The sequence below is a fragment of the Staphylococcus sp. HMSC069D12 genome (assembly GCF_001810405.1).
GTDB classification, from domain to species: domain Bacteria; phylum Bacillota; class Bacilli; order Staphylococcales; family Staphylococcaceae; genus Staphylococcus; species Staphylococcus haemolyticus.
The window spans coordinates 1-57,671 of the sequence record NZ_KV801102.1; the positions used below are offsets into that span (position 1 = coordinate 1).

Consider the following 57,671-nt stretch of genomic DNA (forward strand, 5'->3'; position numbering starts at 1 on the left):
ATTTTTAGTCATCAGTCCAATTTATTATAGAGCCCTTTAATTAGATGGTTCAATGTTGTTGTCTTGCCACTGCCTAAGAAACCTCCAACAATAATGATTTCCATAATAAACTCCTAACTTTGAATGAGATACCCGCGTTACGATTTTACAGTGTTATTGAGGTAGGGAAATAAATCAATAATCAAATCGTAATTATTGCTATTTAAAAAGTATACCTAAATCGATACACATTTTCAAAAAATGAATAAATTAAGGGGGGATTAAATGCATTTTTGATGTCTAACATTAATAATTTTAAAAATTAGCATTGACAATTAGACGGATTAATGTAAATAATAAAACGTAATGATTTTGATTTAGGAGATGTATACATGTTTAAGAGAAGTATTATTTTATTATTTGTAGCTGTTTTAACATTATCACTTGCAGCATGTGGCAAAGGTGATAGTGATAAATCATCTGATCATAAAGGTAAGTTAGAAGTTAAGACGACAGTTTACCCACTTAAATCATTTGCGCAACAAATTGGTGGTAAATATGTTGATGTTGAATCAGTTTATCCAAACGGAGTAGACCCACATACATATGACCCAAGTCAGAAACAAATGGTTGATATTGGCAAATCAGATTTATTCGTATACACAGGTGATAATTTAGATCCCGTAGCTAAGAAAATTGCAAAAGCAATTAATGATAAAGATAAAACATTATCTTTAGAATCAACATTAGATAAAAATAGTGACTTATTAAAAGGTGAAGAAGACGAACATGAGCATGAACATGGTGAAGAACATGAACACGGCGAAGAGCATGAGCACCATCATCATGGCAAGTATGATCCTCATATCTGGTTAGATCCTGTGATTAGTCAAAAATTTGCTAAAGAAATTAAAGATGAATTAGTTAAGAAAGATAGTAAACATAAAGATTACTATGAAGATAACTATAATAAATTAGTTAAAGACTTAAAAGGCATCGATAAAGATATGAAAGAAGCAGTTAAAGGTAATGAAGGTAAAACAGTTTATATTTCACATGACTCTATTGGTTATTTAGCTGATAGATATAACTTCAAACAAGAAGGTATTGAAAATATGAATGCTGAAGAACCTAGCCAAAAAGATTTAACAAATATTGTTAAACAAATTAAAGAAGATAAAGTGAAATATATCTTAGCTGAAGAAAATGTATCTAACAAAGTTGCCGACACAGTTAGAAGAGAGACTGACGCAAAAACAATTAAATTCTACAATATGGGCTCACATACGAAACAACAAGATGACGACAAAAATACGTACCAATCATTTATGAAAGAGAACGTTAAAGCGATTGAAAAAGCCCTTAAGAATGAATAATACGATATAAGATAAAAAATATTAATGCTTCATATCAAGGCCTCGTGATGATAGTCATGAGGTCTTTATTTATTAGAAGAAGAGGTAAGTCTTACCTCCCTATAGAAGGAAGACAGAATTAGGCAGGGATTAATGTTACGGTGATAACGAAATGTAGCATTAGAGGAGTTCATTAGAAATGTCTTTAGGTACGTTGGTTCATGTTATGTTTTATAAGCTATTCTTTATAATAGTCGGAATGGCAATTGTATTTGGCGTTTATCTGCAAAAGAGAAAACAAAAAATAGTAAGTCTAAATAATCATAAATATTTATTAAAATAGGCAGCTAGCAGATTAAATTCTACTAGCTGTCTTTTGTATATTTATGAACGTGTGAATAAATTGTTATAAATCAAAGTGATGACAATTCTATATTATATAATTTTGATATTTATTAAAAATCAAAAAACTATAAAATTGAATATTGCGGGGTACATTAATTAAGGTATATAATAAATTAAAGCTAAAATTTTTTAATTTGAAACATGATGAAAGTAGGATGAGTATAGTGAACAAAGGGGTAGCATTAAAGAGATATTCACTTATATTAGTAGTCTTTCTGATAACGATGTGTTTATCTTATCTTTTTCAATTTAATGAAGCGCATGCTTCTACTAAAAGTGATCATTTAGGTGTACAACAATCATCTCAACAACAGGTCATTAGACAACAAAATAACTCAATAAATGTATCTAAAGATAAAGTTGTAGCAACGCAGCCTAAGATACAAACGCCGTCTAAGGTAACAAATCACAATCAAGCTTCGTTACAAAAGACAATGGCACCTTCTAAACGAGCACATGTTACTTCAACACATGTGACACCAAAAAGTACTAAAGTACAGCCTTCATCGCAAAACTTTTCAAAACAAAAGCAAAGACAGAAGCAACCAACTAAGGTTAACAAAAAAGTTGTCTCAACAAATAAAAAACCACAAAAAGCATCAAAAGTAACGCGCGCACAATCTGCGAAGCCACAGTTATTAGCACAAACAACTAAAGTAAAAAGCAAATCAACACCACCAAAAACATCAACACGTAAACCAGTTACGAAAGTGACAGTGGTAACGAAATCTAAAACTGCGAAACCAAGTGCGCAAACAACAGTCAAAGCGTCTACAAAAGCATCATCAACGACGAAAAAGAACTATTACAATAAAGCACCTAAGCGTTGGCCATCTAATGTGCCTGGTGGAGATAATGTACGTGATTTCGGTCAAACGACGAAAGAATCAGGTATTGATGACGCTTTAAAAATTATGAAGAAATCAGGAAACAAAGGTGTAACCATTGAACATGCTAAGGCGAAAGATGCCAATATCGCAACAGTTTATAATTGGAATCCAAAAGCAAAACAATTAACATATGGCACTGGTACAGCAATTGGAAAGCATACGATTCTAACTGCGAATCATGTTGTTAATGATCAAAACGCGCATAAGCCTTTAACACCGTCACAACCACAAAATATGCGTATCAACATATTACAAGAGGGATCTAAAATTGTGCGTACCCTTGAAGTCTTTGGTGTTCAAATGCTGCAATATGGTGATGTTTCTCTAGTGTATACGTATGAAGATATTTCAAAGTATATGAAGATAAGAAAGATTGCATCAGAAAGTTCGATTAAAGCTATGAAGACAAACACACCTATTCACATGTACCACTATGGTAAGCCGACTGGTAAATATAAAAATGATCCTGCCGGCACAATGTATCATTCAAAAGGGAAATATACGATGCCTGCACGTAATGTGAACCCGATTGGTTATTATCAAATGATGGCAGAACCAGGTTCTTCTGGTGGGGCAGTCTTAAATAGTAAAAATGAAGTGATTGGTGTCCATGCTTTCCGATTAAACTCAGGAGATTATAAAAAATATAATTTAAATACGATGGCTGAAATCAGAGGTAAATTACGTAAAGAAATTATTGATAATATTGTTTAGTGATTCATTAATTTAATAAATTTAAAAAAGTGAGCGGGATGACATAACTAGAATAATGTCATTGTCTTGCTCACTTTTTGTGTAATTGAAACTATTTTTGTGTGTAAAACGCATCGAATACGTTGTTTAAATCCTTGTTTGCAGCATCTAAGATTTCGTCTTCAGGTAAGACTGACGTACCTTGGGCACGAGCGATGTAAAACTCATCAAATCCCATGATTTCTTTAAACAATTCTTTTAGATAGTAATATGAGAATTTAAGTGGCGTATAACGGTCGTCATTTGTATAGACACCACCACTTGCTTGTAATACTAGTGCTTTATAATCATCTGTCATTAAGCCAACAGAACCATCCTCAGTATATTTAAATGTTTCTCTAGCAATCATAATGTTGTCGATGTAGTCTTTTAATCTCGATGTGATATTGAAATTGTGAAGTGGTGTTAGAATGACAATGCGATGGTTAGCTTTAAATTGATTTAATAAGAATGCCGACATATAAGCGATTTTTGTTTCATCATCTGATAAGGACTCGCCTAAACTTTGCTTATTCCAGACATTTAATAATTGATCACCTTCGATACGAGGTACATCAATATCATATAAATTCAATTATTCAATTTCCCCGTTTGGAAATGTAGTTTTATATTTATCTAGAAATAAATTTTTTACTTTGGCAGTATACGTTGATTCATTATTAAAATCTGGGTGGGCATTAATAAGTAGCGTCTTCATGATATAGCAAATCCTTTAAGTGTAGTAGCGTTATTATATATTTTTAATATCAAAATAACTATGATTTCAATTTAAAATGGCTCAATATATTTAATAATGGGGTATCCATAGAATAAAGGGGAGATGCCGAATGGCAACAGACAAAAGTTTTCACGAAATATTTTTAAATAAAATTAATTCAAGCAAAATTAAAACGAGAAGTATGATGGGAGAGTATCTCGTATATTATGATGGCAAAGTGATAGGTGGTTTGTATGATAATAGATTGTTAGTTAAAGCCTCAAATTCTTCCCTTGAAAAGCTAGAAGGATATGAATTAGTATCGCCGTATCCGAATGCGAAAGAGATGATATTTATACCTAATATCAATGATATTGAAGACATCGAGACTTTGTTTTCAGACATAAAGAATGATTTACGTTAATCATTTGCGAATAGGGGAAAACTATCATAGTTGTCGTTGCAGTCGGTATTAAACAACGTGAACATTATAGTGAAGGTAGACTACGGTCACTAACAGGTTAGTCTTACCCCCTGGACCACAAATAAAGACACTAACTAAACAGACGTAGCATTAGACAGCTTTAACCAACTAAGGTATGAATGTCCGTGCTACGTCTCATTTTCTTTATATAAATTACTTTTCAGCCAAGTACTTAACTGCAACGTCTTTGTAGATATCGATGTATTTAAGATACATGTCCTTTTCTATATATTCATCCACTTGATGGGCCATAATCGTAATACCAGGACCAACAATAGCAAGATCTACATTATTAGGATTATCACCTAACAGACTTGAAGCATCGGTAGTACCAATGAATGCTGCGACAAAGACGTCTTCTTCATTCACGTAATGCGGTGCAACTTCAGTAATTACTTGAATTAAAGTGCTATCTTTATCACTTGTGACAGGACGATGATCACTTACGACTTCAAACGACAATGCTTCAGGATTAACCTCATCAACTGTCTGTTGGAATAGTGACTTAACAAAGTCATTATTATACTCAGGGACAGGTCTTACATTATATTCAATAGAGGCTTCCTCAGGTACAGAGTTGAATTGTTTGCCACCTTTAATAATAGAACCCATCAATGTAAATCCTGATGCGAAGTTTTCTTCTTCTTCGCTTAAAGTGCCCTTCATAAATTTATTTACCATTGGTGAAACATCTAGCTCATGTTGAAGGTCATGCTGTTTGATATTATCATATTTTGAATTTAATTGATTTATAAACTGGACTAACGTGTCTACTGCATTCTTCCCTAAAAATGGCATTGAACTATGGGCAGCAACCCCAGTGGCAGTCACTTTACACGCCATTGAACCTTTATGTGCATAGAATACCCCGTTGTCTGTAGGTTCTCCGATAATTAAGCCATCAATGTCATCTAAATAACCATCTTTAACAAATCGTTTGGCACCTTCTTGTTCTTTTTCTTCTCCAGTTGTCGCAAGTAAGCGTATTGTTCCTTTAGGTAAATCTCCAGACATTTTTAATTCAATAAGTGCGATAACCATTCCCATCAAGGCACCCTTCATATCCGTCGTTCCACGGCCATATAATTTGCCATCATGTTCTGTGAGTTTAAATGGCGGATAAGTCCATTTATCGTGATGTCCGGCATCAACTACGTCCATATGACCACTCATCGCTAATATTGGCGAACCGCTCCCGATTTCAGCTACTAAGTTCGCTCTTGTCTCGCTCACTTTTAATATTTTAGAAGGTATATCGTATTGTGCTAATAAGTTTTGTATATAATGACAGACTTCGATTTCGTTTTCATTTTCTGACTGAATTTCAATAATATCTGCTAGTAACTTAATTTTTTCTTCCTCTTGAAAAGTACGCATATGTATCCCAACCTTAAATATGATTTTAGTATTATCTATACGTAAAGTGTAATTTATAAACATTATAATGAATATTCATCCTAATTTATTTTATGAAATTGCATGCAAAATGATATAGTATTCAAAAATAGGTTACATTAGTAATTGTTAATGTAATATAATATCGAAGTTGTTAATAAATAATGAATGTTACATATTTATTTTTTAAAGATTTAAATTAATGTGATTGAATTATTGATACAATACTTTAAAATCAAGATTAAAATTTATAAAAAAGAGAAGGCTTTTTGAGGTATAAGAATTATGGGCGAGAGAGAAATGATAACACCCAGAACATTTATATTTAATGTATTAAACGGTGTAGCTTTAGCAATTGTAGTAGGTATGATTCCAAACGCAATATTAGGAGAGTTAAGTAAATATTTGAGTCAGTATAACGATATATTTACGAAAGTAGCCTTTGTAACGCAAGGGATTCAATATTCAATTCCAATTTTGACAGGTGTATTAATTGCAGGGCAATTTAAATTAACGCAATTACAAACCGCCGTTACAGGTGCAGCTGCCTTTGTAGGATCTGGCGCATCTACTTTCACAGATAATAAGTGGGTCATTGTTGGTATAGGAGATTTAATTAATACGATGATTACTGCATCGATTGCAGTCGGTATCATCTTATTGATTAGTCATAAATTAGGTAGTTTAAATATGATTGTGTTACCAATCGTTGGTGGTGCTGTGGCGGGATTACTTGGATTATTAATCTTGCCATACACTAAATTGATTACGTTAGGTTTGGGCGATGTTATCAATGGGTTAACCATTACGCAACCTATTATAATGACTGTATTGATTGCAATGATATTTTCCATATTAATTGTTTCACCTATATCATCAATGGGGATAGGTTTGGCAATCGGCATTTCAGGCTTGGCAGCTGGTTCGGCAGCAGTTGGTGTAGCAGCGAGTGCGATTATGCTTGCAGTAGGTAGCTGGCGTGTAAATAAACCAGGCGTTCCGATTACTGTATTACTCGGAGCAGTAAAATTAATGATGCCGACGTTGATACGTCATCCAATGATGATGCTTCCAATTGTATGTACGGCAGGTGTATCAGGATTTGTTGGCGGCTTGCTCAATATTAAAGGTACGCCAGATTCAGCAGGTTTCGGGCTCATTGGTCTTGTTGGACCGATTAAATCGTTAAATTTATTAGATATGGGTACAACGAGTGGCTTATTGATTATCGCTATTGCGTACATCATTGTTCCATTAATTTCTGCACTATTTTTCCATTATTTATTTGTAAAAGTATTAAAAATCTATGATCCAAATATCTTTAAATATCAGGTATAAAATTATAAATGTCTAGTTGAAGTGTGTGAATGTAGCTTTGGCTAGATATTTTTGTTTTTTTTAAAGTTATAAATTGTCAAAAAGGTAATTAATGTAGTTAATTTAATATTCTGATGCACATTTAACTAACAATTAAGATAGGTATATGATTATAAAAAATTAATACACGATTGAAGAACAAGAGCTATGTTGACGATTCACAGAGAGGGAATAAACGCTGAGATACTCCTAATCTAAGAATATAGTTTACTACCTTTTCATAGATTACATGTAAACATGTAACATTTCATGCGCGTTAATGCATGGCTAAAGTGTCATCTCTTAGTTGAGATGGAATGTTGGGTGGAACCACGGGTGTTACAAACTCGTCCCTCTTGTAGGGACGGGTTTTTTATTTATATGAATGTTTAAGGAGAGATGTATCATGTCTAATCAACAAATCAATATCCAATTTCCAGATGGAAGTAATAAAGCCTATCAAGCAGGTTTACTCGCTAGTGATGTAGCGAAATCTATTAGCCAATCTTTATATAAGGAAGCAGTCGTTTGTCGTGTGAATGACCGTTTAGTTGATTTGACACATCCTCTCCAAGAAGATTGTGAACTCACATTTTATACACTTAGAGATCAAGAAGGTTTAAATGTAATGCGACATTCTGCCGCCCATGTCTTAGCACAAGCACTTACTCGATTATATCCCGACGTAAAATTAACAATCGGTCCTGTAATTGAGCATGGTTTTTACTATGATATCGATTTAGATGAATCCATTAGTGAAGCAGATTTAAATAAAATTGAAAAAGAAATGAAGAAAATACACAACGAGAATTTAAAATTTGTGCGACAAGATTTAAGCTATGCTGAGGCTAAAAACATTTTTAAAGAAAATCCTTACAAGTTGGAACTTATTGAAGAGCATCGCGATGATCAACTATCACTTTATCAACAAGGTGAGTTTATTGATTTATGTGTCGGTCCACATGTACCAAGTACTAAATTTATAAATCATTTTAAATTAACTAAAGTATCAGGTGCCTATTGGCGAGGAAATAGTGACAACAAGATGTTGCAACGTATTTATGGCGTAGCGTTTAGTTCTAAAGATCAATTTGATGACTATTTTGAATTTTTACGAGAAGCGGAAGAGCGAAATCATAGACGCTTAGGTAAACAGCTGAAATTATTCATGTTCTCTGAAGAAGCACCGGGTATGCCATTCTACCTATCCAATGGTCAGTTCATTCGAAATCAAATGGAAAGTTTCTTGAGAGAGGTTCAATTGAAACACGATTATGATGAAGTGAGAACACCGTTGATGATGAACAAACGACTTTGGGAAGAATCAGGACATTGGGACCATTATCATGAGAACATGTATTTCACTAAAGTGGATGAGAATGATTACGCGTTAAAACCAATGAATTGCCCGGGACATATGTTGATTTTCAAAAATGAACTTAGATCTTATAAAGATTTACCGCTTCGAATTGCTGAATTTGGTCAAGTGCACCGTCATGAATTTAGTGGTGCGTTGAATGGTTTACTACGCGTGAGAACGTTCTGCCAAGATGACGCGCATATCTTTATTATGAAGTCTCAAATCAAATCAGAAGTGCAAGAAATTCTGAAATTAATTGATTATATTTATTCAGTATTTGGCTTTGAATATAGTATTGAATTATCAACACGTCCTGATGATTACTTAGGAGAATTAGACTTATGGAATGAAGCGGAACAATCATTGGCACATGTATTGGATGACCTTGGATTAGATTATTCTATTAATGAAGGTGACGGAGCCTTCTATGGTCCTAAGATTGATGTGCATATTAAAGACGCATTAAATCGAAGCCATCAATGTGCTACAGTGCAATTAGATTTCCAAATGCCAGAGAAATTCGAATTAACTTACATTAACGAACAGAATGAAAAAGAACGACCAGTTGTATTGCATAGAGCAGTGTTCGGTTCACTAGACCGCTTCTTCGGTATTTTAATCGAACACTTCAAAGGCGCATTCCCACTATGGATGGCACCTGTACAAGTGAATTTAATTGGCGTATCAGATAATAATAATGGATACGTTCGTACAGTTGAAGAAGCACTAAGAGATGAGAATATCCGTGTTGCTATAGATGATAGAGAAGAAAAGCTTGGCAAAAAAATTAGAGAAAGCCAGTTGAATAAAATTCCATACACATTAGTATTAGGTGACGATGAACAACAACATCACACTGTTTCAGTTAGAAAATATGCACATGATGAAAATAAAACAATGGATATTCAAGCATTTATTGAAAAGTTAAAACATGAAATTGAAAGTAAAGCGTTATTAGTTTAATGATGTAACCTTGAATCAACCTAGCCTATCAGAGTATGAATACTTTGATAGGCTTTTTAAAGTCCTAAATATTAAATATAAATATGAAATTGTAGAATAATTATATAATGTATTTGAATAGTAAAATTTTGTTTTTATAAGTAAGAAAGATACAATAAACATAACGTATTTTATATTTAGGAGTATTGAAATGCAAGCATTTTCGATAGAGGGTAAGAACATTTCAAAAGAAATTAATCATCAAGCAATTATTAAAAATATGAGTATGAACTTTCCAAATAACTCTATTATTTTAATTGAAGGTAAGAATGGTTCAGGGAAAAGTGTTACTTTAAAAATGTTAGCCAATATAATGAAACCTTCTAGTGGATTGTTGAGTGTTAAAGGTAACATAAGTTACACACCAGATCATTTGCCAATGACTATTAATTTAACTGTTAAAGAATATCTGGATTTTATTGATAGTATAAGTATTAAAAAGCAATCTGACATTAAAATAAGTCAATTGACGCATCTGTTTAACTTAGAATCATTTTTGCCAAAAAGAATTCATGAATGTTCTAAAGGTACTCAACAAAAGGTGAATTTAATCCAGTGTTTAATTAAAAAAGCAGATATTTATATTATGGACGAACCATTTTCTGGTCTTGATAAAAATGCCATCGCAGAGTTAAAGTCGTTATTAATTCAATTCAAACAATTTGCAACAATAGTACTAACTTCACATGAACAAATAGTAGATTATACGTTTGTTACCCATCGATATAATATTGAACAAAATCATCTAATAGATAATAGTTCAACTAATGCGGATATGAAGATGTTGATTAAAATTCGACAAGTGTCAGAAAAAGATTTATCTATTATTTTAAAAGAACATGACTTTCAAATGAGCAAAGATGGAAGCATTATTGTAAATTCATCTCAAAGTAATCAAGTGATAGCATTATTAATCCATAACGGATATTTTATTGAAGAAGTAAGAAGGCATACAAAAAATGGCGTTAATTAAGTATCAATTTAAAAACTATATTAGAACTTATAAGCTAATAGCACCTTTTGTGACATTCTTTACCTTACTAATTATTATGTATTTTTATTCTGGTCAACCAATCATGTCTAGTTTTGCTAGCACATCAATGATTCTTTTATTTGTAACTGGTTGGATAACTGTAACAATTATTGACGCAGAATCTCTTCAAGAAAAACAATTATTATTTACTCAACTAAAATCTAAAAGTACATATTTGACTAATAAATTAATATTTTCAATATTACTTATTTTACCGTTGGGTATAGTCGCAATTATTTATCCTATAATTACTTTTAGATTTGAGCATATACCTAATGTAATAGAAATTGTAATTGGTATTTATAGTCATATAATTACAATAATCGTGGGCGTTCTTATTACAACCTTATTAAAAACAATTCCAAAACTATCTTATAAATTTGTTTGGTTAATTATGATGTTGATTTTTCTGTTTTCAATATTAAGAGTTGTTATAATTGAAGCTTTTTCTATTTCAAGCTATGTTCTTTGGATCTTCCCACCGATAAGTGATTTTATGATGATGTTAAATGAAGATATAATGCTTATCTTAAATAAGGATTTTCTTATAATTAATATATGGATGGTTGTCTACTTAGTAATTTTAACTACAGTTCTATATATTAATTTTAATAAATCAGAGTATATTTAATGCAAATAATATTGGCTATAAGTGAAATTAATATCATAAAAGGGGATATTTATGAAATCCATTGAAACGATGCAATCTTATCATTTGTTGGAATTGTTATTTTCAAATTCTGATGTTTCTTATGTATTAGAAGAATGGAATCAACAATATGAAGCGGTAGAAATAAAAACTCGAAATGGCCTATTCAAAAGTAGATTTGCTCAAAGGACACCTAATAAAAAGGGGTACTTTTTCGCTATGTGGAAGAAAGATGAAAATAATACGAATGTGCCGTTTACTGAGGATGATTTAGAGAATCAATTAATAGTGAATATTGTTGATGATAAGCGGAGAGGCCAGTTTATATTTCCAAAGGATATATTGATTAAGAAAGGTATTTTAAAAAGTGATGATTCTAAAGGGAAAATGGCATTGAGAGTGTATCCACCTTGGGAGACGGGGTTAAATAACACTGCAGCTAAGACACAAGTATGGCAGTGTGCATATTTTAATGAGATAGTGCATGAATAAATACTCAATCTACGCTATACAGTAATAAAAATATTATATGTAATTGGAGATAATCGATGGACGGTATCATTTCATTTATTCAAATGTTAGTAGTAGTACCTTATTCTATATTTTTGCTGGCAGTGTTTATGTATTGTATATGGAAATGTGTGTGGTTTGTAAATGATTTAATCAGGTTGTTGTTGGAGAACAATTTGAATATCAATGTTTCTGAGAACATGTCTTTTGTTATACTATTTTTCTCTATATTCTTTGGAGCACTGCTTTTTATCATCCCGTTTTACATTGTCGTCTTGTTAATTGGTAACTTTTTCCAAATGATTTTAGTGATTATAGGCATGTATATTATAATTACAAAGCTAAAAAATAAATAATAATTTATCTAGAGCATGTTATTGAGTTAGCATGTTTTTTAACGACTTATTTGTAAATATCAAAATAATTCATTTGTATTCTTTTGAAGTTGTATAAATGACTATTGTACAATGAGAGTTGGTTGCCATTTTTTTAAAAATTCAAACATAAAGCAATCTTAGTTTAGTATGTAAAAGGGAGATACAAATGAGAGTTTATACATCGATTATTTTCTGGATGAGGACAATCGCGTGTTTAAGTGTTGTAATGATACATACAATAACAACGACTTTTTAAAAATTCGACATGCCTAATGAAGGCTACTTGTTAAGAATTTTTCAATTGTTATTGCTATACGCGACACCGATGTTTGTTTTCATTTCAGAATTCTTGTTAGCTAAACAATATAAAACGAAAGTTAAAGATGGATTCTTTAAGCAAAAGCTACTAACGTTAGGCATTCCATATATCATTATTAATTTAGGACTTGCGTATGTGTATGGACATCCTAAGAATTTTGAAGATTATATGGATTCTGTTGTATTTATGATGTTCCATGGTGGAACATTAACTTATTTTATTGTAATTATTTTTCAGTTCTATTTACTACATATAGTATTTGCTAAACATTTGGTCAAACTTAATCCAATCAAATTAGTTATCTACTCATTAATTATTACAACTTTATTCTGGGCTATGAGAAACTTCGTACCCGCACCAGAATCAATTTATTTGAATTGGTTGTGGCAAAGAGAAGGTTGGATGATATTTATTGGATGGTTGAGTTACTTCCTATTAGGTTTCTATATGGGTTATCATTATGAGAAACTAATGAATCATATTCAAAAATATACAATCCACATTTTGAGCGGAATGGTAATTGTTACCATTTTTGTGGTTTGCAATTATTTATTTGGAATTTTAACTTTAGTCGACTCTAAACGTTTTGATACACCTATTTATGTGACACTGGTTATTTTATTATTCTTTTTAATTGCATCTTATTTCAAATACGTTCCAAGATTTATTATTTTCATTAGTAATTATTCATTTTCAATTTATTTAATTCATTACTTCTTTGTGCATAGATTAGGAGCGCTTCACGATCATCCGTTGTTAAACATCCTATTTACGTTTACATTAACAGTGACATTCTCAATATGTATCGCTTATGTAATGAATTTAAGTAAATTTGGTAAGTATATTGTTGGCGGTATAGGGAAAATGAAGTATGAAACGTATTATCAAAGTTATAAACAAAATTTAGTGGATTAAAAGGTGGGAGAAGTATGGCTAAATTAGTTTCAATTATTGTATCTGTTTACAATAAGGGGCAGTTTTTAGAAAAGTGCATAGAGTCTTTAATTGATTTAAAGATGGACAAGAATAATATTGAAGCGATATTTGTAGATGATTGTTCAACTGATGAGTCGGTTAACATTATCAAGCATTATGAAAAGGACTATGACTTTATAAAATTAATTCAATTACCTGAAAATACAGGTAGCCCTTCTGAACCAAGAAACATTGGAATGAGAGAGGCACAAGGTAAATATATTACGTTACTTGATGCGGATGATTGGTTAGATAAGGAAGGGTTCCCTCAAGTGATTGAGAAAGTGAATGCAGATGATGCCGACCTTGGTTATGGACAAAGTTATAAACATAAGTCTAAAAACGTGAAGCATCATGCTGAGTTTACTTCTTATAAAGAAGCATCACATTTAAAACCACAAGACATTAGTAAGATTTTTAGAGCAGTAGGACCACCAGGAAAGGTATTTAAACGAAGTCTAGTCATGGATAATCATATTGAATTTGAACATATGAAATATGGTGAGGATAAGTTGTTTTTCTTTCAACTATTTGGAAAAGTGGACGATATCACAATGTCCACAATACCTATGTATCACGTAAATCGTTACGATGAAAATAAATCGTTAGTACGGCAAACATCAATGTTAGATAAAGCAAACTTAAATTTAGAAGTCCTGGATAGAACCTGTCATATGGATATGTCTTCAGAATTAAAGCATATGGCTTTAGCTAGAATAATTGAAGTAGACTTTATTTCGAGATTCCTTCGTACGAAGACATTTATTAAATCTGCAGATAAAGAGAAATTTTATGCAGTAATTGAAAAAGTTGAACAAAAAATAAAAGAGCAAGGCATTGATATCAATACATTGATTACGAATCCAGTATTCAAGCAAATCTACACGTTATATCATCATGCAGATGAATCAGTATTTGTTAATTTTACCAAGGATGTCGTTAATGACCAATGGCGCTATATTATTAAAGATGGCATTGTCTTTAGAGATTTCGTTCATCAATATGACATGATTAAACCTACTGTTGTTGATTGCTATCCAGTTTACGAAGGTACGCAAATGATGGGAGAAAACAAATACGAAGTCATTCGTGTCATGAAACCAGACGATATAAGCATTCAATCAGTGAGTCTCATTGAAATCAACAATGCGGCGAATGAATATGAAGTGACGTATAAATATAGCGACGATAAAATTTATGTTCCACATGAGGAATTTGAAAAGTTAAATAAAGATATCAATATTAATTTTAATGTGAATTATGGTGAGTCAGGACACTCATTGGTGTATGCTTCATATCCAAGTCTCAATGATGTATTTAAAATGAAACGCCAAAATTTCAAAGTTGAATTTGTGCATAAAAAGAATGAAAATAAAACACAGCAAGTAACAAACCGTAAAAGTGAATATTTCACGAGAATAATGAATCCAATGATGACACTGAAAAAAATTAAAATATATAAAGATGTATCATTTAAAGAAGAAGTAGGTAGTCTAGAAGCGGGTACTAGAGTTGAAGCGTCAGATATTCAATATACAACAAAAGGTACACCTCGTCTGGTATTAGATGATGGTAGTATAATCACAGCGAATAAAGATTTTATTACCTTAATCAACACATCAGGATTAAACAAGTATATTACTGAGGTGCCTAAGAAAGTTAAAGTTATAAAAGCGTGTAAACTCTATGATTCACGTGATTTTAAAGACAATACAGTACGTAAACTTAAAAAAGGTGATGTATTACCTATCAGAGACATCATTTATACGACTAACTCAACACCACGCTTAGTAACACAAGAAGATTTGTTCCTAACAGCAAACAAAGATTTTATTAAAGTAATCAAATAATAATGAACCTAAGTGCAATAGCACTTAGGTAAGTAATTCTAAAATGGATTATGAAACTTAGTTGAGTGACGCCTGAGAGAACAGGATGAGTGTCGAGACCTCGGCTCGACCCAGCCCCCCCTAGGCAAGCATCTCAACTAAAGTGGAATGAAAATCCATTTTAGAATTGCTATAGAGACGGCACCCCAGGAACGCGAAACAACTTAAGTGAGTGGATTATCTATCTAAGATCGCCTTTAGAGAACTACTTTAGAACTATTGAAACTAAAGAAGCCAGTAAATGAAGTTGTTAAAACTCATTTACTGGCAATTTTAATAGGAGGATGATTTCCATGGACTTACTACATGAATGACTACATTCTATTCCATGCTGCCATGGATTGTTTTAATATTATGCTTCATCATTTTATAATATGAATCTCCTTTCGATCCTTTTTCTCCAATTGAATCTGTAAATACTTCTCCGTAAATACTTTTACCTATTTCCTCAGATAAGCTATTCATAGATTTTTTATCAACACTTGTTTCAACTAATAAATGTTTAATGTGATTATCTTTAACAAATTGAATTGCTTGTTTCATTTGTGATGGTGTACCTTGTTTTTCAGTATTAATCTCCCAAATATAACCTGGTTTAATATCGAAGGCTTTTGAGAAGTATTTGAAAGCACCCTCACTTGTAATCATGGCACGCTCTTGTTTCGGAATATCATTGAATTTATCTTTACTGTCTTTATTTAACTTTTCAAGTTGAGCAAGATAAGCATCACCTTGTTTGTGATAATCAGCTTTATGTGATGAATCTGCTTTTACGAGTTGTTCTTGAATATTCTTAACGTATTGAATACCATTATCCAGACTTAACCACGCATGTGGATCAATCTTATCTTTATTACCAGTTTCTCCGTTTAAATAAATTGGTTTAACTCCTTTAGACACCGCGAAGACTGACTTGTCATTAGTAGATTTACCCGCTTGTTCTAAAGCTTTCTCAAACCAACCGTTACCAGATTCTAAATTGAAACCATTGTAGAAGATAACATCCGCGTCAGTAAGTTGTTTAATATCTTTCGGTTTAACTTCATATTCATGCGGGTCTTGTCCGACAGGCACAATGCTATGAACGTCAACCTTGTCTCCACCAACCTGTTTGACCATGTCATAAATAATAGAATTAGTTGTTACGACCTTTAATTTGTCATGACCTTTAGAGTGTTGCTCACTTGAATTTGAACCACAAGCTGCGAGTACTAAGATTAATGCAATTAGTAATGGAATAAATTTTTTCATGTTGTTTGTACACCTCTATACTTTGTTTTTATTTTTGAAAAGAGAAGAGTCAAGATATAAATACTAAATGTTGCAATAACAATTGTTGCACCACTCGGTAGATTGTAAATAAAGCTAAAGTATAATCCTATGATAGAACTTACTATGCCTATTAAACTTGCTACGATCATCATTGAATATAGATTCTTTGTGATTAAAAAGGCAGTCGACGCCGGTGTAACAAGTAATGCAACGACTAAGATAATGCCGACAGTTTGAATACTCGCGACGGTTACTAAGGCGAGTAACAGCATTACAAAATAATGAATCATTGTTGTATTCAATCCGCTCACACGACTGAATGTCGCATCAAAAGTTGAAATCATTAATGGACGATAAAGTATGACAATGAGTAGTATCACAATGACGCCAATAATGATGGTTATCCAAAATGTTTGTCGGGTAATAGCGAGTAAATTTCCGAATAAAATATGATGCAAATCCGTCGTACTATTAATAAGACTAATAATGATGACACCCGTTGCGAGAAACGCAGTGAAACTAATACCAATAGCTGCATCAGGTTTTGTTTTACTATTATTTGAAATATAGCCAATTAATAAACTTGCGATCATGCCAGTGACTAATGCGCCGATGAACATTGGAATATTGAATAAGAATGACAATGCCACACCAGGTAAAACAGCATGACTCATCGCATCTCCCATCAACGACAATCCACGGAGGATAATCAAACTTCCTACAGTTCCACACACAATACCTACGACAATAGATGTAATTAAAGCGCGATTTAAGAATTGATAATCGAATAAATGTTGAATGAAATCAGTCATTAGATATGTCACTCCCTTCTTTAAGAGTAGAACTCACATTAAATAGAAATGTCCGGTTTAAATATTGTGGCTGCATCGCTTGATGGCTAGGACCGAAAAATCTGACTGTACGATTAAGTAAAAGAATTCGATCAAAATATTGTTCAGCTTTCGACAAATCATGATGCACAATGAGAATAAGTTTGCCCTGATTTTTTAAATGTTGAAGCTTTTCCATAATGAGTTGTTCACTATTAAAGTCGATGCCAACAAATGGTTCGTCCAATAGATAGATGGTACTATCAGACATTAAAGCTCTTGCCACAAGTACACGTTGCAGTTGCCCACCACTAAGCTCAGAAATTTGTTTATATTGTAATGATTCCAAATCTAAATCTCTTAATAATTTATGAAACTTCATTTTTGACGCGTGATCGACGCGTCTGAACCAGCCGATGGTTTGGTAACAACCAGACAAGATGACTTTTTCAACATTGATTGGAAAGTCCAAATCTAATTGTGCTTTTTGAGGAATGTATGTAATATATTGCAATTGTTTATGTATGGATTTGCCATATAAATTCATCTCGCCACTCGCGTTAAACGATCCAATTAAACTTTTTAATAAAGAGGATTTACCAGCACCGTTGGGCCCCATAATGCCAATAATTTCTCCAGAAATTGGAATCTTTAAAGTAATATCTTTAAGCACATGTTTATGATTTAAATGCAAATTCATGTTACTAATGTCTATCAATCAATTACCTCCTAAATAAAAGTTTAGGTTAACCTAATTTATTTTATAATAAACACCGAAAACAGTGTGTGTCAAGTCAAGATAGACAATAAAAATGTGGTAATAGTATAAATTTGTTTCCGAAAGTAAGGTCTAAAGTGGGCGTTAATTATTGATATTGCTGTATTTAATGAAACGTGGCTCGATTGACAATTAAATAATTAAATGTAAAATATAAAACGTAATTATTACGATTTATAAAAAGAAAGGTATGATTTTATGGGCAAGATACCTGTAACGGTATTGAGTGGTTACCTTGGATCAGGTAAAACAACATTACTTAACCACATTTTAAATAATCGGGAAGGTCGTCGAATTGCGGTTATTGTTAATGATATGAGCGAGGTCAATATTGATAAAGACTTAGTTGCAGATGGGGGTGGACTATCAAGAACGGATGAAAAACTAGTAGAACTGTCAAATGGTTGTATTTGTTGTACGTTAAGGGACGATTTATTACAAGAAGTTGAGCGCTTAGTAGAAAAGGGGAATATTGATTATATCGTGATTGAATCTACAGGTATATCTGAACCGGTACCTGTTGCTCAAACATTCTCTTATATTGACGAAGCATTAGGTATCGATTTAACGTCAATCTGTAAACTCGATACGATGGTAACTGTTGTGGATGCTAATCGATTTATTAATGACATTAATTCCGAGGATTTACTTGTGGATCGTGATCAAGGTGCAGATCAAACAGATGAGCGCTCAATTGCGGATTTACTTATTGATCAAGTGGAATTCTGCGATGTTTTAGTGCTAAATAAGACAGATTTAGTAACCGAAGCAGAATTAACTAAATTAGAAAATATTTTAAGAAAGTTACAACCAGATGCACATCTAATTAAAACAACAAATGCCGAAGTTGATATTAACGAAGTATTAGATACAGGTCGCTTTGACTTTGAACAAGCGAGTAACTCTGCAGGGTGGATAAAAGAATTAACTGAAGGTGGTCACGCGGAACATACACCTGAAACAGAAGAGTATGGGATTGGTTCTTTCGTTTATTCAAGACGATTACCGTTTCACGCGAAACGTTTCAATGATTGGTTAGAACAAATGCCTAATAATATTGTTCGTGCAAAAGGTATCGTCTGGTTGGCACAATATAATCAAGTTGCATGTCTACTATCACAAGCAGGTTCATCTTGTAATATTAGTCCGGTAACCTATTGGGTGGCTGCGATGTCCAAAGAACAACGAGAACAAATTTTAAATCAGCGACCTGATGTTGCGCAAAGTTGGGACATAGAATATGGTGACAGAAACACTCAATTTGTGATTATAGGTACTGAATTAGATCAAGAAAAAATTGTGAAAGAATTAGACCAGTGCTTAGTCAATGGTGATGAAATTGATAGCGACTGGAATCAATTAGAAGATCCATATCATTGGCAGATTCGAAAAGCTTAAACTCACGACATAGTAAAGCAATAATATTTTAAAAGTAACACTTAAGATGGCTTTAACACCTTGCACATTGCGTTAAAGTAAGTTAACGCTCTGTGGCGAGGTGTCTTTTTTATGAAAGAACATCTCAAATGGTTGATGATTTAAATTTATTGAATATTTTGAACAAATAGACACTAAATTTATGTATAATAGCTAGTAAACATATAATAGGAGAGATATGACACATGATGAAACAAAAACTTTCAATCAAAGAAAATATATTTATTGGTTCGATGTTGTTTGGCTTATTCTTTGGTGCAGGAAATTTAATCTTTCCTATTCATCTTGGACAAACAGCAGGTGAGAATGTTTGGCTTGCGAATTTAGGTTTCCTAATTACAGCCATTGGGCTACCTTTTCTAGGTATAGTAGCGATTGGTATCTCCAAAACAAATGGCGTCTTCGATATTTCATCTCGAGTGAGTAAAGGCTATGCGTACGCATTTACGATTGCTTTATATTTGGTCATTGGACCATTCTTTGCTTTACCAAGGCTTGCAACAACATCGTATGAAATTGCATTTTCACCATTTATTTCGGTAGGTACTGGAAAAATTGTATTACCGATATTTAGTATTTTATTCTTTCTTATAGCATGGTTTTTCTCAAGAAAGCCATCTAAAATTTTAGATTACATAGGTAAATTCTTAAATCCAGTATTTTTAGTATTACTAGGTATCGTAGTTGTCTTAGCATTTATTAAACCAATGGGTGGTATTAGTCATGCGCCAGTAAGTGCAAATTATAGTGATAGTGTCTTATTGAAAGGGTTTATAGACGGTTATAATACGCTAGATGCACTCGCATCACTCGCTTTCGGTATTATCATTGTGACAACAATTAAGAAATTAGGTATTACTAATCCAAATGGGATCGCTAAAGAAACTTTCAAGTCAGGTTTTATAAGTATCGTAGGAATGGGCATTATTTATACATTGCTCGCTTTAATGGGTACGATGAGTTTAGGTCATTTTAAAGTGAGTGAAAATGGTGGTATCGCACTGGCTCAAATTGCGCAGCACTATCTTGGAGATTACGGTATTATCATTTTATCTCTAATCATTATTGTCGCTTGTTTGAAGACAGCAATTGGTTTAATTACTGCATTTTCAGAGACATTTACAGAACTATTCCCGAAAATGAATTACCTTTGGTTAGCAACAGGTGTAGCGTTACTCGCTTGTATCTTCGCTAATGTCGGGTTAACTAAAATTATTATGTATTCAACGCCAGTATTGATGTTTATCTATCCGTTAGCGATTACACTGATTTTATTAACGCTTGTCAGTCCATTATTTAATCATTCGACAATTGTTTATAAATTTACAACGTTCTTTACAATGTTTGCAGCGTTCTTTGATGGTGTAAACGCAAGCCCGGAATTTTTTGCAAAGACATCATTTGCACAAGCATTGATAAGCTTTGCAGAACGTTATTTACCGTTCTTCACAATTGGAATGGGTTGGATTGTTCCGGCAATCATAGGATTTGTAGTAGGACTTATCGTTAATTTAATTCGTTCACGTAGACAAACTCAAACAAAATAAATATTAAATAATAACATGTAAGCCTGGGACATAAATTAATGTCTCAGGCTAAAAATATATATTGGCAGTCGTTGACTGAATTAAAACGAGCTTGTAACAAGCATCTTTTTAATTCTAGTCAACCTTACCGTAGGAGGACGAAGGAATAAATTTTTGAAAAAATATTATTTCTGTCCCGCTCCCATAGCTTATTTTTTGCATTCAATCATAACTTTTAAAATTCTTATTGTGTAATTGTACATAGTGTAGTACTATTTAAAACGTAATAATTACGATTTAAAACGAGCGAGGAGAAGTAGATGACTAAGAGTTATGATGTTTGGTGGCAAAAAGACCAAGAATCAGATGATGATATGGCGCGTGACCATCAAGAAGCTTGGGAGAGAACTATAGAAATGCTTGATACATCGGATATCAAAGGGAAGACAATCTTAGATGTGGGATGTAATCAAGGCGGATTTTTAAGAAAATTATATGACACAACGCCATTTAAAGAAGGTGTCGGCGTAGATTTAGCACGTTTATCTTTAGAAAAGGCAGAAACTTTAAAAGGTGAACGTCCACTTACATATTATTTAACTGATAAACCACAAGAGACAAATAGAACATTTGATACTGCTGTAAGTACATCTGTCCTGTACTTAATCGAAGACATTCCACAACATGCACAAGATTTAAAAGAAGTGTTGAAACCGGGAGGCGTTTACTATGCTTCATTCGCCGATTTAACCAATAATCCTAGTCGTCAATTTATGGATGACACGATTAATCAATACGGCGCAACACCTTCTCAGAACCATTCTTTAAAACACATCGTTGATAGCTTTGTTGATGCAGGGTTTGAAGTTACAGTAATGAAAGAACCTGTGCCTGACGTGATTGATTTAACACATTATAATGATTTTTATCTATCACCAAATGATTATCTACAAACACTTTATGAGGAATCATTTTTAATTAAAGCAAGCGTGAAAGAAGGTATCGGTAAATGAAAAAGCGTGTATTAATTACAATGGCAGCAAGCGCAACGCTCTTATTAGCAGGTTGTGGGAATGACCAAAAAGAAGATAAAAATATCACAGTATCGCTACCTACTGAAGCGAAAGCAGATAAACTTGACGCACAAGGTTATGACGCCGCAATGCCAGTCTATAGTGCAGTATATGATGCATTAGTTAAATATGATAAAGATAAAGGTGTGAAAGCTGGTTTAGCAGAAAAATGGCATGTTGACGACTCAGGAAAAGTCTATGAATTCCATTTGAAAAAGAATGTTAAATTCTCAGATGGCTCAGCTTTAGATGCTAAAGCAGTGAAATTCTCGATTGAGCGTGCGAAAGCGATGAACAAAGATACGACTGTAGAAACGTTAAAAAAATTGGATAAGGTTGTTGTTAAAAATGATCATGTTGTCCAAATTAGATTGAAGTCACCATCAAATCAAGTTTTGAATGAATTAACACAGGTGAGACCGTTGCGTATTATGAGTCCACATTCCGTTGAAAATGGTAAAGTAAATGGCAAATTTGAAAAAGCGATCGGAACAGGTGCCTTTGTCGTTGATAAAACTGGCAAAGAAAAAACGACAATGAAGCCAAATAAATATTTCAACCATAGCCATCCCGTAAACTACAATCTTGCGTTCCAAACGATTGAAGATGGAGATTCAAGAAACTCAGCAGTACAAAGTGGTTCTGTAGATATTTCTGGTGGTGCTTTAGGAATGCTGTCAGATCAACAAATTAAGCAAGACAAGAAAAATAAAAACTTAACTGTTGAAGATAAACCAAGTACAGTAAGTCATTTCATGGCATTTAACCCGGATAATGATTTATTAAAACAGCGTACAATCCGTGAAGCCATTAGTAAGAGTATCGATACAAAAGATATTGCGGGTAAATCTGTAAATGGTTTATTCCAGAAGAACGTAGAATTTGTAAATAAAGATAATCAACAGGCACATGACTATGATGTAAAAGATGCTGAGAAGTTACTTAAACAATCCGGTTATCACAAGAACAGTGACAGTATTTTTGAAAAAGACGGTAAATCATTAACATTTAATTTGGTTATTCAAACGGCAGAGTTCCCAAGTTGGAAAGATAAAGCGGAAAAAGTGCAACGTCAACTTAAAAAAGCTGGCATTAAGTTAAATGTGAAAACGTTAGATTCACAATCATACTATGATACGTTATGGACGAAAAAAGATTATGATCTCATCTTCTATAGAACGTATTCAGATGCCTTAATGCCATATAATTTCATGAGTTCAGTATTTAAAAATAATGATGGCAAGTCAGGTGTATTAGCTAATGATAAAACATTGACTCAGCAACTAGATGACTTCCCAACAACTGTATCTAAAAAAGAACAACAGCGTTCATTTGATGAAATATTCAAACACTTTAATCAACAATATTATGGTGTGCCTATTGCTTATCCAAATGAAACCTTTGTCGTTAGTGATAAAGTGAAGCAATTCAAATTCTCTGGACTTACTGATGCTCCTATTGATTATAAAGCGTTGAAAGTTAATGAGTAACAATGCTTAGACGAACAATAAAATTAATACTTTACTTAATCGTGAGTTCGTTTATTATATTCGTTTTAGTCGAGAAGACATCAGGTAATCCAGCGATACTATACTTACAACGTCATGGTTATACGTCGATTACCCAGGAAAATATTGAAGCAGCACAACATAAACTTGGTTTGGGCCAGCATTTTTTATTAAGATATATCGATTGGATTGGACATGCACTTACTGGTAACTTGGGATACAGTTTTAGTACAAATGAGCCAGTAACAACTATGATTATGGAGGCCGTCATTCCAACATTAATATTAATCGTTGTTTCAAGTTGTATTATGTTGCCATTGGGTTATATGGTGGGTTATTTTATTGGGACGCGCCCACATACTCGATACGCGAATGGTATTCGTGGATTCGCTCAAGTGATGACCTCTATGCCGGAATATTGGTTAGCCATTTTGTTTATATATTATTTAGGAGTACGTTGGCAGTTGCTACCTTTTGTAGGTAGCGATTCTTGGCAACATTTCGTGCTACCCATCTTCACCATTGTTGTTATAGAAGGATGTCATATCTTATTGATGACATCGCACCTTATTGCGCAAACATTAGATAATGATGCGTATCAACTTGCTCAGTTAAGACATTACTCATTAAAGGCGCGTATCATTGTCCAGATTAAAGAGATATTTGCACCACTCATGACCATTTCAATTAACAGTATGATTCATTTAATAGGAAAAGTAGTCATACTTGAAGTAATCTTCAGCATGTCTGGTATAGGGAAATTATTAATTAATGCTATCAATCAACGAGATTATCCACTTATTCAAGGTATTGTGGTCTTTATCATCGTCTTAATTATGTTCATTAATTATTTAGGCGACATTATCATTTTAAACAATGAACCTAGACTTCGACGACGACATACCAAACGCCAAGCTCATGAGAAAAGAGGTGTGTCGTGATGAAAAAATATCAAACTTACATCGCCATAAGTACAATATTAAGTGTGATGTTTGTGCTAATTGTATATTGCTTTATGCAAGACACACAAAACTTGGACCCACTTCAATCACCTAATAGCCAACATTGGTTAGGCACGGATCAATTAGGCAGAGATTTCTTTGTCAGACTGATTGTAGGTAGCCTAGTCACATTAAGCTTAACTAGCGTGGTAATTCTGTTAAGTGTTTGCATTGGACTGGTCTTTGGGTTAATTGCAGGTATAGAAAGAAAATGGTTAGATCAAATCATCATGTTTATTGCTGATATGCTATTGGCAATTCCTTCGTTTATTATTGCATTAGTCATCTTAAGCTTAGTAAGTAATTCAATGCTAGGTTTGATACTTGCCCTAACGATTGGATGGATAGGCCGTTATTTACGTTATTTCAGAAATTTAACACGAGATATTCAAAAACGTCCCTTTGTCAGTTATGCAAGGCTAAGTGGTAACTCAACATTTAGAACGACAGTGGTACACGTGATTCCGCATTTACTAAGTAATATATTTGCTTTGGTCACAGCTGACTTTGGCAAAATGATGCTAAGTATATCTGGACTTGCCTTTTTAGGTCTAGGTATTAAACCACCGACGCCCGAGTTAGGAACCATTCTCTTTGACGGGAAAAGTTATTTTAATGGTGCACCTTGGCTCTTCTTCTTCCCTGGTGTATTGTTAGGAGGTTTCGCCTTATTATGTCAAATGATCAACAAAAAAATAACGCAATGAATACTGTAGTTAAAGTCAATCAATTATCCATCTTAGATCATAATCGGTCATTGTTAAACGATGTGAATTTGACAATAACTAAAGGTGCATTTCATTGCATTATAGGTGAGAGTGGTAGTGGGAAGTCATTATTGACGAGAACTATTCTTGGAATGAAACCATCACAACTAAGCTATCAAGGAGAAATCAAGATTGATTTAAATAAGGCGGATGCCGTTTTTCAAGATGATCAAAGTAATATGTTTCAAAACGTGACTTTGGCTAAACATTTCCAATATATTTATGAAGCTAACCATTCACAACTATCTAAACAAGATATCGAGGAAGACGTCTTAGATAAAATGCAATTACTCGGTTTAAATCAAGGTAAACAATTACTTAAACGATATCCCTTCGAACTTAGTGGAGGTATGGCACAACGTGTAGCCTTTATAATGTCATTAATTAGACGTCCGGACTACTTATTTTTAGATGAACCGACGAGTGCGCTAGATCAAGAGAACGTTAAAAAGTTTATGCACTATTTGATTAAGGCACAGGAACATTATCAAATGACAATTGTCTTTATTACACATGATATTAACTTAGTTAAGGATTATGCCACTCATATTAGTATTATGCAGCAAGGTCAATTGATTGAAAGTGGTGAGGCATCATCCATTTTAGCTAACCCCACACATAGCTATACGAAAAATTTAATTACTATCGCACATCGGAGACAGGCCTATGCTTAAAATTGAAAGATTAACTAAATACATTGATGGGAAACTTATCTTCAAAGATATATCATGTGCAATTAGTGACCAACATTTACTTATAAGTGGTGAAAGTGGCTGCGGTAAGTCTACGTTAGCCAAGATTATCGCCGGATTAGATATGAATTATCAAGGTGACTTATACTTTAATGGCCAATTGCGTAAGTCATATACGGCAAAAGAATGGATGAAACACATCCAATATGTGCCTCAGTATCAACGTGACACATTAAACCAGCGCAAAACTGTATTATCTACGCTATTAGAACCACTTAAGAATTACAAATTTGATAAGCAGAGTTACACATCAAGAATAGAAGCGGTACTTAGACAATGCAAGTTACCACAAAGCATACTTAATCAAAGCATTTCAACGCTAAGTGGTGGACAATTTCAACGTGTATGGATAGCGAAGGCACTAATTCTAGAGCCAGAGATATTGATATTAGATGAAGCAACGACAAACTTAGATGTGATTAACGAGGAAGAAATAATTCAAATGTTAATTACGTTAAAGCAAACGCAATTAATCATTATTTCACATGATGCGTACGTCTTGAGTCGCTTTAAAGGCGTTCAGTTACAACTCAAACAATTGAATAATTAGAGTCAAACCTCCTGATAAGGTATATACTTAATGGTACATACTAGACGGGAGGTTTTTTATGATACCAAAGCAAGCTTATAAACAATTGGTATTAAGCATGCTGGCATTAATGATTGCAATGTCAATTAGCCGTTTTGCATATACGCCAATTTTGCCATTTATGCAACAAGATACTTCGATGAATAACCAAAATGCAGGCCTGTTAGCGACATTCAATTATTTAGGTTATCTAATCGGTGCTATCATACCTATGTTTATTACGATAAAATCTAAAGTCTTTGATTTAAAGTTATATGTCATGATTAATGTGATTTCTGTTATTTTTATGGGACTTTCAGAGCATTTTCTAATCTGGTCAGTACTGCGAATAATTGCCGGGATAACGAGTGGTACGATCTTTGTTTTAGCATCTAATGTGGCGTTAGAAGCATTAAGAATGGCTAATAAACAAAGTATTTCGGGAATTTTATATAGTGCAGTAGGAATAGGAATATTTTCTAGTAGTATTTTTATATTTCTTTATACGCAAGCTCAGACTTGGAAAGCAACATGGATTATATTAGGTGTTGTGTCTTTAATGGCAGGTATCACTATACTAACCAGTATGAAAAACAACCCTTCAATCTCTATACATACGACGTCATCAAATCAGAATCCAGGGAAGGCATTAAATCGTACATTTATTATTCCATTCTCTATTGCCTATTTTTTTGAGGGAGCGGGCTATATAGTTACAGGTACATTTTTAGTCGCACTTATTAAGACTATACCTGCATACGCAGATTACGCTGCATTAAGTTGGATGTTTGTAGGTCTAGGTGCAATGCCGGCCACACTAATTTGGTCATTATTTGCTGAAAAGTTTGGGTACAAAAAGGCGATATATAGTGCATTAATATTACAAATTATTAGTGTAGGCTTGCCTATCTTTTCACATCATATGCTAGGCTTAATCATTACGTCGATGCTATTTGGTGCAACCTTCTTAGGTTTAACAACATTATTTATGTCGAAAAGCCAAGAACTTATGTATTATACAAATCAAAAGTTAAATCTTGTATCTTTATTAACAGTCATTTATAGTGTCGGACAAATGATAGCGCCAATGATTGCGGGATTACTCATCGGAGATTCAAATAATTATCAGTTGGCGTTAACCTTCGCAATGATATTACTTATACTAGGTTTCATATTTAGTGTAATAAGCTATAGATTTAATGCATATAAATAAAAATATCTTGAAATACATGGTTTAATTAAGAATTTTTAAAATCGTAAGCAATATAGAAGTTTGGAAGTAATAAAAACAGGGCATATTTTACTAATTAAACCTTTCATGAAAAATGAAATGACATGAGGTTTTTAATTTATAGGGGGATTGTCACATGAATATTTATAAATTACGTTATCAACATTATAAAGATATTGTTGATGATAATATCTTAACAGTATTTGTATTGGCTAAAAATGAAGAAGAAGTTGAACAATTTGCGAAAAAAGTAAGTTATGCAGTTGAAAGTATTACACAAATCTCTCAAGAAGAATATGAAAAAGAAAAAGCTAAAGATGAACATTTCGGTCTTGAGCATGCTGAAAATTATTTAGATTAATATGAATTATCGGTCGGGGAGTAGGTCAGAAATAATATTTTCCAATATTTATTTCATTGTACCCCCAGCTTGCCTAGCTTGTAGAATTTCTTTATGAAATTCACTTTGTTGGGGGCTTCGCCCACCAGTCAACTACTGCTAATATATATTTGTAGAGGCTGGAACATTAAGTTCTTGAATAATTATAAAAAGACAATTTCTATTTAAATAATATAGAAATTGTCTTTTTTAAAGTATTTCCATGTAAAAATACAAAGTATTTTGGCGAGACTCTTGAGGGAACAGGACAAGCTGAAGACTACAGGCTGAAGCTGTCCCCTAAGAAAGCGAGCCAACAATACGAAGAATTGTTAATAAAGAAGCCGATAAATAAATTTTTAAAGACTTATTTACTGGCTATTTATCTGGGAAATATATCCTAGCCTCTCTTCTTTTTTTGTAATATGAATAAAAAAGACAATTAAGAACATGAAATTGTACTTGGCGGTGGTGGTTCGCTAGCCATAGGTTGGGAGTTAGGCTATCTGTTAACATTATCTAATCAAGGTATAGATGTTCGTCATGCAGATTTAATGATAGGTACATCGGGTGGCGCGCAAGTTGCTACAGGATTAACATCTGACAAGAGTTTTGATGTCATTTATGATGAGCAAATTGCGCCTAAATCTAATGAAATGCCGCCAGTTAAAGATATGTCAGGTATCTTCGAAAGATATGCTCAAATATAAGAGCATTCGAATTCACCTAAAGAATGGATTGAGAATTATAGTCTCTACGTACTAGAAGATCATAAATATAATGAGAGCGTACATATTACTCGCTTAGAACATAGAATTAAAGGTACTGAATGGCCATCTAATTTAATGATTACTGCTATTAATGCGCGTAAGGCAAAGCGTGTCGCACTAACGTCTGATAGTCAAGTGAACTTGCATAAAGCTATGGCTTCAAGTGGTTCGAGTTACCAGGTGTTTGGCCGGCTACGACGATTGATGGTGACAAACATTTTGATGGTGGATGTCATTCCATGGAGAATGCAGATTTAGCTATAGGTGCTAAGAAAGTACTTATTTTTGCGACGAATTTTCCTATTTCAACTCCATATAAATTAGAAGATGCCATTAAAGAACTCGAAGAAAGTGGCGCTAAAATTAAATTAATTACACCTAGTAAAGCAGTATTTGATAAATTAAATGAACTAAGCGGTAATACAGTAGATCCATCAATACGACCTGACATTTTCAAAGCTAGAGAAACTCAGGCACTTGAAGATGTAGAGATAATTAGAAACTTTTGGAATGAATAAAAGTGATATTATAAACGATGTTCGAATTTGGAATGAACGACGATTAGTATGCTTAAATTAAACAATTTCTTGTGTGGACGTTGTGATTTCCAATGATTTTTATTAGGTTCTTAATTAGTAACAATATTTAGAAGATATTTGGGCAATAGTATTAAATGTAAAAGAGAGGAGCATGAACAATGCATAATCGTTTCAATCATATTCAACCACCCAATCAATTTAAATATAGAGAGGGCCGAACTGTGTTAAAACAACAATATGATTTTAAATGTGACAATCGAATTTATTTTGGTGAAGATATATTTCGAGATTTGCATAATCATTCATATCGCTTGTATGTAGATGTACTTTCACCAATTGGTGATTATGGTCTTGGATTAGATTTTAACGAAGTAGATGCAATTTATAATAAAGTGATTGAACCTAAATTGAATCATCAACTCATTAATGAAACGTTGCCTGATATGAATACGACTGCTGAAAATATTGCAATGTGGATTTGGGACGAATTTGAACAACATCTTCCGGGTGAACATTGTATGTATGCGTTACAGCTATTTGAGACTGACCGCCATGGGGTAAGTCTAAATCGTTCCATTATAAAGCCTTAAGTCACTACTTATAAAAAAGAAGGGTTCTCAATTTTGCCTTTTGAATTAAGCACTATTTATATAAGTAATTAAAATTTAAATATTTTGATTATATATGTATTATTGATACAATTAGTATAGTAGCAAGTCTACAATTTTTTATTTTGGAGGAACATATTTGGGGACCGCACTTAGTCTTATTACTTTTATATTATTATTAGTCCTAACGGCTTTTTTCGTGGCGACAGAGTTCGCTATTGTTAAAGTCAGAGAAACAAGAATTGCACAATTGTCTAATGCAGGTGAGAAGAAAGCGATTGCCGCAAAAAAGGTTGTCGATCATCTTGATGAATACTTAGCTGCCTGTCAATTAGGTATTACCATTACCGCACTAGGTATCGGTATGGTAGGAGAATCTACATTTGAATTTATATTACATCCTTTATTCAGCAGTATTGGTATTCCTGAAGCTTGGATACATCCATTCACAATTGGTGGCGCATTTGTTATCGCGACATTTTTACACGTTGTTGTAGGTGAAATGGCACCTAAGACGATTGCTATCCAAAAGGCAGAATATATTACATTGCTTTTTGCGAAACCGATTATCTTTTTCTATAAAATAATGTATCCATTTATTTGGATATTAAATGGTGCAGCACGTTTGATATTAAAAATGTTCAATATGAAACCTGCTAAAGAAAGTGAAGTCTTCCATTCTGAGGAAGAACTGAAACAATTAATCCACGATAGCCATGAAGGTGGCGAAATTAATGATAGTGAGTTACATCATATTAACCAAGCATTTAAGTTTGATAATTTAGTCGCAAAAGATATTATGATTGATGAAAAACATGCTAAAACGCTAAACTTAAATACGAGTTTTGATGATGCGATTCAACAAATTAAAATAGATGCGTTTACAAGATATCCAGCTGTTAAAGATGATCAAATTGTTGGTTTCATACATTCCAAATCATTGTTCAACGTGGAACAACCATCTAAACTAGAGACGTTCGTTAATCCAATTATTAACGTTAAAATGAATACACCATTGAAACACATATTAGAAATGATGAAAAAGAGAAAAGTGCATATCGCAGCAGTTTATAATGACGCTAATTTCAAGGGAATCATTACTTTAGAAAATATTCTTGAAGAAATCGTTGGCGATATCGAAGATGAATATAATTAATGTGAATTTAGTCTTATATAATTAATATTATTATTATGACCCTATTATTGAGATTTTAAAAATCTTGATGATTGGGTCTTTTTTAAAACCAAAATTAATTAAATTCAAAAACAGTGACTTATAAATTAACTTGTAACTATAACGGTTACATGAGGTGAGAAGATTGAAAATTAGTAGTCGTTTCACTGTGGCTGTGCATATTCTAGCACTAGTCAAAGTTGAACAGTCGCAACCATTAACGTCCTCTTGGATTGCTAGTAGTGTGAACACTAATGCTGTAGTAATTAGAAGATTAGTAGGTAAATTAAAGCAAGCGAATTTAATCGAAACACAGCAAGGGAGTGGTGGCATTCAACTGCGAAAACCTTTAACAGACATTACATTACTTGATGTGTATCAAGCGGTGGAAGTCGTTGACGAAGGCGAATTATTCCAAATGCATGAAGACACGAATATAAATTGTGTTGTAGGTGCTAATATCCAGAGTGTGCTTGAAATCATTCTCTTACGTGCACAAGATGCGATGGAAGGTGCCTTGGCTAATGTCACAATGGATGATATTGTTACAGGCATCTTGCAACGAAACGGATAAGTCGTCATCCGTTATATCTTACATGTAACTGTTATGGTTACAAGCACAAGTGCGATAATGAAGCTGTCTCACAACGACCTAATTGACTGACATCACCATAAATATAAAAATGTGGAGGAATAAATCATGAAAATTGGTATTATCGGAGCAACAGGTAAAGTTGGAAATAAAGTATTAACAGAAGCACAAGCACGTGGTCATGAAGTCACTGCAATTGTTAGAAATGCGAGCAAACTAAATGATCAAGATGTGAAAGTGATTGAAAAAGATATTTTCAGTTTAACAGTAGATGACATCAAAGATCTTGATGTTGTTGTAAATGCATTTGGTGCGCCATTAGGTGAGGAAGAAGCCCATGTAGAAGCGGGACGCGCTTTAATTAAATTGCTTAAAGAAGTAGATACAAGAGTGATTGTAGTAGGTGGTGCAGGTAGCTTATTCGTAGATGAGGCACATACAACACGTGTACTTGAAACACCAGATTTCCCAGATATGTTTAAACCAACTGCTAAAGGTCAAGGACGTAATCTCCAAGATCTTCAAGATAGCGAGGGCATTACTTGGACATTTGTTAGTCCATCAGCAGAGTTCGATGCAGAAGGTAAACGTACAGGTTCTTATACATTAGGTAAAGATGAATTGCTTGTAAATAGTCAAGGTAATAGCTACATTAGCTATGCGGATTACGCTATTGCAATTGTAGACGAAGCTGAAAATGCAGCTCACATTAACGAGCGATTCACAGTCGTTGGCGAATAAGTATAATATATTGAACGATTAATTTTAAAGCTAAATGATTATTGTCTGAGAATAAGCAAACGAAGGACGTGGAACAGAATTCTTTATGAATTCATTGTCCCACGTCTTTTGTCTTTTCTATGTCTAATAAAGTAGTTGTTAATTCATATCTTGTTTCATTCCGGATTTCGCCATTTGGATAAATGTCTTAGCTGCTCTAGATAGTGGTTTTTTATCATTTTCTTTGTATGCTAATACGACTCGATTGTAATAGTGGTGTGGGTTCAATTGGACAAACGTGCCATTAAAACGATGAGACGTCATATCTTTAACACTCTTAGGGACAAATGTGATTGCGGTACCTTCATTGACGAGACGAAGCGCATTCTTGACACTAACCGTTTCCATCATCACTTCAGGTACAACATTATAATCATTTAAGATTTGATTAGATAATTGGCGTAATGTCATTTCAGGCTTGAGCAAGATAAATTTCTCATTATCTAACAAATGAAATGGAAATTCACCATCATCAGCGTGTGCTTTAGCTTGTTCGATAAGCTGATGTCCTGGAGGTAACGCTAAATATACATTTTCTGTGTATAAAATATCATAAGATAAATCTTCGGTATATAACGGTAATATCGTCACACCTATATCCACTTTTTGATCGGAAATAATTTGTTCAATTCGATGTGTCACTTCTTCTACTAATTCAATCTCCACGCCCGGGTAATGTTCTATAAACTTTGGCAAGATACTATAAAGCGTATGTGTAGCTAAAATAGGATTAACACCTATACGGATACGCCCTTTTTCAAATTAGAAATTGTCTGCAATTCATCACGCATTCGAGTATCAATATCCTCAATTTCATGTAAATAATCTAGAAATCGCTCAGCTGAATACGTAAGTTCTAGCGGGTTGCTGTCCCGGTTAATTAATGTCACACCTAAGTCATTCTCAACGTCTTTAATATAACGGCTTAAATAGGGTTGAGAAATATAAAGGTGTTTGGCTGCGTGTGAAATACTGCCGTAACGTTGAATGGCTTCTAAATATTGAATTTTATTTTTATAGGTCATATCGATATCCTCCTTTTTAATGATATTGCTGACCAAGTTCAATTGAATTTAACAGCCGTGACACAATATAACCAATTTGTAGAACTTTCTTATGATGTTCAATATGAATAATATTTAAATAGTTTAATTCATTGTAATTTTTTATATAAGTATTGCTATACTTGTTAATAATACACATAAAGGAGGGGATTAAATGTTTCTTGCATGGAACGAAATTAAACGCAACAAGCTTAAATTCGGATTAATTATAGGCATTCTAGTATTAATTAGTTACTTACTCTTTTTACTATCCGGGTTAGCAAGTGGTTTAATTAATATGAACACTGAAGGCATCAAGAAATGGAAAGCAGATGCGATTGTTTTAAATAAAGATGCCAACCAAACGGTTCAACAATCTGTCTTTAAATCGTCTGACGTTGAAGGCAAATTTAAAGAAGAGGCACCGTTAAAACAAATTGGCGTTATTGCATCTAACGGAGATAGTGAAGAGAATGCATTACTCTTTGGCGTAACATCAAACTCATTCTTGATTCCAATGATTGAGGAAGGCAAAAAATTTAATAAAGATAATGATGTCGTGATCGATCAATCATTGAAAGACAAGGGATTTAAGGTTGGTGACACCATCACGCTATCTCAATCTGATGAGAAACTACATATCGTTGGCGTATCAGAAAGTGCTAAATATAATGCTTCTCCTGTTATTTTCGCAAATGACAAAACGATTGAAAAAATTAACCCAGCATTATCATCAGATAAAACCAATGCTGTAGTTGTAAAAGACAGTAATTGGAAAGATAAAAATGTTGATAAAGATTTAGAAGTTATAGGAATAGATGACTTTGTAGAGAACCTACCAGGCTACAAACCACAAAACTTAACAATGAACTTTATGATTACATTCTTATTTGTTATTTCTGCCACAGTCATTGGCGTATTCTTATATGTCATCACGTTGCAGAAAAAGAATTTATTCGGAGTACTAAAAGCTCAAGGATTTACGAATGGGTTCTTAATGAAGATGGTGTTAGCACAAACCTTTATATTAGCCTTAATCGGTACTTTGATTGGCTTAATACTGACATTACTGACAAGTTTAGTCTTACCTGAAGCGGTACCTGTCCAATTTAATATCGGTACACTCATTATCTTTGGTATCGTTTTAATACTAACATCTCTTGTTGGTAGCTTATTCTCAGTATTATCCATTAGAAAAATAGACCCACTCAAGGCGATCGGGTAAGGAGGTACCACCATGTTAAAATTTGATGAAGTGACTAAAGAATTCCAAGATGGTAATCATACAATTGAAGCAGTTAAACCGACATCCTTATCTTTTGAAAAAGGTGAACTTATAGCTATTGTTGGCCCTTCCGGTTCCGGTAAGAGTACGTTCTTAACAATGGCTGGTGCGTTACAAACACCAACATCCGGTGAAATATATATTAATGATAAGAAAATCTCAAAAATGAGTCAGAAGCAATTAGCTAAAATGAGAATGAAAGAAATTGGCTTTATATTACAAGCGACGAACTTAGTCCCATTCTTAACAGTAAAACAACAATTCCATTTATTGAAGAGTTATAAAAAAGATGTGTTAAGTACTGAAGAATATGATAAATTGTTGAACGATTTAGGCTTAAAAGAAATTGAGAACAAATTACCCTCTGAAGTGTCAGGAGGACAAAAACAACGTGTCGCGATTGCTAAGGCAATTTATACACAACCTTCTATTATTTTAGCTGATGAGCCAACTGCATCGCTCGATACTGAAAATACGATGGCAGTTATGGAAATCTTAAAAGAACAATCTAAACAACGTCATAAAACGTGTATTATCGTTACACATGATGAACGATTAACCAAGTTCTGTGATAAAGTCTTCCATATGGAAGATGGACGTTTAAAAGAAAAATAATTAAAATAAAACTCCCTCCAAGTAAGCTTTGAAAATCATGGCTACTTTGAGGGAGTTAATTATATGACTTGATATTACTAGATAAAGTTAATTAACATCTATTTATCTTTTAATTCTTTTTCTAAATCTTTTTCATCTTCCATGGCGATTGTCGCTTTTTCAGATTCTTTTCGATACTTTTGATACATGATGACAAGTACGATTGCCCAAACTGGTGCGAATAGTACTGCAAAACGTGTCGTACTATTAATAAGTAAAACGATAAAGATAAATGCAAAGAAGGCAAGAATGGCATATGCCATGTATTTGCCACCAGGCATTTTAAATTTACTATCTTTGTGTAATTCAGGGTTTCTCTTCACGAAACCTAGATACGCAATCATAATACATGTCCAAATCATAATATTGAGTACTGTTGAGAACGTTGTGATTTGAACGAATACCTTCGTAGCATCTTTAAATACTGCATTTAAAATAATCGCAATACTTAATAAACCACAAGTAAGTAAGATAGCGTAATATGGAACACCATGTTTATTCGTCTTATGTAAGAATGGTGGACCTTGCTTTCTTCCAGCTAAACCGAATAGTGTACGACTGTTAGCAAAGATACCACTATTACATGAAGATGCAGCCGCTGTTAAAACTACAAAGTTAATGATTCCCGCTGCGAATGGAATACCAACCAAACCAAATAATTTTACATATGGACTTTCCGCAGGATCTAATTGATTCCAAGGTACAACTGACATAATAACAGCTAATGAACCAACGTAGAATATTAATATACGGAAAGGTACATTGTTAATTGCTTGAGGAATCGTTTTATATGGATTTTTAGTTTCCCCTGCAGTGATACCGATTAACTCAATACCAATAAATGAGAAGATTGCCATTTGGAATGCCATTAAGAATCCAGATATGCCATTAGGGAAGAATCCACCATGACTCCAAATATTCGCTACACTTGCTGTACCATAATCAGTCTTCATTGCAAAGATGACCATAACAATACCTACAACAATTAATGCGATAATCGTAATAACTTTAATTAGTGATAACCAGAATTCAAGTTCACCAAATAATTTGGCGCTAAATAAGTTCATACCTACAAGTACAAGAATTGTAAATGCAACTGTTAACCAGTTAGGTATTGCTGGATACCAAAATTCAACGTATTTAGCAACGGCTGTTACTTCAGCCATACCTGAAATAATCCAAGTTAGCCAGTATGTCCAACCGACCATAAAGCCTGCCATTGGACCAATATGATGATGGGCAATATCACCAAATGATTTAAATCCTAGATTAGACAATAAGATTTCTCCCATTGCTCGCATAAACATAAATAATACGAAACCAACGATAATATAAGTAAGTAAAATCGATGGACCTGCTAAGTGAATGGATTCACCTGCACCTAGGAATAATCCGGTACCAATCGCACCACCAATTGCAATAAGTTGTATATGCCTATTGCTTAATTCCCTTTGCAGTTTATCTGCCATAATGTTCGTCCCCTTCATGAGTATATATGTGACTTAAAATTATGACTGACTACGAATACTCTGTATGATTAGTTAATTAATTGTATTAAATTATGTAATTAATTTTTTTGTTAAAATTAATGATACCCTATTTATTAATTTTTAATCAATGAATTATACAAATTTTCGTATTAATAGTAAGTGTAAATAAGAGAGGTGTATGATATCATCATGCGTGAAATAGACATTTCTTTGGCTATAATACCTATAATTAAGACTGCCTACTGTCTAAAATATAAAGTTTTTTAAAACATATAATTGTACATATTTGTAAATTGCATTTAAATTATAACTATAGAAAAAAGATAGAAAGTAGGCTAATCATGCTTAATGATTTTAATGAAATATTAGAAGGTCGTAAATCAGTTAAAGGTTTCGACCCAGATTATAAAATTCCTCATGAAGAAATGAATGAAATGATTGCAAAAGCAACGAAAGCACCTTCATCAGTGAATATGCAACCTTGGCGTTTTGTTGTGGTTGAAAGTGATGAAGCGAAAGCTAAATTGCGTCCATTAATTCAATTTAATACAAACCAAAATGATACATCATCAGCAATGATTGTCATTTTTGGGGATTTACAATGCTATGAAGAAGGCGAATATATTTATGAACAAGCGGTTGTCAATGGTCACATGCCACAAGAAGTTAAAGAACAAATGTTACCGATTGTTTTAGAAAATTATAAAAATCGCACACGCCAATCAATGAATGACATTGTTAAAGTAGACAGTAGTTTAGCTGCTATGCAATTGATGTTAGTTGCTAAACAACACGGTTATGATACAAATCCAATTGGTGGCTTTGAACATGAAGAAATCGGTAAAGCGTTTGGCTATGATTTAGAACGTTATGTTCCAGTGATGATTGTCGCAATAGGCAAGAAAGCTAAAGAGGCACACACATCATTTAGAATGCCAGTTGATCGTGTAATCGATTATAAATAATACTTCAATTTAATAATGAAAAAACGCGTAACTGACTGAAAAGATAAGACGCTTATATCAAGTTTTTTAGTTAAAGTCACTCATGCGGTGGGGCGGAACAGTGTGTTCATTATGAATACTGTTCCGCTTTTTTTAATGAAGAGATGTATAGAGTCAGTGCTAATCATATTTATGATGAAGAAAAAGGGTATAGCTTAAGACATCAAATTGCGAAAAGGGTGATTCATTTATGGATAATAAATAATTAGAGACATTAACACGTATTCAGAAAGGATTATATGAAACAACAAAGGCAGTCTTGCCATTTGATAAACGCTACCGTATTAAGTCATTTGTGCTAGAACGACCAGAAGGCAATATAGTCATTTATCATTCACCAGGTTTAAATGAAGCAGTGACAGATATCCAATTATTAGGCGGTGCTTCATGAGTTTTAATGAATCATGAGCATGAATCCGTAGGCGGAACACCTAGTATAGATATACCATTTTGGATTCATTGTGATGATGTAGCAGCAATCAATCGAACGGTACCGATTGATGGACAGTTTGAACAACGTAAGCCGATTGCAGATGATTTAGAAGTCATTTCTACTCCAGGACATACGCCAGGTACGACGATGTTTCTATTGGATAACGGTGAACATCGTTTCCTTTTTACAGGCGACTTTTTATGTGTAGATGATGGGAAATGGTGTACTGTTATTCTCAATTCAAGTGACCGACAAACATCCATTAAAAGCCTGGAATTGATTCAAGACCTAGATTTCGATGCTATTGTACCTTGGGTTGCGATTGAAGGGGAAGGTGCTGTCTTTTTTGTTGAAAATGAGGAAGATAAACGTAATAGACTACAAAAAATTATAGATCGCGTCCGTCGTGGTGAACATACGTAACTCGCATATTAAAACATTGTTATTAGAGGTGATGGTGTATGAATATAAATCGAGGAATCAATCATATCGGACTCACAGTACCGGATATTGAAGCGGCGACAGCCTTTTTCAAAGAAGGGATCAACGGCAAGATTGCTTATGATAGTCAACGAAAGACGGATGAACCTCGTGGTGGGGAAATAGTTGAACACATTCTTGGTTTAGAAGAAGGGGCATCCATTATTCATAAACTTATGATGGTCTTTGGTAATGGACCGAATATTGAAATGTTTGAATTTAAAGATGCACATCAAGGTCAAGCGCAAACGTTACAAGACATTGGTTATACGCATATCTCTTTTTATATCGAGGCAGAACACTTTGATGAGGCAGTTAAACAGTTGACGCAAGCTAGAGGTCAACCTATTTCAGAGCCGCATGTGAATACGAAATATGAAGACACTGAAGGTAATCAAACTGTTTATGTAAAAAGTCCGTGGGGAAGTTTAATTGAATTACAAACGGTACCTAATGGATTTTACTATCCATATGATAGTGAGGCAGAAGTTTTTGTGCCGAAAAAGGTCGACAATTAAAGTAGTTTAAACATATCATTATTCATTAATATGACACATTTGTCATATTAAAAAAATTAAGTATTTTCTCCTTTTAAATTAATGTATAATGCCTTTAACAAGCCTTCCAAGTAGCTTGTTAAGCTAGATATTATAAGGGGTTTAGGGTTATTAGATGTATGCAATTTTGAATGTCTATGCTTAAAAAGGGTATAAAATTAAAGACATAAAATTTTGTTGATGTCAACAACAATTTAAGGGAGTAATTTTCATGATTGATATTCAAATTCAAAAATCAGAATTAATCGATGTAATTGAAAGTATTGTAAAAGAAAAAGTGTATGTTGAAAGTGACGAAGCATGTGAATTTTTAGCGACTGGGATTGTAAATGGTTTGGAAGAGCTTAATAGTGATGAAACACAAGCGAATAACTTGTTAGGACTTAATAGTGAGTTGCAGCACGAAGTCGATGAATCAAATGACGCAATTAAAGTGACCTTATCTGCTGCAGACAGTGCCTCCAGTAGCTCGCAATTTGTTAATAAAGGCGCGGAATAAACATTAGTGATTATTAAAAATGTTAGTGTAAGAACTTTTGATTTCAACAGCAATATACGAATGAAAATAAGCACCACCTATTATGAAAAGCGAATGTTTTTTAATAGGTGGTGCTTATCATGTTATGACGCATTTATGAGAATAATACTTTTAAGATGTTAAATAGAGAACCTATTAATTGAAGAAAAGTACCAGACATAACGAGACCTCCTCTTGATTAAACTTGAAATGTATTAAGCGGTGCGTGTTAAATTCTCACTTTGAACTAAATCATCTGCTAAGTCATGCCAAAATTGTTGTAATTCAGCTCTAGTGCGTTTTGTGTCAGTACTATCTTGGCCGACAAAATCTACATGATCCCAATCATGTTTTGTTGGTGTTACTTGCCAAATACCTTTTTGATTTGTATCCGTTGCTTGTGTATAAGCTTGATTAAATGGATGTTGTGATGAAATAACAGACACTAAGCCATCATTTTCTCGCCATTCTTTTTCAGCTGCTTTACCAATTACATTAGCAGTAAGGGTAAATGGGAAGAATAAATTCAAATCAGATTTTTGACGTCCGAACAACGATGCATGTGTTGATTCTCCTGTGTAAGTTTTATACACAATGTTAGGGTTTAATGATGTTTGACGATTAAGATTTGTCGCACCTTCACGTGTTAAATCATAAAAGCCATTGTCTTTGGTTTGCCATAATTTTGAATCTTTAACACGTTTGACATAGTCAACGTAAGACTCGTTAGGCTGTTGTTTTAGACCCCATTGAGACAGACCGAAGTCTACACGTGAATCTTTATTGCCAAGTACTTTTCCTACGTCAAAGACAACTTGACGAATAAGCGCTTCGTTACCTAATAAATCTGACGCATGTGTGCCGTTATGTGGCGTTCCAAGTGTCGTAATTGATGAAATCATATTATCGTTTTGACCTTGATATAAAGGTGAAATATCGCCACCATGTACACGTTGATATTCTTGTTCTTCTGGATTACCATTTCTTAATAATGATTCTAATTGACGAATCGTTTGACCGCCCATACTATGTCCTACAAGATGTACTTTTTGGCCTGGTTGCCAATCTTTATATACGCCTTCATATGTTTTACCGTAACGTTCATGACCATATTTGGCAGCGTGTGCAGCACCATAATCCACAGTTCCACCTTTAATATAGTAATAAAGTTCGACAGCACGATCGTAGTTACTACCAAACGCACTAATGCTCGCTTCATAAGATTCATAGCCGTTCTCTTCTAAATCCTGGCGTATATTTAATTTATCGCCCCCCCAATAGTGCGCTAGTACGGATGGGTTTATGTCATCAGTAAAACCATTAAATCCGTGAACTAAAATAATAGGGTCGTGATTTTTATACTGAGCTTGTTTCGCAACTTTATTGGTTTGATCTTTCGTTCCAGTTGCAGCTTGTGATTTAGATTGAGTGTTTGTCGTTGCGACTGCGTTATTTTTAAGTGTATTTAACCCAGATTGTGCATCTTTATTTTGTTTAGAAGACTTATCACCATCTAAAGTAGGGTTAGTTTGCCCATCAATTGAAATATTATTATTATCGCTATTTTGTGTATTAAGACGATTCGTTACTTCAGAGGTTGTCGCTTCCTTCTTAGTTAACGTTTGTTGCTGAGATTGTGTTGCGGTTTTAAGTGCGTCACCTTGATTGTCGTCATTATCCTTTGGTTGTGATTGTGCTTGTTGATTGTCGATTTTTGGTTTATCTGACGTATTTGATTCTATTGACTGTTGTTGTTCAGTTGATTTAATTGTGTTTGGATTAGTTTCATTTGAAGAAGTATTTGCATCTTCAGATTTAACAACATTTGAATGTAGTTGATTTAATGCTTCTTTTTTATTATCAGACGTTTCATCAGTTTGTGATTGCGTATGTGCAATTGTTTTCTTAATTGTGTCGTCTGCTTTAGAAGCTGTATCAGTTGATTGCGTTGACGGTTCTTCCTGTTTAGATGATTCAGATTGTTGCTTTGTTATGCCGTCGTTAGTAGTTGGTTTAGAAGTTTGTGTATCAGTTGAAAGTGATTGTTTAGAAGTTTGTTTAGCTTCAGTTTGTTGGTTATCGCTAATTGAAGCTGGCTTCTCAGATTTTACAGTGGTACTTTGATGCGTCTCATCTGAAGTTGTAATAGTTTCATTCGTTGTAGATGCATCGTCAGTTTGATTATGTTCATTATGTAAGCTAGTTTGTGAATTATTTGTATTATTTTCAGTTTGAGACGCTTGCGACTTATCTTGTTCAGTTGATTGAACTTGTCCCTTTTGAGTCGCGTATGTGTCTTTATCCCCAATAGATTGTGCTGACGCCGTTTCAGGAGTTCCCACTTCCTGTTGTTTCTCGGCTGCCTGTGCTGAGCCACCTCCCATGAATAGCAACGTTGCTACTACAACTGATGACGCGCCTACGCTCAATTTACGAATACTAAATCTGTTCTCTCTTGTTTTCATAAACAGCACCTCTATTGTATTTAATTTTTGAAAATGAAAATCTATGAATCCATATTAGATAAATAAATTAATGATCGCTCGTGGCAAGAATTCAAACAATTTGCTAAAGATCGCTTTAATAGCTTCCATAATGACCTCCCTTTCATTTTAAAAGAGAAAGCGTTTACAAAATGAGGTAAAAAAATATGTATTGCGAGGATACCTTAAGTGAAAAAACGTATCTCTTTCAAAGTAATTTAAACAAATAGTAACCTTGCTCACTAACAATTGTCAATGACTTAGTAGGAATCGTTTTTATATGGCAACGAGTTGGAACGATCTTTAAATCATAAAAAAGACTGAAACGATAATCGTTTCAGTCGTAAAATAGCGGAGAGGGAAGGATTTGAACCAACGCGAGCAAAAAGCTCCTACCAATCATAAATGATTGGCCTCTTTAGCCAGGCTTGAGTACCCCTCCATAAATATATTTTACATTTTACCTCTATCACTTTATTTTGTAAACAAAAAATACTTTGCTTTTGTTATTAAATTAAAAAAATAAGTCTAAAGTTTTATTAATTAATACATCTAAAGACGCATATTGTCCGACTAATATCATATAATAATATTGAATAATTATTATATTGAGCGATGTATGTCATGACATAGCTATATAAAAGAAAGGTATTGAGGAGAATAATATGTGGAAATCAAAATTTGGTAAAACATTTATTGCAAGTGTAGTGATTGGAACAACGATGTTTGGTTATGCCGGTCATCATGATGACGCGCAAGCTGTTGGTAACTATTATTATGATGGCTTACATGCAGGTGAGTACTCAGGATATTTAAAAGCTAAAAAGATCAGTAACAGTTCAATTTCAAACAAATATTATCCAAAGGCATCCCAAAGTAATTTGAAATCTATTGGTCGTGTTTCGAATTTAAATGGTTGGAAAGTGAGGATTCCAGAATATAAAGGTCAAGACTCAATGGGTACTGGTACGGTTATTGGTGCGCATACCTTTGTTACAAATGGACATGTTATTGATGATAAATATGGTAAAGCTGCAGCACCAAAATATATTAAATTTCAATTGAATCGTAATGGTAAATCAATACCTTATACTTTTCATGCAAATGAAGTCATTAAGGTACCGCAATATGATATTGCGATAGTCCACACTAAAGAAAATATGTCGAAGTATGCTAAACCAATGCGTATTGCGACAGATTCTGAAATTAAGAAATTGAAATTTAATACACCTCTATATTCATTAGGTTACTCAAAAATTAATGGCGACAATACGAAACCATATCTTAGTAAATTTCGCGTAACACAATTTTCTCCTAATGGTTCAGAAATTCAAACGAAAGACATTTTTAGATCAGGTGCGTCAGGTTCGCCTATGTTAAATAGCAAATATACTACAATGTACGGTATGAGAACGTATGGACACAATTTAGGTGGTACTGCGACCGATATGTATGCTAAGCAAGAAGCTTCTGGAGGAGAGTCTTTCAAAGGATATGCTGGCAAATTTGTTCGTCAACATATTAAGTAATTTGATTGAATAAATTGAATTACAAGCGTTTCGCAATTTATTATACAAAGGGAATAAAGGGTGGAGAGAAATGAAGAGAAATTATTTAATGATTGGTACGCTTACTGGAACAATGTTATTAGCTGGTTGTAGTTTAAGTGATTTTGGACTTGGAAATGAAGCATCCGAAGATAACAACAAATCATCACAAACGGATAAATCGAATAAAGATAGTAATTCGAAATCTGATAATAGCACTAATGATAACAAGAAAAATAATGATGTGAATTCAGTAAACAGTGTTAAAGATTTAAATCAAGCTGAGAAAGTCGCATTAGCGCTAAGTGATGACAGTGTATCTAATGTAGCTATAACTGCCAATGATTTAAAGCGTCATTCATATATTGAAAATAGTAATACTGGGAAAAAGCAACAAAGTATAGATAAATACGAATTACAAGCAACTGGAGAAGCAGTTGAAGACGCACCAGAAGGGATGACATTTTATAGTGCCTCACCTAGCAAAGGATCCTTTGCGACGTTAATCGGTGTGAGTGATGATAAAGTAGCAGTAATAGGTACACAAAGTACAGGCAAATACCGACAATTTATTCAATCTGACTTAGGACATGAACTTGATGTTAAAGATTTATATCATAAATATGGCAAAGATTCAGATTATAAAAAAGTCGCAAAACAAATTTCTATTAGTGGTGGTTCTAATAGTGCACATTCTGCTAATAGTAATAATAAAAATACGAAAGAATACTTTGCTAAAATATGGCTGACAGCACGAAATGACGCAGATGACATATTTAACGGAGAGGACCATACGTATGAACCTGTAGATATGTCCGGTGAACCGATTAATCCATATAATGAAGATGCTTCAGAAGTGTATCCTGAAGGAACCGTTGTATTAAGTCCATCCGTTACAGCTCTAGGTCACATTACTTTTAAAGATAATAATGATGGGACAGTCACATTTTACGATGTACCAAGTCATTTCCAAGACCATCGTTGGACCGAAGATGGCTACTCTAAACAAGAAACAGCTCGAATTTTGAAAAATGGTCAAACAAAGAAGATTAAGAATGCTTCAGATTCAGATATTGAAAAAGTAGCAAGTTACATTACATCTGATACGCCTAGACAACCTGAACATTATGATAGTTCAAATTCAGATGACAGTAGCTCAGAAGACTCTGATAGTAGTTCAAGTGACGAAACGGTGACACGTGATAATGTCATTGATAAAGTCGAAGAATACGAAGGGCATACTTTAGATACGGACACATACACATATAAAGAACCAGAAAAAAATTCTGACGGAGATTGGGGTTTCTCATTTACTGATAAAAATGGTGAATTAGCTGGATCATATATTGTAACCTCAGACGGTAGCGTTACGAAATATGATGAAAACGGCGAAGAAGAATAAACCTTTAAAATAAACAATATAAGGCACCTCGTTAATTTAGCATAGTGATGTTAACCAAATTAACGAAGTGCCTAATTTTATTGTATTTTGGAGATACATAGATGAATTATGTATATTGTTGCGCGTGGGGCCCCAGCAAAGAGATTTTCAACAAGAAAATCTACAAGCAAAGCAAGCTGGGGAAAAGGATCTTAAGTGTTTATACGCTTAAGTAAGTAGTTCTAATGATTAAAATCAAAGAACTGCTTTAGAGCCTTTCCCGCTGGAAAGAGAAATAACTCAAGCAAGCGAAATCTATCTATAAACTACTTTATCGAACACTTTCATTATTTATAAATACCTTTAATCTCATCTAATCTTTCTACAAAACTATCAATATACGATTGTGGTTTCAGAATCTTAGCATGTGGCGCTAATTGATAAGCAATGTAGTACGCATCGAAACGCGTACAATTCACCCATACTGTAATATAATCCTCACTTCGTTCAACAACTTCTTTAATAGAAAATTGCTGTTGGAATTGGTTCCAAAAGTGTGTGTGTATTTGGAATAAAACAGGATTACAAGTGCCATCCTTCTTGAATTTCAAATTTAAAACTTTCACAGACAAGATATCACGAAGTAGAATCGTCTCAATTTCATGATCTTCTTCATACGTAAACCAATAATCATAATGCATATACAAAATAGATAATGGTTTAATGACTATCTTTTTATCTTTAAGCTCGATGCGAACAATACCTTTATTCACAATCGCTTTTTGTAAAATCATAAGATTTTCCCGGGCAATAATTCCTGTCTAATTTTAAATTGATTTAACGTACTCATTAAAACGTGTTTATCTGAAACCTTCATTGAACTAATTGAGCTAAGTAAAAATTTGTGAATATCGTGATGCAATATGGGTGTTAAACTTTGAAGTTTAATGAGTAAACTAAGGATGCCTAAACTATGTTTACTTTGTGTTTTCTGCTTAAGTTCATATCCTGCCAATTGATGATTATAAACGACTCTAGTATTACTATGACTCCAAAACTTATTTTCATAAAAGAATGTGTTAATAGTTTTAATATCACGCTGTATCGATTTCTTACTCACATCAGTAAATTGATTTAAGTCGTGTTGCGTAACAACGTGACCTTTAAGAAGCAAAGTTAAAATATTGAGTATACGAGTTGATTTATCCAAGAATTGGGTCCCCTTTGCATCAATTCTATATTTACTTTGAAAATTAATTATATAGTATCATATTCTTTTTACGATGTGTATAATTCCAAAATTAAAAAGTAGCGATATATCAATAAACATAAATATTAAGACGACATCCATTCACAAAAGAGTTAATTTATAAGTATTTTATTTAATATTGCATTTAAAAGAAAAAAGTGATAAATTTTTATGTAAGCGGTTACACAAAAGGGGTGGCAAAGTGAGAACGATTAAAGAAGTGGCTCAACAAGCAAATGTGTCAGTAGCCACAGTCTCAAGAGTGATTAATAAAAGTGGTTATGTGAAGGAAGCAACACGTAAAAGAATTGAACAAGTCATCAAAGAATTAGATTATTATCCTAATGAGACTGCAAGAACTTTATTTACCAAAAAATCAAAAACAATTGGACTGCTTTTACCAGATATGAGTAACCCGTTCTTTACAATTGTTGCTAAAGGTGTAGAGGACACAGCAATTCAAAAAGGGTATCACGTCATGATTGGCAATGGTGAAATGCAAGAACATAAAGAACTAAACTATCTAACCACTTTTAAAGTGAATAATTGTAGTGGCGTCATTGTTTCACAGTTATCAACTCAATTTGCCTTTGATCAGTTTAATTCATATCAATTACCCTATGTACTAATTGACCGTGTAACAGATAATCAGCAATGTATAGAAGCGGACCATTATAAAGGTGGGAAACTACAAGCTGAGACAATTATTAAAGGAAATGCACAGCGTGTACTATTGTTGCATCAAGACTTGAATTATCGCTCTTTTGAAGAACGATTTAATGGTGCAAGGACTACTCTAAAGAATCATGACATTCAATTATGGATTGAGAATGAGCATGACATCACAATTGATAAACTGAAAGCATATGTTAACCATAACCATATCGATAGTGTGATATGTAGTAACGACGTAACTGCGCTTAAAATCATGAAATGGTTACATGATTTACACTTCCATATTCCAGATGATGTACAAGTCATTGGATATGATGATATTCCATTAGCCAAGTTATTTTATCCAAGTCTAACAACGATAGAACAACCTGCGTATGAAATAGGGAAACAAGCAGCATTAGGTTTGATTAATCAATTAGAACACAATGACATAACGACGAAAGTCGTATTAGATGTTGATGTCATTCATAGAGAATCTACAAGGAGGAAGAAAAAATGACAAGTATATATGTAGTTGGAAGCTTATCTATTGATTTAGTAGTTTCTACAAATAAAGTACCGAGTAAAGGTGAAACCGTTCTAGGTGAGTCATTCTTTACGACACCTGGTGGAAAAGGGGCAAACCAAGCAGTAGCAGCTGCAAGACTCGGTGATGATGTTTATATGGTAGGACGCATCGGTGATGATGATTTCGGGAATCAAATTTTTACAAACTTAGAAGACAATCATGTTTTAACGGCATTTCTGAAACCCGTTACACATTCTGCATCTGGTACGGCACATATCACTTTATCTGACAATGATAATAGTATCATCGTTGTACCTTCAGCTAATAACTATGTTACGTCAGATTACGCGTTGGAAGCTTTAAGTCAAGCTCAAGCAGGTGACATTGTTTTAATTCAACAAGAAATTCCCGCTGAAACAGTAAGAGATGTCGTATTATATTGCGATGAACACGATATGATATCAATTCTTAACCCAGCGCCATTCCGAGAAGTAGAGGCAGATGTTATTGATAAAGCGACGTACATTACACCTAATGAAACAGAAAGCAATGCGATGTTCCAGACTGATATTGATAAAGCATTAGAGCGTTACCCTAACAAGTTAATAATTACATTAGGAGATAAAGGTGCTATGTATCATAACGGCACTGAAAAGGTTCAAATTGATGGATTTAAGCGAGAAGTTAAAGATACAACAGGTGCTGGGGATACATTCAATGGGGCTTTCGCAGTAGGATTACAAAGAGGATATTCAATTGCACAAGCACTTAAACTTGCGAATTTAGCAGCAAGTCATTCAGTAACAGGTATGGGCGCTCAAGGTGGCATGCCAACCTTTTCAGAAATTGCAGGTGAATTAGATGTATAAAACAGGCATATTAAACAGCGACATTTCAAAAGTACTCAGTGATTTAGGACATACAGATCAAATTGTAATAGCTGATTGTGGGTTACCCGTTCCTAAAGACGTTAAGAAGATTGACCTTGCTTTAACATTGGGACAGCCAAGTTTTCTAGAAGTTTATGAAGTACTTAAGCAACATATGGAAATTGAACACGTAACGATAGCTGAAGAAATGGAAGTAGACAATGCACCTATCTTTGAACAAGTGACAAAGGACTTTTCAGAAATAGAACAAGTTAATCACGAAACATTTAAAGCATTAACTAAAAACGCTAAAACAATTATTCGTACAGGGGAAGCAACGCCATATGCAAACATCATACTTCAAAGTGGTGTCATATTTTAAGGGGTGAAATTAATGATTCAAATGACTAATATCCATAAAGCCTTCGGGGACAACGAGGTTCTAAAGGGTGTTGATTTTACTCTAAAGCTAGGTACAGTGCATGCACTAATGGGAGAAAACGGGGCTGGTAAATCAACACTCATGAAAATTCTAGTTGGGATTCATAAAAAAGATCAAGGTGTTATCACTAATTCTGATATTGAGATCGACTATAACAATCCTAAAGAAGCGGAAGAAAAAGGATTAACATTTATTCACCAAGAATTGAATTTATATCCAGAATTAACAGTGCTTGATAATTTATTCGTTGGAAAAGAAATCAGAAACAAAATAGGAATACTAAATAAAAAAGAAATGAAGCAACAAGCTGAGCAAGTGTTTAAAGAATTAGATTTCTACATTCCATTAAACAAAGTGGTCAAAGATTGCTCAATTGGTGAGCAACAAATGATAGAAATAGCTAAAGCGATGATGACTAAAGCACAAATCATTATTATGGATGAACCAACAGCAACATTAACAGATAAAGAAATACGTCGATTGTTCGACATGATTCATAATTTAAAAGCTAAAGGTGTGGCCTTTGTATACATTTCACATAGAATGGCTGAAATTTTTGAGATTTCGGATGAAATAACGGTGATGCGTGATGGTGTCTCTGTTATGTATGATGAAACGGCAAATCTAACATACAACCAAATTGTTAAAGCAATGGTTGGACGTGAACTAGATGAACAGTTTCCACATAGAACGTATGAACCACAAGATGTTGTTTTAAACGTAAAACGTCTCAATAATCCGCTACATCATATTGAGAATCAATCATTTTATCTTAAAGAAGGTGAAATATTGGGCGTGAGTGGTCTAATGGGGGCAGGTCGGACTGAGATGATGAGAAGTTTGTTCGGTGTCGATAAAGCAGATAATGAAATTGAAATTAAAGGACAAACAGTATCTATAACGTCTCCAATCGAAGCGATGAAACATGGACTTGCTTTTATAACTGAGAATCGTAAAGAAGAAGGGTTAATCTTAGACTTCTCCATTAAAGACAATATGGTGTTACCTTCATTATTTAGCTTTTCAAAACATGGCATCGTAGACGATAAAAGTTCTGAGCAATTTGTTGATACGATGCGTAAAAGACTCAATATTAAATCTCCAGGTAGACTGCCGGCCGGCTCATTATCAGGTGGTAATCAACAAAAGGTCGTATTAGCAAAGTGGATTGGTACCGGCGCGCAAATCATTATTTTAGATGAGCCTACACGAGGTATTGATGTCGGAGCAAAAAGAGAAATTTATCAACTTATGAATGAACTCACGGATCGTGGTGTGTCTATTATTATGGTCTCATCTGAATTGCCTGAAGTCATTGGTATGAGCGATAGAGTGATGGTCGTTCATGAAGGTAATATCAAAGGGGATCTTACAGGAAATGAAATTACAGAAGAAAATATTATGACTTTAGCTACAGGGGGAACTTTAAATGAAACAGTTAACAGCTAAAACATCGTTCATGGAAAAGATTATTCCATTTATTGGTTTGATTTTATTAATTATTGTAGTGAGTATTTTAAACCCATCATTTTTAGATTTATCTAATTTACTCAATTTATTAAGACAAATTTCTATCAATGGTCTGATTGCCTTTGGTATGACATTCATTATCTTAACTGGCGGTATAGACTTATCAGTTGGTTCAATTCTTGCATTGTCATCGGCGTTTATTGCATTAATGATTACGAGTGGTGTTGACCCAATAATTGCATTAATTATTGGCGTACTGATTGGTTTTGTTTTAGGTGCAGTAAATGGTTTATTAGTTACTAAAGGAAATATGGCGCCATTTATTGCAACACTTGCGACGATGACGATTTTCCGTGGATTAACATTAGTTATTACTGACGGAAATCCAATAACAAATTTAGGGGATAGTTATTTATTCCAATTATTTGGTAAAGGCTACTTTATCGGTATTCCAGTACCAGCAGTAACAATGATTATCGTGTTTGTGATTTTGCTTATTCTTCTTCAAAAAACAACATTTGGACGCCATACATATGCGATTGGTGGAAATGAAGTAGCTGCTAAAATTTCAGGTATCAAAGTTAATAAAATTAAAATTTTAATTTATGGAATTTCAGGGCTAATGTCAGCGTTAGCCGGAGGCATATTAACATCACGTTTAAATTCTGCACAACCAACAGCAGGTACTTCTTATGAGTTAGATGCCATTGCTGCCGTAGTACTTGGTGGTACGTCATTAACAGGTGGTAAAGGACGAATTGTTGGAACATTAATAGGTGTACTTATTATAGGTGTTTTAAATAATGGATTAAATTTACTTGGTGTTTCTTCATTCTATCAACAAGTCGTTAAAGGTGTAGTTATTTTAATTGCGGTATTAATTGATCGTAAAAAATAAGAGAAAGCAGGATAACAATATGAAAAAATTATTAGCCATGACATTAGCACTTGTCCTATTTTTAGCAGCATGTTCCTTAGAATCACCATTGAAGAATGATAAAAATGGTAAAACAAATAAGAAAAAATCAGAAATTACAATAGGCGTAAGTATTTCAACTTTAAATAATCCATTCTTCGTTAAAATTAAAAATGGAATTGAAAAAGATGCTAAAGCACAAGGTATGAAAGTTAAAGTTGTAGATGCTCGGGATGATTCAGCTAAACAAACGAATGACATTGAAGATTTAATTCAACAACAAGTTGATTACTTAATTGTTAACCCAACAGATTCAAGTGCGATTTCAAGTGCTGTGGAGTCAGCGAACAATGAGGGTATTCCAGTAATCACGTTAGATAGATCTGTTGATAAAGGCGAAGTTGCGTCATTTATTGCATCAGATAACGTTGAAGGCGGTAAAATGGCTGGCAACTACTTAGTTGATAAAGTAGGTAAAAATGCAAAAGTTGGAGAACTTGAAGGAGTTCCAGGTGCAAGTGCAACGAGAGAAAGAGGTAAAGGGTTCCATGAAATTGCAGATAAACAGTTAAAAGTAATTGCTAAACAAAGTGCTAAGTTTGATAGAGCAGAAGGATTAAACGTAACGCAAAACATGTTAGAAGCACATCCTGACATTAAAGCTATCTTTGCTCAAAATGATGAAATGGCACTTGGTGCAATCGAAGCAATTGGGGATAAGGATATTCAAGTCATTGGATTTGATGGCAACGAAGATGCAATGAAATCAATAAAAAATGGCAAACTAGATGCGACAATAGCTCAACAACCTGAACTTATGGGTAAAGAAGCAATTAAAGTGGTCAACGGACTAATGAAAGGCGACTCTGTAGATAAACAAATCAAAGTGCCATTAAAATTGAAACAAAGTAAGAACTAAATATGTTTGAAATAAAAAAGATTCTGAGACGGTAAGTCATCTCAGAATCTTTTTTAATTAATAAGTGATTGATGAGAACGTAACAATGCATAAACTGTATCTAGATGTGGTGTGTTCACGTTATGAGATTTTGCCTGTTTAAAGATAAAACCTTGTATTGCTTCGACTTCTAATGGCTGATGATTGATTATATCGTAATACATACTTGTTCCCATATGATCAGGATAGCCAGCATAAATTTGTATAATGTCATCGACGATTGTATTTGGAAACTGTATACCTGATGCTTCGGCTACTTGGTGTCCTTCTTTTAATAGTTGACGACATAGATGTTTGACTTCGTTAATTTTTAAGATTTGAGCAGTATTGTGACCAAGTGCAGTTATAGAATTAATACCTAAATTCACTAATAATTTATACCAAATTTTTTCTTCAATATTGTCTTCTAAAACCATTTCAATTTTGGTTGTATCGAATAATGCTTTTAAATGCGTTGTGGTATCATCTTTTTGCAAATGTAAACGATAATCTCGAAAATGAACGACTTCGTTTCCGGATTTTTGGCCACTTATATATACGACTGCCTGATATTTGTGTTTGAAAGGAAGTTGCGGCAATAAGCCATAACCATTTTGAGCTAAAATAAAGCACGTTTCATTATGTGCGAAATGATGTAATTTTGGAATTAGTGAATTAAGTTGGTGCGTTTTAACCGCAATGATAATAACATCAAATTGCGTATTTATGTCATCAATACTATGGACTTTGATAGTTTCATTTACAGGTTGGAGGGTCATTATCTTATTAGCACGACCGATTAATGTAACGTTTGGCAGTGATTGCTGCAGTTCATAAGCAATCGTCGTACCAACCGCACCAGGTCCAATAACAGCAATTTTCATTTTAAACCTTCCTTTCTGATTAGAATTAAACATATATGTATAGAAGTATTTGTGCACCATAAATATAATCATATAGTATAATCATTTTACTTTTCTATGTAAATTAATCTTTTAATTAAAAAGATGGATAAGCAAAGATAAATATTAGAACAGAAAATGATATGATTTTATATAGAAGTTGATATATAATATTGAATTGAAATAATGGGATAGCAACTTATAAAGTTTTGTTTAAAAATGTGGACATAAATAATAGGAGTTAATTTAAAATGAAAAATTTAGCAAAATTAGTTGAAATGAAACAAGACAAAACAAAAATTTCGATGATTACAGCATATGACTTTCCAAGTGCCAAACAAGCACAGGATGCAAATATAGATATGATTTTAGTTGGTGATTCACTTGGAATGACGGTACTAGGTTATGAAACAACAACACAAGTGACATTAGAAGACATGATCCATCACGGCAAAGCTGTACGTAGAGGTGCTGATGATACTTTTGTAGTAGTGGACTTACCAATTGGCGCAGTTGGTGTAAGTGATGAACATGATTTAAAAAATGCGATAACACTTTATCAAGAAACAAATGCCAATGCGTTAAAAGCAGAAGGTGCACATTTAGTTAATTTCATTAAGAAATCAACACAAATTGGAATACCAATCGTAGCGCATCTAGGATTAATGCCACAAAGCGTTGGTGTTATGGGATATCGATTACAAGGTAGCACGAAAGATGCGGCTAAACAGTTAATTCAAGAGGCACATGCAGTTCAAGAAGCAGGCGCAGTTGCTTTAGTATTAGAAGCAATTCCAAGTGACTTAGCTGGTTTAATTAGTGAGCAATTAGATATACCCGTTATTGGTATTGGAGCAGGAAAAGACACAGACGGTCAAGTATTGGTTTATCACGATATGTTAAATTATGGCGTTGATCGCTATGCTAAATTTGTAAAACAATTTGGCGATTTTTCAGTAGGAATTGATGCCATCAAACATTATGATGAAGAAGTTAAGGCAGGCACTTTTCCAGCTGAAGCCCACACATATAAGAAAAAGATATTGAATGAGGTAAACAACAATGACTAAAGTGATTCAAACTGTATCTGAGATGCAACAAATTACACAGGAATTGAAGCGTACAGGTAAAACGATTGGCTTTGTTCCAACGATGGGAGCCTTACATGAAGGTCATTTGAGTATGATGCGTCGCTCAGTTGAAGAGAATGATATTACTGTAATTAGTGTATTTGTAAACCCTCTACAATTTGGTCCAAACGAGGATTTCGATGCCTATCCACGTCAAATTGATCAAGATGTAGCCTTAGTTGAAGCAATTAATGTTGATTATGTATTCCATCCAGCAGTAGAAGAAATGTACCCAAACAAGCTAAGTGTCACGTTAAAGGTAGGACGTCTAGCGGAAGTCTTAGAAGGTGCACAACGTCCAGGTCATTTCGATGGTGTAGTTACGGTCGTAAACAAGTTATTTAATATTATGAGTCCTAATAAAGCATACTTTGGTAAGAAAGATGCACAACAGCTCGCAATTGTTGAAAAAATGGTAGAAGATTTTAATCATCCAATTGAAATTGTAGGTATTGATATTGTACGTGAAGCGGATGGACTTGCACGTAGTTCGCGAAATGTATATTTAACTGACGATGAGAGACAAGAAGCTGTTCACTTGAGTAAAAGTTTAGAAATAGCTCAAACATTGTATAAACAAGGAGAACGACGCAGCCATATTATTGTTGGTGAGATTAAGACATATTTATCGGAATATACAAGTGGTCACATTGACGAAGTTGCAATTTATAGTTACCCTGATTTAGAAGTTGCGACAGAAATACAAGGACAAATTTTTATATCTTTAGCTGTTAAGTTTTCGAAAGCACGATTGATAGATAATATAATTTTAGGAAGTGAATAGTAAGTTATGATTAGAACGATGATGAACGGTAAGATTCATAGAGCACGTGTGACTGAATCAAATTTAAATTATGTCGGAAGTATTACAATTGATGCCGATATCTTAGACGCAGTCGACATTTTACCTAATGAAAAGGTAGCTATCGTAAATAACAATAATGGTGCCCGCTTTGAAACATATGTTATTGCTGGTGAACGAGGTAGTGGCAAGATTTGTCTTAATGGTGCAGCATCTCGATTAGTTGAAGTTGACGATGTGGTGATTATTATGACCTATGTTCAATTAGATGAACGTGAATTAGTTGACCATGCGCCTAAAGTGGCTGTTATGAATGAAAAGAATGAAATTATTCAAATGATTCATGAAAAAGAAGGAACAATAATCAAATAAATAAGTGTGACAGCAGTCTAAATAACAAAATTGATTTAATCCGGTAGCTTAAAAGCTATCGGATTTTTGTGTGGGCTGTGTATCAGAGTGTTATAAACATCACCTAAAATTATAACATTTGTATAGTATAATAATATTATATAAAAGTGTTATAAGATTAGAGGGATCGCTAATGAAAAAATTTCTATCACTTAGCATCACATTTATGTTAGTGTTAACAGCCTGCAGTACACTTGAACCATCTAAAGAAAATAAAGCGGAATCTCACACGAAACAAACGGATACTAAGACAACAAAAGACAATAAAAAGCAAAATAAGGTTGATATTAAAAAGAAGGATGAAGAAAAAAACAAAGATATTATACCTAACTTTTCTGAAAGGGAAAAATTGGCTTTAGCTTTTTGTGTCGACCATGTTGACCAATATACATTAACGAAAAATGAAATTTTAACTGGATTTTATTTACCTATAGATCCAGCTGGAGAGGAACACTATAAATTAGTTGATTTTACGTTAGTTAAATATGATAAACCTATTGCAAATGCGCCAAAAGATATGCTTTTTACACCGTATATCCTGACAAACGAGGTTTCGCTGCCATCATCGATGTGAATAATGAGAAGATATTCTTAGGAGGAACGCAAGCTGCAATCAGTGATTATAATGAATTAATGCAACATGGAAGAGAAGTAAATTTTAAAGATGTCTATTTAAAAAATAAAAATAATAAAGCCTTGCCAGAATTAGTAAGTAAAATGCATATTGATAATAAGCATCCTGAAATAAGTTATGACGAGAATGGAATGTCTAATAAAGAGATAGAACGATCGGGTGTAGTAGGTTTACATCTTTGAAATCAAATCTATCAAATTATTGCAGACTTTGAAGGTATTAGTTTAAAAGATTCAGGTTATTTATGGGAAGATGTGAAGCTACTTAATTCAAATGAAGATTGGTCGGTACGATATCGTAATCAAGATGGAGAAATCGTTGGTTCTTATAGAAATATGAATGACAAAATTCAAAAGCTCGATGCTAATGGAAATGTAGTTAAAGAAAAAAGGTTGAATAGTATATAAAAACGCTCAGAATGCAATATATTAGTTTTCTGAGCGATCTTTATATTTAACATATTCCTCTAAGGATTGACCAGATTGTTGTACTTTAGTCGCATTGTTTTTTCCTAGGTAACGCAAATGCCACGGTTCATATTGGTAGCCTGTGATCTGTTCTTTACCTTTTGGATAACGCACGATAAAACCATAACGATGCGCATGTCGCGCAATCCATTGTCCTTCCTTTGTTTCTCCAAATTGTTCACGTAAATTAGCATCTGATCCAATAGCACCCACATCATAACTTAACCCACTTTGGTGTTCAGAAGTGCCAGGACGTGCACTATAACGGTCTGCATTTTCTTCACCATCGCGCGCAACATATTGATTATATAAATTCACTTGTGTTTCGTAACTTCTAAATCCACTAATCTTATAAAGACTCACACCATCTCT

58 protein-coding genes, 1 tRNA gene and 3 pseudogenes (1 of these 62 running past the window's edge) are annotated in these 57,671 nt (G+C 33.6%); 47 read left to right on the forward strand and 15 right to left on the reverse strand.

From position 1 onward, the window contains the following. Positions 1-38: 38 nt before the first annotated feature. Positions 39-104 (reverse strand): annotated as a pseudogene (locus HMPREF2737_RS11945) (GTP-binding protein); the annotation flags it as partial. A gap of 267 nt (positions 105-371) precedes the next feature. Between HMPREF2737_RS11945 and HMPREF2737_RS03950 the strand changes: the two are divergent. Both HMPREF2737_RS03950 and HMPREF2737_RS03955 read left to right on the forward strand, forming a co-directional pair. Further along, positions 372-1,355: a metal ABC transporter solute-binding protein, Zn/Mn family gene (locus tag HMPREF2737_RS03950; RefSeq protein ID WP_049395041.1), complete on the forward strand. Its 984-nt coding sequence runs from the start codon at positions 372-374 to the stop codon at positions 1,353-1,355. 608 nt (positions 1,356-1,963) lie between these two features. After that, a complete protein-coding gene (locus HMPREF2737_RS03955) occupies positions 1,964-3,343 on the forward strand; it encodes a trypsin-like peptidase domain-containing protein (RefSeq protein ID WP_037550948.1) in 1,380 nt (459 codons plus the stop codon). A gap of 91 nt (positions 3,344-3,434) precedes the next feature. On the opposite strand, the pseudogene HMPREF2737_RS03960 reads toward HMPREF2737_RS03955, so the two are convergent. After that, positions 3,435-4,079 (reverse strand): annotated as a pseudogene (locus HMPREF2737_RS03960) (FMN-dependent NADH-azoreductase). Positions 4,080-4,209: 130 nt separating this feature from the next. On the opposite strand from HMPREF2737_RS03960, the gene HMPREF2737_RS03965 reads away from it, so the two are divergent. Then, the gene (locus HMPREF2737_RS03965; protein WP_037550931.1) at positions 4,210-4,503 is read left to right on the forward strand and encodes a TfoX/Sxy family protein; all 294 of its coding nucleotides are present in this window, start codon (positions 4,210-4,212) and stop codon (positions 4,501-4,503) included. Between the two features lie 213 nt (positions 4,504-4,716). Here the strand turns inward: HMPREF2737_RS03965 and HMPREF2737_RS03970 are convergent, their stop codons facing one another. Then, positions 4,717-5,940 carry an ArgE/DapE family deacylase gene (locus HMPREF2737_RS03970; RefSeq protein WP_037550929.1) on the reverse strand — a complete coding sequence of 408 codons (1,224 nt, stop codon included), beginning with the start codon at positions 5,938-5,940 and terminating at the stop codon, positions 4,717-4,719. A gap of 303 nt (positions 5,941-6,243) precedes the next feature. On the opposite strand from HMPREF2737_RS03970, the gene HMPREF2737_RS03975 reads away from it, so the two are divergent. From HMPREF2737_RS03975 to HMPREF2737_RS04010, 7 genes and pseudogenes are all read left to right on the forward strand, one after another. Further along, positions 6,244-7,296 carry a PTS sugar transporter subunit IIC gene (locus tag HMPREF2737_RS03975; protein WP_037550928.1) on the forward strand — a complete coding sequence of 351 codons (1,053 nt, stop codon included), beginning with the start codon at positions 6,244-6,246 and terminating at the stop codon, positions 7,294-7,296. A 424-nt stretch (positions 7,297-7,720) separates the two neighbouring features. Continuing rightward, positions 7,721-9,637 carry a threonine--tRNA ligase gene (gene thrS, locus HMPREF2737_RS03980; protein WP_037550926.1) on the forward strand — a complete coding sequence of 639 codons (1,917 nt, stop codon included), beginning with the start codon at positions 7,721-7,723 and terminating at the stop codon, positions 9,635-9,637. A gap of 190 nt (positions 9,638-9,827) precedes the next feature. Then, positions 9,828-10,649, forward strand: a complete 822-nt coding sequence (locus HMPREF2737_RS03985) for an ATP-binding cassette domain-containing protein (protein WP_037550924.1) — start codon at positions 9,828-9,830, stop codon at positions 10,647-10,649. After that, positions 10,636-11,340, forward strand: a complete 705-nt coding sequence (locus HMPREF2737_RS03990; RefSeq protein ID WP_037550922.1) for a hypothetical protein — start codon at positions 10,636-10,638, stop codon at positions 11,338-11,340. Before HMPREF2737_RS03985 ends, HMPREF2737_RS03990 begins: the two co-directional genes overlap by 14 nt. Positions 11,341-11,391: 51 nt before the next feature. Continuing rightward, positions 11,392-11,850, forward strand: coding sequence for a MepB family protein (locus HMPREF2737_RS03995; RefSeq protein ID WP_011274466.1), 459 nt, complete (start codon positions 11,392-11,394; stop codon positions 11,848-11,850). Positions 11,851-12,411: 561 nt separating this feature from the next. Next, positions 12,412-13,479: pseudogene (locus tag HMPREF2737_RS04005) on the forward strand (acyltransferase family protein). A gap of 14 nt (positions 13,480-13,493) precedes the next feature. Next, positions 13,494-15,389, forward strand: coding sequence for a glycosyltransferase family 2 protein (locus HMPREF2737_RS04010; RefSeq protein WP_037550919.1), 1,896 nt, complete (start codon positions 13,494-13,496; stop codon positions 15,387-15,389). A 360-nt stretch (positions 15,390-15,749) separates the two neighbouring features. Here the strand turns inward: HMPREF2737_RS04010 and mntC are convergent, their stop codons facing one another. Genes mntC through HMPREF2737_RS04025 form a run of 3 tightly spaced genes read right to left on the reverse strand, consistent with a single transcriptional unit; the run spans position 15,750 to position 18,248 of the window. Next, complete coding sequence (mntC, locus tag HMPREF2737_RS04015) at positions 15,750-16,679, reverse strand: manganese ABC transporter substrate-binding lipoprotein MntC (protein ID WP_037550918.1); 930 nt, start codon at positions 16,677-16,679, stop codon at positions 15,750-15,752. Beyond that, positions 16,676-17,512 (reverse strand): metal ABC transporter permease, encoded by an 837-nt coding sequence (locus HMPREF2737_RS04020; RefSeq protein WP_037550917.1) that lies wholly within the window; start codon positions 17,510-17,512, stop codon positions 16,676-16,678. The genes mntC and HMPREF2737_RS04020 overlap by 4 nt, the downstream gene beginning before the upstream one ends. Further along, positions 17,505-18,248 (reverse strand): metal ABC transporter ATP-binding protein, encoded by a 744-nt coding sequence (locus tag HMPREF2737_RS04025; RefSeq protein WP_037550915.1) that lies wholly within the window; start codon positions 18,246-18,248, stop codon positions 17,505-17,507. Before HMPREF2737_RS04025 ends, HMPREF2737_RS04020 begins: the two co-directional genes overlap by 8 nt. 258 nt (positions 18,249-18,506) lie before the next feature. Here HMPREF2737_RS04025 and HMPREF2737_RS04030 point away from each other — a divergent pair, with 258 nt between their 5' ends. The 16 genes from HMPREF2737_RS04030 (at position 18,507) to HMPREF2737_RS04100 (ending at position 32,974) form a co-directional block, all read left to right on the forward strand. Then, positions 18,507-19,706, forward strand: a complete 1,200-nt coding sequence (locus tag HMPREF2737_RS04030) for a GTP-binding protein (RefSeq protein ID WP_016930500.1) — start codon at positions 18,507-18,509, stop codon at positions 19,704-19,706. 224 nt (positions 19,707-19,930) lie between these two features. After that, the gene (brnQ, locus tag HMPREF2737_RS04035; RefSeq protein WP_037550913.1) at positions 19,931-21,292 is read left to right on the forward strand and encodes a branched-chain amino acid transport system II carrier protein; all 1,362 of its coding nucleotides are present in this window, start codon (positions 19,931-19,933) and stop codon (positions 21,290-21,292) included. A gap of 299 nt (positions 21,293-21,591) precedes the next feature. Continuing rightward, positions 21,592-22,284, forward strand: coding sequence for a class I SAM-dependent methyltransferase (locus HMPREF2737_RS04040; protein ID WP_037550911.1), 693 nt, complete (start codon positions 21,592-21,594; stop codon positions 22,282-22,284). Further along, positions 22,281-23,834 (forward strand): ABC transporter substrate-binding protein, encoded by a 1,554-nt coding sequence (locus tag HMPREF2737_RS04045; protein ID WP_037550909.1) that lies wholly within the window; start codon positions 22,281-22,283, stop codon positions 23,832-23,834. Before HMPREF2737_RS04040 ends, HMPREF2737_RS04045 begins: the two co-directional genes overlap by 4 nt. Positions 23,835-23,836: 2 nt before the next feature. Then, on the forward strand, positions 23,837-24,793 hold the full coding sequence (locus HMPREF2737_RS04050; protein ID WP_037550907.1) for an ABC transporter permease: 957 nt from the start codon (positions 23,837-23,839) through the stop codon (positions 24,791-24,793). Continuing rightward, positions 24,793-25,560, forward strand: a complete 768-nt coding sequence (locus HMPREF2737_RS04055; RefSeq protein ID WP_037550905.1) for an ABC transporter permease — start codon at positions 24,793-24,795, stop codon at positions 25,558-25,560. The genes HMPREF2737_RS04050 and HMPREF2737_RS04055 overlap by 1 nt, the downstream gene beginning before the upstream one ends. Further along, positions 25,527-26,294: an ATP-binding cassette domain-containing protein gene (locus HMPREF2737_RS04060; protein ID WP_037550904.1), complete on the forward strand. Its 768-nt coding sequence runs from the start codon at positions 25,527-25,529 to the stop codon at positions 26,292-26,294. The genes HMPREF2737_RS04055 and HMPREF2737_RS04060 overlap by 34 nt, the downstream gene beginning before the upstream one ends. Beyond that, positions 26,287-26,922 carry an ABC transporter ATP-binding protein gene (locus HMPREF2737_RS04065; protein ID WP_037550902.1) on the forward strand — a complete coding sequence of 212 codons (636 nt, stop codon included), beginning with the start codon at positions 26,287-26,289 and terminating at the stop codon, positions 26,920-26,922. The genes HMPREF2737_RS04060 and HMPREF2737_RS04065 overlap by 8 nt, the downstream gene beginning before the upstream one ends. Positions 26,923-26,980: 58 nt before the next feature. Next, entirely contained in the window at positions 26,981-28,153 is a 1,173-nt protein-coding gene (locus HMPREF2737_RS04070; RefSeq protein ID WP_037550900.1) for a YbfB/YjiJ family MFS transporter, read from the forward strand. A gap of 154 nt (positions 28,154-28,307) precedes the next feature. After that, entirely contained in the window at positions 28,308-28,532 is a 225-nt protein-coding gene (locus tag HMPREF2737_RS04075; RefSeq protein WP_011274482.1) for a hypothetical protein, read from the forward strand. Between the two features lie 524 nt (positions 28,533-29,056). Further along, positions 29,057-29,260: a patatin-like phospholipase family protein gene (locus tag HMPREF2737_RS11785; protein ID WP_229664812.1), complete on the forward strand. Its 204-nt coding sequence runs from the start codon at positions 29,057-29,059 to the stop codon at positions 29,258-29,260. A gap of 299 nt (positions 29,261-29,559) precedes the next feature. Further along, positions 29,560-29,838 carry a hypothetical protein gene (locus HMPREF2737_RS11790; RefSeq protein ID WP_229664808.1) on the forward strand — a complete coding sequence of 93 codons (279 nt, stop codon included), beginning with the start codon at positions 29,560-29,562 and terminating at the stop codon, positions 29,836-29,838. Positions 29,839-30,017: 179 nt separating this feature from the next. After that, positions 30,018-30,449, forward strand: coding sequence for a 6-pyruvoyl trahydropterin synthase family protein (locus tag HMPREF2737_RS04085; RefSeq protein WP_037550898.1), 432 nt, complete (start codon positions 30,018-30,020; stop codon positions 30,447-30,449). A gap of 157 nt (positions 30,450-30,606) precedes the next feature. After that, positions 30,607-31,623 carry a hemolysin family protein gene (locus HMPREF2737_RS04090; protein ID WP_037550896.1) on the forward strand — a complete coding sequence of 339 codons (1,017 nt, stop codon included), beginning with the start codon at positions 30,607-30,609 and terminating at the stop codon, positions 31,621-31,623. Positions 31,624-31,786: 163 nt separating this feature from the next. Then, positions 31,787-32,215 (forward strand): Rrf2 family transcriptional regulator, encoded by a 429-nt coding sequence (locus HMPREF2737_RS04095; RefSeq protein WP_037550894.1) that lies wholly within the window; start codon positions 31,787-31,789, stop codon positions 32,213-32,215. 126 nt (positions 32,216-32,341) lie between these two features. After that, positions 32,342-32,974 (forward strand): NAD(P)-dependent oxidoreductase, encoded by a 633-nt coding sequence (locus tag HMPREF2737_RS04100; RefSeq protein WP_037550892.1) that lies wholly within the window; start codon positions 32,342-32,344, stop codon positions 32,972-32,974. A gap of 138 nt (positions 32,975-33,112) precedes the next feature. Here the strand turns inward: HMPREF2737_RS04100 and HMPREF2737_RS11795 are convergent, their stop codons facing one another. Then, the gene (locus tag HMPREF2737_RS11795; protein ID WP_369682650.1) at positions 33,113-33,760 is read right to left on the reverse strand and encodes a LysR family transcriptional regulator substrate-binding protein; all 648 of its coding nucleotides are present in this window, start codon (positions 33,758-33,760) and stop codon (positions 33,113-33,115) included. Next, complete coding sequence (locus HMPREF2737_RS11800; protein WP_208102765.1) at positions 33,751-34,038, reverse strand: LysR family transcriptional regulator; 288 nt, start codon at positions 34,036-34,038, stop codon at positions 33,751-33,753. Before HMPREF2737_RS11800 ends, HMPREF2737_RS11795 begins: the two co-directional genes overlap by 10 nt. A 193-nt stretch (positions 34,039-34,231) precedes the next feature. On the opposite strand from HMPREF2737_RS11800, the gene HMPREF2737_RS04110 reads away from it, so the two are divergent. Then, positions 34,232-35,281: an ABC transporter permease gene (locus HMPREF2737_RS04110; protein WP_037550890.1), complete on the forward strand. Its 1,050-nt coding sequence runs from the start codon at positions 34,232-34,234 to the stop codon at positions 35,279-35,281. A gap of 12 nt (positions 35,282-35,293) precedes the next feature. Then, positions 35,294-35,956: an ABC transporter ATP-binding protein gene (locus HMPREF2737_RS04115; protein ID WP_037550888.1), complete on the forward strand. Its 663-nt coding sequence runs from the start codon at positions 35,294-35,296 to the stop codon at positions 35,954-35,956. Between the two features lie 98 nt (positions 35,957-36,054). Here the strand turns inward: HMPREF2737_RS04115 and HMPREF2737_RS04120 are convergent, their stop codons facing one another. Then, the gene (locus HMPREF2737_RS04120; RefSeq protein ID WP_037550886.1) at positions 36,055-37,464 is read right to left on the reverse strand and encodes an amino acid permease; all 1,410 of its coding nucleotides are present in this window, start codon (positions 37,462-37,464) and stop codon (positions 36,055-36,057) included. 362 nt (positions 37,465-37,826) lie between these two features. Between HMPREF2737_RS04120 and HMPREF2737_RS04125 the strand changes: the two genes are divergently transcribed. From HMPREF2737_RS04125 to HMPREF2737_RS04140, 5 genes are all read left to right on the forward strand, one after another. After that, entirely contained in the window at positions 37,827-38,450 is a 624-nt protein-coding gene (locus HMPREF2737_RS04125; RefSeq protein ID WP_037550884.1) for a nitroreductase family protein, read from the forward strand. A 298-nt stretch (positions 38,451-38,748) separates the two neighbouring features. Further along, entirely contained in the window at positions 38,749-38,880 is a 132-nt protein-coding gene (locus HMPREF2737_RS11965) for a hypothetical protein (protein WP_324293421.1), read from the forward strand. Positions 38,881-38,886: 6 nt separating this feature from the next. After that, positions 38,887-39,345, forward strand: a complete 459-nt coding sequence (locus HMPREF2737_RS04130; protein WP_324293420.1) for an MBL fold metallo-hydrolase — start codon at positions 38,887-38,889, stop codon at positions 39,343-39,345. 38 nt (positions 39,346-39,383) lie between these two features. Then, complete coding sequence (locus HMPREF2737_RS04135; RefSeq protein WP_037550882.1) at positions 39,384-39,920, forward strand: VOC family protein; 537 nt, start codon at positions 39,384-39,386, stop codon at positions 39,918-39,920. 250 nt (positions 39,921-40,170) lie between these two features. Continuing rightward, on the forward strand, positions 40,171-40,458 hold the full coding sequence (locus tag HMPREF2737_RS04140; RefSeq protein WP_037550880.1) for a hypothetical protein: 288 nt from the start codon (positions 40,171-40,173) through the stop codon (positions 40,456-40,458). 233 nt (positions 40,459-40,691) lie between these two features. Here HMPREF2737_RS04140 and lip read toward each other — a convergent pair whose 3' ends face one another. Next, positions 40,692-42,941 (reverse strand): YSIRK-targeted triacylglycerol lipase, encoded by a 2,250-nt coding sequence (gene lip, locus HMPREF2737_RS04145; protein WP_070650045.1) that lies wholly within the window; start codon positions 42,939-42,941, stop codon positions 40,692-40,694. A 370-nt stretch (positions 42,942-43,311) separates the two neighbouring features. Further along, positions 43,312-43,401, reverse strand: a tRNA-Ile gene (locus tag HMPREF2737_RS04150). A gap of 223 nt (positions 43,402-43,624) precedes the next feature. Between HMPREF2737_RS04150 and HMPREF2737_RS04155 the strand changes: the two genes are divergently transcribed. Together HMPREF2737_RS04155 and HMPREF2737_RS11970 are read left to right on the forward strand one after the other, a co-directional pair. Then, entirely contained in the window at positions 43,625-44,488 is an 864-nt protein-coding gene (locus tag HMPREF2737_RS04155; protein ID WP_037550878.1) for a trypsin-like serine peptidase, read from the forward strand. A gap of 529 nt (positions 44,489-45,017) precedes the next feature. Continuing rightward, entirely contained in the window at positions 45,018-45,908 is an 891-nt protein-coding gene (locus HMPREF2737_RS11970; RefSeq protein ID WP_370591665.1) for a hypothetical protein, read from the forward strand. Positions 45,909-46,234: 326 nt separating this feature from the next. On the opposite strand, the gene HMPREF2737_RS11810 is transcribed toward HMPREF2737_RS11970, so the two are convergent. Further along, positions 46,235-46,681, reverse strand: a complete 447-nt coding sequence (locus HMPREF2737_RS11810) for a hypothetical protein (protein ID WP_229664806.1) — start codon at positions 46,679-46,681, stop codon at positions 46,235-46,237. Next, entirely contained in the window at positions 46,678-47,097 is a 420-nt protein-coding gene (locus HMPREF2737_RS11815) for an HTH domain-containing protein (RefSeq protein ID WP_229664805.1), read from the reverse strand. Before HMPREF2737_RS11815 ends, HMPREF2737_RS11810 begins: the two co-directional genes overlap by 4 nt. 241 nt (positions 47,098-47,338) lie before the next feature. Here HMPREF2737_RS11815 and HMPREF2737_RS04170 point away from each other — a divergent pair, with 241 nt between their 5' ends. The 6 genes from HMPREF2737_RS04170 to HMPREF2737_RS04195 are packed head-to-tail and all read left to right on the forward strand — an operon-like array spanning position 47,339 to position 52,935. Then, positions 47,339-48,310, forward strand: a complete 972-nt coding sequence (locus HMPREF2737_RS04170) for a LacI family DNA-binding transcriptional regulator (protein ID WP_037550874.1) — start codon at positions 47,339-47,341, stop codon at positions 48,308-48,310. Further along, positions 48,307-49,188, forward strand: coding sequence for a ribokinase (gene rbsK, locus HMPREF2737_RS04175; protein ID WP_033079878.1), 882 nt, complete (start codon positions 48,307-48,309; stop codon positions 49,186-49,188). The genes HMPREF2737_RS04170 and rbsK overlap by 4 nt, the downstream gene beginning before the upstream one ends. After that, entirely contained in the window at positions 49,181-49,570 is a 390-nt protein-coding gene (rbsD, locus tag HMPREF2737_RS04180) for a D-ribose pyranase (protein WP_037550872.1), read from the forward strand. Before rbsK ends, rbsD begins: the two co-directional genes overlap by 8 nt. A gap of 12 nt (positions 49,571-49,582) precedes the next feature. Next, positions 49,583-51,079 carry a sugar ABC transporter ATP-binding protein gene (locus tag HMPREF2737_RS04185; RefSeq protein WP_037550870.1) on the forward strand — a complete coding sequence of 499 codons (1,497 nt, stop codon included), beginning with the start codon at positions 49,583-49,585 and terminating at the stop codon, positions 51,077-51,079. Beyond that, positions 51,060-51,998, forward strand: a complete 939-nt coding sequence (gene rbsC, locus HMPREF2737_RS04190) for an ABC transporter permease subunit (RefSeq protein ID WP_037550868.1) — start codon at positions 51,060-51,062, stop codon at positions 51,996-51,998. The genes HMPREF2737_RS04185 and rbsC overlap by 20 nt, the downstream gene beginning before the upstream one ends. A gap of 19 nt (positions 51,999-52,017) precedes the next feature. After that, the gene (locus HMPREF2737_RS04195) at positions 52,018-52,935 is read left to right on the forward strand and encodes a D-ribose ABC transporter substrate-binding protein (RefSeq protein WP_037550866.1); all 918 of its coding nucleotides are present in this window, start codon (positions 52,018-52,020) and stop codon (positions 52,933-52,935) included. A gap of 53 nt (positions 52,936-52,988) precedes the next feature. Here HMPREF2737_RS04195 and HMPREF2737_RS04200 read toward each other — a convergent pair whose 3' ends face one another. Beyond that, complete coding sequence (locus HMPREF2737_RS04200; RefSeq protein WP_037550864.1) at positions 52,989-53,837, reverse strand: oxidoreductase; 849 nt, start codon at positions 53,835-53,837, stop codon at positions 52,989-52,991. Between the two features lie 269 nt (positions 53,838-54,106). Between HMPREF2737_RS04200 and panB the strand changes: the two genes are divergently transcribed. The 6 genes from panB (at position 54,107) to HMPREF2737_RS11830 (ending at position 57,239) form a co-directional block, all read left to right on the forward strand. Beyond that, positions 54,107-54,925: a 3-methyl-2-oxobutanoate hydroxymethyltransferase gene (panB, locus tag HMPREF2737_RS04205; RefSeq protein WP_037550862.1), complete on the forward strand. Its 819-nt coding sequence runs from the start codon at positions 54,107-54,109 to the stop codon at positions 54,923-54,925. Further along, positions 54,918-55,769: a pantoate--beta-alanine ligase gene (gene panC / locus HMPREF2737_RS04210; protein ID WP_037550861.1), complete on the forward strand. Its 852-nt coding sequence runs from the start codon at positions 54,918-54,920 to the stop codon at positions 55,767-55,769. The genes panB and panC overlap by 8 nt, the downstream gene beginning before the upstream one ends. Before the next feature lie 6 nt (positions 55,770-55,775). Further along, positions 55,776-56,159, forward strand: a complete 384-nt coding sequence (gene panD / locus HMPREF2737_RS04215) for an aspartate 1-decarboxylase (RefSeq protein WP_011274512.1) — start codon at positions 55,776-55,778, stop codon at positions 56,157-56,159. A gap of 172 nt (positions 56,160-56,331) precedes the next feature. Next, positions 56,332-56,772 carry a hypothetical protein gene (locus tag HMPREF2737_RS11820; protein WP_229664804.1) on the forward strand — a complete coding sequence of 147 codons (441 nt, stop codon included), beginning with the start codon at positions 56,332-56,334 and terminating at the stop codon, positions 56,770-56,772. Beyond that, positions 56,769-57,014 (forward strand): hypothetical protein, encoded by a 246-nt coding sequence (locus tag HMPREF2737_RS11825; RefSeq protein ID WP_229664803.1) that lies wholly within the window; start codon positions 56,769-56,771, stop codon positions 57,012-57,014. The genes HMPREF2737_RS11820 and HMPREF2737_RS11825 overlap by 4 nt, the downstream gene beginning before the upstream one ends. A 72-nt stretch (positions 57,015-57,086) precedes the next feature. Continuing rightward, entirely contained in the window at positions 57,087-57,239 is a 153-nt protein-coding gene (locus tag HMPREF2737_RS11830) for a hypothetical protein (RefSeq protein WP_226955355.1), read from the forward strand. 21 nt (positions 57,240-57,260) lie between these two features. On the opposite strand, the gene HMPREF2737_RS04225 is transcribed toward HMPREF2737_RS11830, so the two are convergent. Next, a protein-coding gene (locus HMPREF2737_RS04225; protein WP_037550859.1) for a M15 family metallopeptidase crosses the window boundary here: on the reverse strand, positions 57,261-57,671 show its 3' portion. 267 nt of this gene lie beyond the right edge of the window; the window shows 411 of its 678 coding nt (coding positions 268-678); its start codon lies off the right edge, out of view — the gene reads right to left on this strand; the stop codon is at positions 57,261-57,263.

Excerpts from the sequence above, each read along its gene's own strand:
- HMPREF2737_RS03950 (WP_049395041.1), top strand. The coding sequence starts at position 372 with ATGTTTAAGAGAAGTATTATTTTATTATTTGTAGCTGTTTTAACATTA.
- HMPREF2737_RS03955 (WP_037550948.1), top strand. The coding sequence starts at position 1,964 with ATGTGTTTATCTTATCTTTTTCAATTTAATGAAGCGCATGCTTCTACT.
- HMPREF2737_RS03965 (WP_037550931.1), top strand. The coding sequence starts at position 4,210 with ATGGCAACAGACAAAAGTTTTCACGAAATATTTTTAAATAAAATTAAT.
- HMPREF2737_RS03970 (WP_037550929.1), bottom strand. The coding sequence starts at position 5,940 with ATGCGTACTTTTCAAGAGGAAGAAAAAATTAAGTTACTAGCAGATATT.
- HMPREF2737_RS03975 (WP_037550928.1), top strand. The coding sequence starts at position 6,244 with ATGGGCGAGAGAGAAATGATAACACCCAGAACATTTATATTTAATGTA.
- thrS (WP_037550926.1), top strand. The coding sequence starts at position 7,721 with ATGTCTAATCAACAAATCAATATCCAATTTCCAGATGGAAGTAATAAA.
- HMPREF2737_RS03985 (WP_037550924.1), top strand. The coding sequence starts at position 9,828 with ATGCAAGCATTTTCGATAGAGGGTAAGAACATTTCAAAAGAAATTAAT.
- HMPREF2737_RS03990 (WP_037550922.1), top strand. The coding sequence starts at position 10,636 with ATGGCGTTAATTAAGTATCAATTTAAAAACTATATTAGAACTTATAAG.
- HMPREF2737_RS03995 (WP_011274466.1), top strand. The coding sequence starts at position 11,392 with ATGAAATCCATTGAAACGATGCAATCTTATCATTTGTTGGAATTGTTA.
- HMPREF2737_RS04010 (WP_037550919.1), top strand. The coding sequence starts at position 13,494 with ATGGCTAAATTAGTTTCAATTATTGTATCTGTTTACAATAAGGGGCAG.
- mntC (WP_037550918.1), bottom strand. The coding sequence starts at position 16,679 with ATGAAAAAATTTATTCCATTACTAATTGCATTAATCTTAGTACTCGCA.
- HMPREF2737_RS04020 (WP_037550917.1), bottom strand. The coding sequence starts at position 17,512 with ATGACTGATTTCATTCAACATTTATTCGATTATCAATTCTTAAATCGC.
- HMPREF2737_RS04030 (WP_016930500.1), top strand. The coding sequence starts at position 18,507 with ATGGGCAAGATACCTGTAACGGTATTGAGTGGTTACCTTGGATCAGGT.
- brnQ (WP_037550913.1), top strand. The coding sequence starts at position 19,931 with ATGATGAAACAAAAACTTTCAATCAAAGAAAATATATTTATTGGTTCG.
- HMPREF2737_RS04040 (WP_037550911.1), top strand. The coding sequence starts at position 21,592 with ATGACTAAGAGTTATGATGTTTGGTGGCAAAAAGACCAAGAATCAGAT.
- HMPREF2737_RS04045 (WP_037550909.1), top strand. The coding sequence starts at position 22,281 with ATGAAAAAGCGTGTATTAATTACAATGGCAGCAAGCGCAACGCTCTTA.
- HMPREF2737_RS04050 (WP_037550907.1), top strand. The coding sequence starts at position 23,837 with ATGCTTAGACGAACAATAAAATTAATACTTTACTTAATCGTGAGTTCG.
- HMPREF2737_RS04055 (WP_037550905.1), top strand. The coding sequence starts at position 24,793 with ATGAAAAAATATCAAACTTACATCGCCATAAGTACAATATTAAGTGTG.
- HMPREF2737_RS04060 (WP_037550904.1), top strand. The coding sequence starts at position 25,527 with ATGTCAAATGATCAACAAAAAAATAACGCAATGAATACTGTAGTTAAA.
- HMPREF2737_RS04065 (WP_037550902.1), top strand. The coding sequence starts at position 26,287 with ATGCTTAAAATTGAAAGATTAACTAAATACATTGATGGGAAACTTATC.
- HMPREF2737_RS04070 (WP_037550900.1), top strand. The coding sequence starts at position 26,981 with ATGATACCAAAGCAAGCTTATAAACAATTGGTATTAAGCATGCTGGCA.
- HMPREF2737_RS04075 (WP_011274482.1), top strand. The coding sequence starts at position 28,308 with ATGAATATTTATAAATTACGTTATCAACATTATAAAGATATTGTTGAT.
- HMPREF2737_RS11790 (WP_229664808.1), top strand. The coding sequence starts at position 29,560 with ATGGAGAATGCAGATTTAGCTATAGGTGCTAAGAAAGTACTTATTTTT.
- HMPREF2737_RS04085 (WP_037550898.1), top strand. The coding sequence starts at position 30,018 with ATGCATAATCGTTTCAATCATATTCAACCACCCAATCAATTTAAATAT.
- HMPREF2737_RS04100 (WP_037550892.1), top strand. The coding sequence starts at position 32,342 with ATGAAAATTGGTATTATCGGAGCAACAGGTAAAGTTGGAAATAAAGTA.
- HMPREF2737_RS11800 (WP_208102765.1), bottom strand. The coding sequence starts at position 34,038 with ATGACCTATAAAAATAAAATTCAATATTTAGAAGCCATTCAACGTTAC.
- HMPREF2737_RS04110 (WP_037550890.1), top strand. The coding sequence starts at position 34,232 with ATGTTTCTTGCATGGAACGAAATTAAACGCAACAAGCTTAAATTCGGA.
- HMPREF2737_RS04115 (WP_037550888.1), top strand. The coding sequence starts at position 35,294 with ATGTTAAAATTTGATGAAGTGACTAAAGAATTCCAAGATGGTAATCAT.
- HMPREF2737_RS04120 (WP_037550886.1), bottom strand. The coding sequence starts at position 37,464 with ATGGCAGATAAACTGCAAAGGGAATTAAGCAATAGGCATATACAACTT.
- HMPREF2737_RS04125 (WP_037550884.1), top strand. The coding sequence starts at position 37,827 with ATGCTTAATGATTTTAATGAAATATTAGAAGGTCGTAAATCAGTTAAA.
- HMPREF2737_RS04130 (WP_324293420.1), top strand. The coding sequence starts at position 38,887 with ATGAATCATGAGCATGAATCCGTAGGCGGAACACCTAGTATAGATATA.
- HMPREF2737_RS04135 (WP_037550882.1), top strand. The coding sequence starts at position 39,384 with ATGAATATAAATCGAGGAATCAATCATATCGGACTCACAGTACCGGAT.
- HMPREF2737_RS04140 (WP_037550880.1), top strand. The coding sequence starts at position 40,171 with ATGATTGATATTCAAATTCAAAAATCAGAATTAATCGATGTAATTGAA.
- lip (WP_070650045.1), bottom strand. The coding sequence starts at position 42,941 with ATGAAAACAAGAGAGAACAGATTTAGTATTCGTAAATTGAGCGTAGGC.
- HMPREF2737_RS04155 (WP_037550878.1), top strand. The coding sequence starts at position 43,625 with ATGTGGAAATCAAAATTTGGTAAAACATTTATTGCAAGTGTAGTGATT.
- HMPREF2737_RS11810 (WP_229664806.1), bottom strand. The coding sequence starts at position 46,681 with ATGATTTTACAAAAAGCGATTGTGAATAAAGGTATTGTTCGCATCGAG.
- rbsK (WP_033079878.1), top strand. The coding sequence starts at position 48,307 with ATGACAAGTATATATGTAGTTGGAAGCTTATCTATTGATTTAGTAGTT.
- rbsD (WP_037550872.1), top strand. The coding sequence starts at position 49,181 with ATGTATAAAACAGGCATATTAAACAGCGACATTTCAAAAGTACTCAGT.
- HMPREF2737_RS04185 (WP_037550870.1), top strand. The coding sequence starts at position 49,583 with ATGATTCAAATGACTAATATCCATAAAGCCTTCGGGGACAACGAGGTT.
- rbsC (WP_037550868.1), top strand. The coding sequence starts at position 51,060 with ATGAAACAGTTAACAGCTAAAACATCGTTCATGGAAAAGATTATTCCA.
- HMPREF2737_RS04195 (WP_037550866.1), top strand. The coding sequence starts at position 52,018 with ATGAAAAAATTATTAGCCATGACATTAGCACTTGTCCTATTTTTAGCA.
- HMPREF2737_RS04200 (WP_037550864.1), bottom strand. The coding sequence starts at position 53,837 with ATGAAAATTGCTGTTATTGGACCTGGTGCGGTTGGTACGACGATTGCT.
- panB (WP_037550862.1), top strand. The coding sequence starts at position 54,107 with ATGAAAAATTTAGCAAAATTAGTTGAAATGAAACAAGACAAAACAAAA.
- panC (WP_037550861.1), top strand. The coding sequence starts at position 54,918 with ATGACTAAAGTGATTCAAACTGTATCTGAGATGCAACAAATTACACAG.
- panD (WP_011274512.1), top strand. The coding sequence starts at position 55,776 with ATGATTAGAACGATGATGAACGGTAAGATTCATAGAGCACGTGTGACT.
- HMPREF2737_RS11820 (WP_229664804.1), top strand. The coding sequence starts at position 56,332 with ATGAAAAAATTTCTATCACTTAGCATCACATTTATGTTAGTGTTAACA.